The organism is Pseudonocardia sp. DxW (genome assembly GCF_058448985.1).
The window spans coordinates 114154-168123 of the sequence record NZ_JBZFLK010000014.1 but is presented as its reverse complement, the minus strand read 5'-3'; the positions used below and the strand labels follow the sequence as shown (position 1 = coordinate 168123).

Sequence of the window (53970 nt, the reverse complement as noted above, 5' to 3'; positions counted from 1 at the left end):
CAGTGGGTGTCGAGGAAGTCCGCGTCGTGCCGGTTCTCGGCCGCGACGGTGTGCACCAGCGCCAGCATCAGCGCGACGTCGGTGCCCGGGCGGATCGGCAGCCAGGTCGCGTCGACCTCCTCCGGCAGGTCCGGACGCAGCGGGCTGACCAGCACGAACACCGCGCCACGGTCGCGGGCGGCGCGCATCGCGCCGCGCTCGACGTGCCGGCTCACCCCGCCGGCGGCGATCGCCGAGTTCTTCAGCGCCATCCCGCCGAACGCCAGCACGGTGTCAGTGTGCGCGGCCACCGCGTCCCAGGTGACGGCGTTGCGGCTGACCGAGTCGAACGCCCCGAGGACCTGCGGCAGGATCACCTCCGCCGCGCCGCCGGAGTAGGTGTTGACCGAGCGGGTGTAGCCGCCGGTCGCCGCGAGGAAGCGGTGCAGCTGGCCCTGCGCGTGATGGAACCGCCCGGCCGACGCCCAGCCGTAGGACCCGCCGTAGACGGCGGCGTCGCCGTAGGTCGAGCGGACCCGGTGGGTCTCCTCGGCGAGCCGGTCCAGCACCGCGTCCCAGGAGACGGTCAGGTAGCCGTCCCGGCCGCGCGCGGGATCCCGGCCGGGGCCGCGCTCCCACCAGCCCCGCCGGACCGCCGGGGCCGTCACCCGGGCCGGGTGCGCGACCGCGGCCGGGATGTTGTCCAGCACCGGGGACGGGTCCGGGTCGCCCGGGTGCGGGCGCACCCGCAACCGCTCGCCGTCGTAGCGGGCGCGGAACACGCCCCAGTGGGCACTGTGGGTCTTCTCGATCTCGGTCACCACGCTCCACGCTATGCGGCGGGCGCCCGCATGCGGAAGGGATCGCGGGGGAAGCTGTAGGCATGACGAACACGCTGACCGCGGCCGAGCTGCTCACCGACCACTTCGGCCGGGTCGACGGCCTGGTGCACGACGTCGTCGACGGGCTCACCGAGGACGACCTCGCCCGCCGCCCGGACGGCCCCGACGGGGCGGGGAACCCGATCGGCTGGCTGGTGTGGCACCTGCTGCGGGTGCAGGACGACCACGTGGCCGAGGCGTTCGGCACCGGGCAGGTCTGGATCGAGGACGGCTGGGCGGAGCGGTTCGGGCTCCCCCTCGACCCGCAGGACACCGGCTACGGGCACACCCGGGAGCAGGTCGACGCCGTGCGGACCAGCGCCGAGCTGCTCGCCGGGTACGGCGAGGCGGCGCAGCCAGGACGGTGTCGCACCTGGCGACGCTCACCGACGCCGAGCTCGCCCGGGTGCTGCCGCCCACCTACGGGGCCGGCGTCACGCTGGGCGCGCGGCTGGTCAGCGTGCTCGGCGACGACCTGCAGCACGCCGGGCAGGCCGCCTACCTGCGCGGGCTGTTCGGCCGCTGACCGCCGCCGCGCTCCTCCAGCCAGCCGACCGCGAACGCACACACCGCGGCCGCGTCGACGAGCAGCGAGTCCGCGCCGGCGACCCGGCCCTGCACGCCGCCCCCGGCAACCCTGCCGTGCATGCCGCCTCCGGCGGCGACGAATCCGGCGACGATGAGGCCGAGATGGTCCTCCCCCGGCCCGGCCCCGTCGAGCCCGGCCCCGTCGAATGCCGGGCTGACCGGGCGGCTGGTGTCGTACTCGGTGACGGTCCGCCAGCGGACGCCGCCGGGCGCCGCGAACGGCACCTCGTAGCGGACCACCCGCTTGCCGGGCAGGTCGGCGAGGTGCTCGGCGTGGTGCAGCAGGGTCATCGTGTCCCACGGCGCGCCGATCATCGCGACCCGCCCGCCCGCCTCGACGAGCTTCGCGAACGGTGACCCCGGCCCGTAGCCGTGGTCGACCGGGTGGTCCCGCACGAACCATCCGGCGCGGGCACCGAGCGCGGCGACCGAGGCGCCCGGCGATCCGCTGCGCAGCGCGCCGGGGCGGGTGCGCAGGAACTCGGGGAACGCGCCGTTGTCCCGGATCGCCCGGGACGCCGCCGGGTCGAACGGCGGGACGTGCGGACGCAGCTCGTCGGGCACCCGGCCGTCGGCGTCGAGCAGGTCCAGGTACGGGGCCTGCCAGTCGGTGTAGGCGAGCACCGTCCCGCCCGGGGAGACGGCGTCGAGCAGCGCGTCGACCAGCGTGTCCGGGCCGTCGATCAGCGGGCCGAGCGCCCGGATCCCGGCGTGGGCGAGGACGTCGTCGCCGGGGCGCAGGCCCAGGGCGCGCAGGTCGGCGGCCACTCCGGCCCGGGTGGCGAACGGGATCCCGGTCACGATCGGTGGACGGTACCGGCGGGCGTCGCGGCCGTCACCGGAGTTCGGGGCCGGGTCCGCGCCGCCTACGCTGGGCGGGATGTCCGCTCCCACGCACGTCCCCGACCTGACCGGCCTCGCCCTGCTCGTCGCGATCGCCCGCACCGGCAACCTCGGCACCGCCGCGCACGAGCTCGGGCTGTCCGTGCAGGCCGCGACCGCCCGGGTCCGCGCGGTGGAGCAGCTGGTCGGCACCCCGGTGCTGGAGCGCGGCCGGCGCGGGCGGCGTTCGAGCAGGCTCACCGCGCGCGGGGTGCTGCTCGTCGAGTGGGCGGGCCCGGTGCTCGACGCCGCCCAGGACCTGGACGCCGCCGTCGCCACCCTGCGCCCGCCGGACGACCCGGCGGACACCGTGGTGCTGGCCGCGGGCCCGACGGCCGCCGAGTGCCTGCTGCCCGGCTGGCTGGTGGGGCTGCGCGACGGGCCGGGCGGGCGGATCACCCTGCTCGACACCGCGGACCCGGCGGCCGCGGTCCGGGACGGCGACGCCGCCGTCGGGATCGTCGAGACCGGCGGCCCGCTGGACAAGCTGCACGCGACCACGGTCGCGAGCGACACCCTGGTGCTGGTCGTGCCGCCCGGGCATCCGCTGGCCGGCGGGCCGGGGATCGACGGTGCGGGGCTGGCGGCGACCCCGCTGGTCAGCCGCCGTCCGGACGCCGGTTCCCGGCCGGTGCTGGACGCCGCGCTGCGGGACGCGGCCGGCGACTCCCCGGTCGCCGAGCCGGTCCGCGAGCTGGCCGCCGACGCCGCGGTGCGGGCCGCCGTCCGCCGCGGTGACGGCCCGGCGGTGCTGCCCCGGATGGTGGTCGCCGCGGACCTGGCGGCCGGGCTGCTGGTCGAGGTGCCGGTGCACGGCGTCGAGCTGACCCGGGAGTTCCGCGCGGTCTGGCAGGAGGGCACCTCACCGCAGGGAACCGCGCGGGACCTCCTGCGCATCGCCACCGGCGGCCGGATCCGCTGAGCCGCGGCGCTCGGCCCGGCGCATCGCCGCCCAGCCGATCGCGGCGGCGCCGACACAGGACAGCGCGCCGAGCGCCAGTCCGCCGCGGCCGCCGAGCTGCTCGCTGACCCAGCCCGCGATCGGGCCGCCGATCGGGGTGGACCCGAGGAACGCGACCGACCACAGCGCCATCACCCGGCCCCGCATGGCGGGGTCCGAGGCGAGCTGCAGGGTGCTGTTCCCGCCGGCCATGAACGCGACGCTGGACATCCCGACCAGGCCCATCGCGACCAGCGCGACCCACAGCGTCGGGGCCACCGCGACCAGCGCCATCGACAGCCCGAACAGCAGCGAGGTGCGCACCAGCGCGGGCAGCCCGGTCCGGCCCCGGCCGGCGACGATCAGGCCGCCGACGACCGCGCCGACGCCCATCGCGGCGGTCAGGTAGCCGTAGGTGCCGGCGTCGCCGCCGAACGTCTCCGAGGCGACGACCGGCAGCACCACCGGGAACTCGTAGGCCAGGCAGCCGACCAGCGCCATCATCACCAGCGGGACGCTCAGCTCCGGGGTGCGCCGGACGTAGGCGAACCCCGCGCGCAGCTGGCCGGGTGCCCGCGGCGTGGGCGCGCTCGGGGTGAGCGCGGAGACGTCGAGCCGCAGCAGCGAGGTCACCACGGCGACGAAGCTGGCCGCGTTCACCGCGAAGCACACGCCGGTCCCGCCCGCGACGATCACCACCCCGGCGACCGCCGGGCCGATCGCCCGGGCCGCGTTCACCAGCACCGAGTTGAGGGTGACGGCGTTGCGCAGGTCGTCCGGGCCGACCAGCTCGTGCACGAACACCTGCCGGGCCGGGTTCTCGAACGCCTTGTTCAGGCCCAGGACGGCGGCGAGGACGAAGACGTGCCACAGCACGACGGTCCCGGTGAGGGTCAGCACGGCCAGCGCGAGTGCCTGCAACCCCATCAACGTCTGCAGGCCGATCATCAACCGGCGCCGGTCCAGCCGGTCCACCCAGACGCCCGCGTACGGGCCGACCAGCAGGGTGGGCAGGGTCTGCACCGCGACGACCGCGCCGAGCACGGCCGCCGATCCGGTCAGCTCGTAGACCAGCCAGGACTGGGCGATCGACTGCATCCAGGTGCCGATCATGGAGATCGACTGGCCGCCGAACCACAGCCGGTAGTTGCGCCCGGACAGGGCCGAGAAGGTCCGTGCGGAGTACGACCGGAGCGCCGCCGCGGCGTTCACCGGGCCGCTCGGAGCGAGCCCGCCAGGGCCTCGAGCGCGGGCAGCGCGGCGCGCAGTCCCTCGGCGTGGCCGTCCGGGAGCCCGTCGACGTGTTCGGCGAGCAGCCGGGCGCGTTCCTCGCGCTGGCGGGTGTGCTCGGCGATGCCGGCCTCGGTGGCGGCGACCCGCACCGCCCGCCCGTCGGCCGGGTCGGTGTCGCGGACCAGCAGTCCGGCGGCCGCCAGCTTGCCGGCCAGCCGGGAGAGCATCGTGGGGTTGAGCCCCTCCAGCGCGGCGAGCTCCCCCATCCCCAGCGGGCCGCGGACCACGACCGTGCCGAGCACCGAGACCTGGGTGCGGGTCAGGTCGGAGCCGCGGGAGTGCCGGTCCAGGCCGCGGGTGATCCGGGCGAGGACCACGCGCAGCCGGACGAGCTCGTCGGGATCGAGGCCGCTCATCACGTTCCGTTCGCCGGTTTCATTGCTTACCGGCAAGCATATACCCGGGGACGGGTGCGGGCCGGACCGGCCCGGGCCCGGTTCAGCCCGCGGCGGTCCCGGCGTCGGCCCGGAGCCGGGCGGCGAGGCGCTGCAGGTCGTCGCGCAGCGCGACGATCTCCTCGGTCGACATGCCGGTGGCGCGGACCACCTCGTCCTGCGCGACGGCGGCCCGCTCGCGCAGCGCCGTCCCTTCCCCGGTGAGCGAGACCTGCACGGTCCGCTCGTCGTCGGGACGGCGGGCCCGGGTGATCAGGCCGCGGCTCTCCAGCCGGGTCAGCATCGGGGAGAGCGTGCCGCTGTCGAGGTGCATCCGCTCCCCCAGCTCACGCTGCGGGATGCTCTCCTCGGCCCACAGCACCAGCAGCACCGCGTACTGGCTGTAGGTGAGCCCGATCGCGTCGAGCACCGGCCGGTAACAGCCGGTCATCGCCCGCGAGGCCGAGTGCAGCGCGAAACAGAGCTGCTCGTCGAGCGCCAGCGGCGCGACCGATCCGGGCTGGTCCATCGCTACAGGGTATGCCCCCGCCCCGGCGCCGGGTCCAGCCGCACGCCGCCCGCGCGCCTACCATCGGGCCCCGGACGGCGACCGGCGGACGACGGGCGGGGCGATGGACGAGCGCGACCGGGCACACCTGCGGCGGTGCGTCGAGCTGGCCGAGGAGGCGCTGCGGGCCGGCGACGAGCCGTTCGGATCGGTGCTGGTCGACCGCACCGGGACCGCCGTCGCCGAGGACCGCAACCGGGTGTCCGGCGGGGACCCGACGCAGCATCCGGAGTTCGCGCTGGCCCGGGCCTCGACCGGCCTGCTCACCCCGGCCGAGCGGGTCGCCGCGACCGTGTACACCTCCGGCGAGCACTGCCCGATGTGCGCCGCCGCGCACGCCTGGGCCGGCCTCGGCCGGATCGTCTACGCCAGCTCCACCGCGCAGCTGCGCAGCTGGCTGCAGGAGCTCGGCGCGGCACCCGGCCCGGTCCGGCCGCTGCCGGTGTCGGACGTGGCGCCCGGGGTCCGGGTGGAGGGGCCGGACCCGGATCTCGCGCCGCAGGTCCGGCGGCTGCACGAGCGCTACCGCGACCGGCACACACGATGACGGTCCGGGGCGCTGCCATCCCCGAACGGCTGCGCCCCGGACCGTGAGATCAGCGGAGCCGGAAGGCTCCCCAGCACCCGGCTCCGCCGTGGACCGTGACATCGCAGAACTACCCGGGTGCCACCGGAGGGAATCACGGACCGCCCAGGTTCACCCGGACCGAGCAGCGACGACGCCGCGATGAGACGATCGGGTGACATCCCGTACGCCCGCACCGGAGGCACCGGCCGATGACCTGGATCCGCACCGCCGCCCGACTGCTGCTCGGCGCCTTCCTGGTGGCCGCCGGGATCGCGCACCTGGTCGTGCCCGGCGAGTTCCTGGCCCAGGTCCCGCCGTTCCTGCCAGCCCCCGGCGCGATCGTGCTGGTGTCCGGGCTGGTGGAGATCGCGCTCGGGGCCGCGGTGCTCCTCGCACCGGCCCGGCTGCGGCCCGCCGTCGGGCTCGCTGCGGCCGCGCTGTTCGTCCTGGTGTTCCCCGGAAACGTGTCGCAGTACCTCACCGGCACCGCCGCGTTCGGCCTGGACACCGACGCCGCCCGGGCGACCCGGCTGCTGTTCCAGCCGCTGCTGGTGGTGTGGGCGCTGTGGTCGTGCGGATCGTGGCCGCTGCTGCGCGGTGCCCGGGGCAGCGGGCGGCACCGGGCCCGGAACTGATCGTGCCCCGCCCCGGCGGCTCGGCCTGCCGGGACGGGGCACCGTCTCGGTTCCCGCTCAGGCGGCCGGCCCGATCGGGAAGCGCAGCACGGCGCCGAGCCCGTCGACGAGCGTGACGCCGTCGCCGGGGGCGGCGAGCACCACCCGCGCGTCGGCGCCGGCCACCGCCCGCACCAGCACGCCCACCGCGGGGGCCGACGTGACCGGCCCGCCGTCGAGCAGCTCGTCCGGCTTCTCGGCCACCGCGGTCGGGTCCGCGCCGACCAGCAGCTCGGTGCCCGGGACCGCCGCCGGGTCGACGACGAGGGTCTCCACGGCGTGCGCCCTGGCCGCCGCGACGACGTCGCCCAGCCCGGTCACGGCCAGCCCGCCGGTGCGGCCGGAGGCGGTCGCGTAGCTCGTGACCGCCTCGGCGCGGCGGCGCTCGCGGACCTCGTCGGCGGCCGCCCGCACGGTGTCGTCGACCTGCTCCGGGACGGTCCCGCCGGTGTTCTCGATCTCGGCCATGATCTCGGCCGAGGCCGGCGCCAGCTCGTCGCGCAGCCGGGCCCTGGCCGGTGCGTCACCGGCCACCACGAGCAGCTCGGCGTTGCCGCCGCGGACCGCCTTGTCGACCTGCTCGGCAACGGCCTGCGCGTTGCGCTTCCAGGTCTCCTCGACCCGGGCGTCCGCGCCGCCCTCCCCGGGGCCCGCCGTGTTCGCCTTGTGCACCGGGCCGGAGGACCCGGAGTCCACGATCTGCACGGTGCCGTCGACCGCGCGGATCTCGCCGCCGGTGTTGTCCATCGCGACGACCACCGTCGGGATCTGCTCGCCGACCGCGGCGAGCACCGGCAGCAGCTCGGGCACCGGGCCCCAGGTCGCGGTGCCGCGCTCCGGCGGGACCTCGGTGTGCCGGTCGAGCAGCACGGCGTCCGGGTCGGCGACGAGCACCCGGCCCGCGGTGCCGTCCGGGGCGGGCGCATCCACCACCGCGTCGTCGAGCACGGCGAGGGTCCGCTCGTCGGCGCCGTCGTCGGCGAGCCGCTCGCGCAGGTCGCGCCAGCGCAGCCGGTACTGCTCGGTCGCGTCGGCGGTGTCGTGCGTGGCGTCCAGCACGACGGTCGCGAAGGGACCGTCGCTGTCGTTCAGGTGTCGGATCCAGTCGGTTCGCATCGGTCCCCGCCTTCCCGGTACGCGGTGGTGCAAACCCGGCGGCCGCGCGCGGCCCGTGCGCCGGACGGCGAATCCGGGCAGACTCGGCGATCACCGCTGCGCCGCAGCCGGTGTCGCACGGAGCCGACCGGGAGTCCCATGTCCAGCCAGAACCGCCACGCGGCCCCCGACACCGCGTCGTCCGCACCCGTGCTGGCGCTGCGGGTGCTCGCGGTGGCCTCGGTCGCCGTGATCGCCTGGCAGTTCGTGAGCGCGGCCGGGCTGTTCACCGGCGGCGACCTCGGGCCGCACGCGGCCGGCTCGATCGTGCTGCACGTCGTCACCGGCCTGGCCGCCGGCGCCGCGATCTGGCTGCGCTCCCGCAACGGCGGCCCCTGGTGGCCGTCGGTGCTGGCGGTCGCGGTGTTCGCCTTCACCTTCGTCCAGGGCTACTTCGGCGACCATCCCGGCCTGGTCGTGCACGTCCCGGGGGCGATGGCGCTCACCGCGGGCTCGGTGTGGCTGGCCGCCTGGTCGTTCCTGCGGCTGCGCTGATCCTGCCGCCGGTCAGCCGCCGGCCGCGAACTCCCGCAGCATCCGGTTGCGCGACTCCAGCTCCTCCGGCGTCGCCGGCACCATGATCCGGCGGCCCTCCTCCATGAAGACCTGGGCCCGGTCCACCAGCGGGCGCTGCCGGGCCTCGAAGCGGGCGTATGCGGCGGGCAGGTCGCCGGGGCTCGCGACGACCTCCTCGGCGAGGTACTCGGCAGCGGTCATCGCCAGCGACGTGCCCATCCCGGACAGCAGCGCGGCGCAGTGCGCGGCGTCGCCGACCACCGCGACCCGTCCGGTCGTCCAGGAGCCCATGAAGGTCTGGCTGACCGAGTCGAGGTAGAAGCCGGGCGACGCGGGATCGAGGAACGCGGCGCGCACCCGCGGGATCTCCCACACGTCGAGCGCGGCCAGGAACCCGCCGACGATCCGGCGCTGGGCGTCGAGGTCGCGGTAGTCGTAGCGGATCTGCTCGCTGCAGACCATGAGGTAGGCCAGCACGCGGTCCTCGACCGGCCGCACCGAGACCATCAGGCCGGGGACGCTGAACATCGCGTGGTCCCAGTCCGCGGCCGGATCGAGATCGACCAGCGCCACGTAGGCGCCGCGGTGCCGGACGTAGCGGTCCTCCCCGCCGAAGGCCAGCCGGCGCGTGTTCGAGTGCAGCCCGTCCGCACCGACGACCAGGTCGAACTCGCGGTACGTGCCGTCCGACAGCCCGGCCCGGACGCCGTCGGGCCGGTCGTCGAGGGACTCGACACACGTTCCGAACAGGAGCTCGACGCGTTCGCCCAGCGACGCGCGCAGGAGCGCGTTGAGATGGTCGCGGGTGATCTCGAAGTCCTCGGTGCTCTCGTTCGCGAACCAGGTCAGGTCGATCGTGGCCTGCTGGGCGCCGGTGCCGTCGAGCACCGGCGCCACCGACGCGCTCGCCGGTATCGCCAGTGCCCGGGCCCGGTCCAGGATCCCCATCCGGGCCGCCGTGCCGAGCGCGTCGCCGCGGATGTCGATCGGGGCGCCGCCCTGGCGCAGCCCGTCGTGCAGCTCGACGACGGTGACCTCGGCGCCGGCCCGGTCGAACCAGTACGCCGACGACAGTCCGGCCACGCCTGCCCCGGACACCAGTACCTTCATCGGTCGCTCCTCGTGACGTTCGGGACGGTGGGCGGGGCCGCAGCCGGGCCGGTCACCGGGTGGGCGTGCACGAACTCGCCGACCAGCGCCGCGACGGTCGTGGCGAACTCGAAGGACAGGCCGTGCCGGGCCCCCGGCACGACGACCAGCTCGGCGTCGGCGATCCCGGCGGCGAGCACCTCGCCGTTGCCGACCGGGACGAGCGGATCGTCCGCCCCGTAGATCAGCACCGTCGGCGCGGTGATGCGGTGCAGGTCGTCGACGACCCGGTGCCCGGCCAGCGCCGCCAGCCGGGGCGAGCCGGGCGGGCTGTGCCGGCCGGAGACGATCCGGCGCACCGGGCCCGCCAGCGCCGGGTCGCGCCGGCCCGCGTCGCTGAGCACCGCCTCGATCATCAGCTCGGTCCGCTCGTCGTCGGTTGCGGACAGCAGCCGGGTCATGAACTCCGACGGGCTGCTCACGCCGTCCGGTGCGGCGCCGACCAGCAGGCTGCGGACCCGGTCCGGGTGCCGGATGGCGACGTGCAGGCTCAGCGCCCCGCCGAAGGAGATCCCCATGACGTGCGCCCGGTCGATCTCCAGCGCGTCCATCAGGGCGACGCAGTCGTCGGCGAGGTCGCCCATCGAGTACGGGGCGGAGGCGGTGAAGCTGTCCCCGATGTCGCGCTGGTCGTAGGAGACCGCGCGGATGCCGCCGGGCAGGTGCCGGGCGAAGCCGGTGTACTGGCCGCGGTGCGACTCGGCGCCGTGATGCATGATCAGCGGCTCGCCGGTGCCGGTCTCCTGGTAGGCGAGCACGCCGGCCGGCGTGCGGACCCGCAGCGGGGTGCCGGGTGGGGTGCCGGGCTCGGGCTCGGTGGTCATGGTCTCTCCCCGTCTCATCGGCCGGCCGCGTAGCCCTGTGCGCCGCGCGGGTTCGCCGCCGCGCCGACCCGTCCGGTCAGCGGGTCCCGGACCACGGCGGACAGCCTGCCCAGCGACCAGGGCCCGGACACGGTGACGTCGTGTCCCCGGCGGCGCAGTCCCTCGATCACCCCGGCACCGATCCGCTCCTCGATCACCAGGCCGGCCGGCGTCCAGTGCCGCGGCCAGAACGACCCGGCGATCGCGGTGGTGTGGAACATCGGCGAGTCGATCGCCTCCTGCGGTGTGTAGCCGCCGACGAGTGTGCGGAGCAGGTAGAGCAGCTGCCACTGGTCCTGCTGGTCGCCGCCGGGCGAGCCGAGCGCGGACACCGCGACGCCGTCGCGCAGCAGCACGGTCGGGGTGAGCGTGGTACGGGGCCGCTTCCCGGGCGCCAGCGCCGACGGGCTGCGGCCGTCCAGCCAGGACATCTGCAACCGGGTGCCCAGGCAGAACCCGAGCTCGGGGATCGTCGGGTTGGACTGCAGCCAGCCGCCGGACGGGGTCACCGAGACCAGGTTCCCCCACCGGTCGACGACGTCGATGTGCACGGTGTCGCCGCGGGTCTCCCCGCCGAGCCGGACGGTCGGTTCGCCGCTGCCCGCCACGGCGGCGGCGCCGTCGTCCGACCGCAGCGGGGGGATGTAGGGGGTGCGCCCGGGCAGGGTCCCCGGCCGGAACCCGCGGGACGCCCGGTCGGTGATCTCCCGGGCCCGGCCCGCCGCGTAATCGGGGGTGAGCAGCTCCCGCAGGCCGCCGGGGTCGTCGGCGGAGTCGCCGTAGTAGGCGTCCCGGTCGGCCATCGCGAGTTTGAGCGCCTCGACGATCGTGTGCACGCCGCGCTCGGTGGACGGGTCCAGGTCGGCGGGATCGACGTGCCGCAGGATCGCCAGCGCCTGCAGCAGCACCGGGCCCTGCGACCAGAAGGATGCCTTCACCACCTCGTGCCCGTGGAACTCCAGTGTGAGCGGGCGTTCGGCGTGCGCCTCGAACCCGGCGAGATCGTCGGCCGCCAGCACGCCGGGTCGGTCCCGGCCGTCGGCGTGCCGGTGCGCCCGCGCGGCGAACCCGACGATTGCCGCGGCCACGAAGCCCGACCGCCACTGCGACCGGACGGCGTCGATCCGGGCGGTGCGCCCGCCCGTTCCGGCACCGTCGAGCAGCCGGCGCAGGGTGCGGGCGTAGACCGGGTTGCCCAGCACCGTGCCCGGCTCCGGCGCCCGGCCGTCGACCAGCCAGGTCCGGGCGGACGTCGGCCAGTTTTCGGTGAAGTGCGCAGCCATCGTCGCGATCGTGTCGGCCGCGGACCGCAGCAACGGCTGCCCGGTCTCCGCGTAGTGGATCGCGTAGGCCAGCACGTCGGCCACGTCCCAGCTGCCGTACTCGCGCAGCATCCACAGCCACGCCTCCACGGCACCGGGCACGGCGGCCGCGAGGGCGCCCGCCCCCGGCACGGAGTCCAGGCCGGACGCGCGGTACCGCTCGATCGTCGCGGCGCGGGGCGCCGGGCCCTGTCCCATCACGATCCGGGGCTCGGCACCGGCCGGTGCGACGATGCCGACCAGGTCGCCGCCGGGCCCGTTGAGGTGCGGCTCCACGACATGCATCACGAACCCGGCGGCGACGGCCGCGTCGAACGAGTTCCCGCCGCGCTCCAGGACGCCCTGGGCGACGGCCGTCGACACCCAGTGGGTGGTGGCCGACATCCCGAACGACCCCTCCAGCTGCGGCCTGCTCAGGTGGGTCGGTGGTGCGGTGAACCGATCGACGGCGACGGTCATCGCAGGTCGCGCGGGTTCGGTGCTGGGTGGCCCATGGTCTCCCCGTCCGGCATCTCGACACCCGGATTGGATGCTATTTAAGAGCTTGGCATCCCATCGGGTCGTCGGCAAGGGCGGGCCGACGTCTTCAGATTGCATCCTCTTTCGGCTACCTTGCACCCATGAGCACCTACCCGCCCACGCCCGGTGACACCCTGCTGTTCGAGAACGACCGGGTCCGCGTGTGGTCGATGACCCTCGAGGCCGGAGGGATGTTCGACTTCCACCAGCACCACCACGACCATCTCGTCCTCTGGCCGGATCCCGGCACGGCGGAGGCCCAGGAGATCACCGACGGCGACAGCTGGCCGGTGCGCCAGGTCGCCGGGTCGGGCTTCTGCATGTTCAAGACCGTCGGCTCGGGCGGCCCGATGACGCCGCACCGCATCCGCAACCTCGGCGACACCGCGGTCACCCACTACATCGTCGAGCTGGTCGGCGGGCCCTCCCCCAGCCCGGTCACGCTCGACGCGCAGACCAACGACCGCGGGCACACCACGCACCCGGGCATGTCGACACCGGCCGCGCGGGACGACGCAGGGGCCTGACCGGCCGGATCAGGCCCCGCCGCCGCCGGAGCGTTCCAGCCAGCCCGCGACGGCGTCGATCGACGTGTGGATGTGCGCGGTCATCAGCTCGCGAGCGGCCGCGCCGTCGCCGGAGAGGACGGCCGCGGCGATCCGCTCGTGCTCCTCGAGGTTGCGGTTGAGCAGCCGGGAGTTGCCGGCGTAGGCGCCGAACGAGATGTTGTGCGGGAGCCGGCGCCGCAGCTCGCCGATCGACAGGGTCAGGTAGCGGTTCCCGGCCGCCTCGATGATCACCGAGTGGAACTGCTCGTTGCTCCGGGCCCACACCGCCGCGACGTCGCCCTCGACCTTCCCGTCCCGGACCTGGCGGAAGTGGTCCCAGGCGCCCGCCAGCCGTTCCGAGCGCCGGTCGTCGATCCGGCCGCTCGCCAGCTCGGCGGCCAGCCCCTCCAGCTCGCCGCGGACCTCGCCGATCAGCCGGATGTCGCTGGGCGACTGGCCGTTCACCCGGGCCCCGCGGTTCGGGACGATGGTGACGACGTCGCGCTCGGCGAGGATGCGCAGTGCCTCGCGCACCGGGGTCCGGCTGATCGCGAACTCGTCGGCCAGCGCGCTGTGCCGCAGCCAGGCGCCGATCGGGATCTCACCGGCGATGATGCGGCTCTGCAGCACCTCGGCGACCCGGTCGCCGAGGGAGAGACCGGAGCCGTCGTCGGTGAGCAGAGTGGAGGTCACGGGCGTCCCCTCGGTCGTCGAGCAGTGCAAGATGGATCGTACTGCATCCAATCGAGTCCGACGTCGTTCCCGATCCGGTGGCCGCCGGGCGGGATCACGCTGTCGCCCATAGGCTCGGTCGATCCGGCGGGCACCCGCCGTGCCCGGACCACGTCCGGGTCGACCGACCGGCCGGCAGGAGGCGTGGCGATGGCCGTGGAGACGGGCCCCGCGAGGCAGCGCGAGCGCGCCGGACAGGTGCCACCGGGCACCGGCTGGCCCGAGGAGATCCGCCGCCGGGTGCACGCGCACGTGGAGGACGTCGTCCGGCGGCGCTGTGCCGAGCACGTGCACACCGTGCCGGGCGCCGAGTTCGTGTCCGGCGTGCTCGCCGACTTCGTCGGCCGCGGCAAGTACCTGCGGTCGATGTTCGGCTACCTCGGCTGGCGGACCACCGCACCGGACTCGCCGGAGGCGCTGCGCGCCGTCGCCGGGCTGGAGCTGCTGCACGCCTTCGCGCTCCTGCAGGACGACGTGATGGACGGCTCGGTGCAGCGCCGCGGCCGGCCGACCGTGCACGTCCAGCTCGCCGCCTGGCACCGCGCGCAGGGCATGTCCGGCAGCGCCGAGCGGTTCGGCGAGTCCGGGGCGGTGCTGCTCGGCGACCTGTGCCTGGTGTGGGCCGAGCAGGCGATGCGGGAGAGCGGGCTGCCCGCGACGGTGCTCGACCGCGGCTGGCCGCGCTACGACGCGATGCGCTCCGAGCTCGCCGTCGGCCAGTTCGCCGACCTGGTCAACGACGCCCGCCGGGTGCCGGACCTGGACGAGGTGATGGACGTGCTGCGCCGCAAGTCCGGCAACTACACCGTCCGGCGCCCGCTGGAGCTGGGCGCGGCGATGGCCGGGGCGGACGACGAGCTGCTGGCACTGCTCGGCGACTACGGCACGATGATCGGCGAGGCGTTCCAGATGCGCGACGACGTGCTCGGCGTGTTCGGCACCGACGCCACCGGCAAGCCGACCGGCGACGATCTGACCGAGCGCAAGGCGACCAGCCTGGTCGTGCTGGCCCGGGAGCTGGCCGGCCCGTCGGTCCGGTCCCGGTTGGACGCGCTGCTGCTCGGGTCCGACCGGGACGCCCCGGTCGACGTCGACGCGGCCCGCGCCCTGATCGAGTCCACCGGCGCCCGCCGCCGGATCGACGAGCTGATCGGCACCCGGGTGCAGGGCGCGCTGCGGCTGGTCGACGGAGCGGTCGGCGACGGACGGCTCACCGACGACGTCGCCGGGGTGCTCCGTGCGATGGCCGTGCGCTGCGCCGACCGGATCGCCTGAGCGGTGCGGCCCCCGATCGGCGGCGTCCGGCCCGGACCCGATCACCGCTCCCCCGGCGCGCCGTCCCCGACGTCCGGTTCTACGCTCCCGCGCATGGCCGACAGCACCGAGGACAGCACCCCGGACCCCGGCGGCGGACCCGCCCGCACCGGAACCGTCGGCCGGGCCGGACTGCCCCGCCACGAGGTCCCCACGCACTTCGACGACGGCGCGGGCGACTACGACCGGCTGGTCGGGATGAACCCCGGGTACCACGACCACCTGCGCGCCTCGGCCGCCCGGATGCGGCTGCCCCGCGACGGCGCCGGGCTGCGCCTGCTCGACGCCGGCTGCGGCACCGGCGCCTCCACCGCGGCGCTGCTGGCGGTCGCGCCGCGGGCCGAGATCGTCGCGGTGGACGCCTCGGCCGGGATGCTCGCCAGGGCCCGGTCGAAGCCGTGGCCGGCCTCGGTGCGATTCGTGCACTCCACCGCCGAGGCGCTCGCCGACGCCGGGGTGACCGGGCCGTTCGACGGGATCCTCGCCGCCTACCTGCTGCGCAACCTCGACGACCCGGACGCCCAGCTGCGCCGGTTCCACGACCTGCTCCGCCCCGGCGGCGTGCTCGCCCTGCACGAGTACTCGGTCGCCGACTCGGCGCGGGCCCGGGCGGTCTGGCACGCGGTCTGCTGGGGCGTGATCGTCCCGCTGGGCCGGCTCACCACCGGCGAGACGGCCCTCTACCGGCACCTGTGGCGCAGCGTGAACACCTTCGACGGCATCGGGCGGCTGCGCGACCGGCTGCGCACCGCCGGGTTCGACGCCGTGCACTCCGAGACCATGACCGGCTGGCAGAGCGGCGTGGTGCACACCGTGCTGGGGACCCGCCGGTGAGCGTCGCCCCGGCCGACCCGCGCCGGGTCGTGCATCCGCCGGCCGACGGGCTCGGCGACGCCGGCCTGCTCGGCAGGCGGCCGCGGGTCGCGGTGGTCGGCGGCGGGATCGCCGGGCTGGCCGCGGCGACCGGGCTGGCCGAGCGCGGCGTCGTCGTCGAGGTACTGGAACGCGAGCCCTACCTGGGCGGCCGGGTCGGCGCCTGGCCGGACCGGCTGCCCGACGGCACCGCGGTGTCGATGGGCCGCGGGTTCCACGCGTTCTTCCGGCAGTACTACAACCTGCGCTCGCTGCTGCGCCGCGCCGATCCGGGCCTGCGCAGGCTGGTCGCGCTCGACGACTACCCGCTGATCGACGCCGAGGGCCGCCGCGACACCTTCCGTGGCCTGCCCCGCACCCCGCCGTGGAACGCTGTGCTGTTCGCGCTGCGCAGCCCCACCTTCCGGCCGCGCGACCTGGCCGGGCTCGATCCGCGGGCCGCCGCCCCGCTGGCCGCGGTCTCGGTACCGGCGATCTACGACGCGCTCGACGACGTCGACGCGCAGACCTTCCTCGAGTCGATCAACTTCCCGCCGGCCGCCCGGCACCTGGCGTTCGAGGTGTTCTCCCGCAGCTTCTTCGCCCCGCCGTCGACCATGTCGGCCGCCGAGCTGGCGACGATGTTCCACATCTACTTCCTCGGCTCGTCCGAGGGGCTGATGTTCGACGTGCCCGACGACGGGTTCGACACCGCCCTGTGGGAGCCGCTGCGGCACTACCTGACCGCCCGCGGCGTCGGCTTCCGGACCGGCACCCGGGTGTCGTCGGTCCAGCGCGATGTCGCGAGTGGACGGTTCCACGTGAATCATTCGTCCGGCGGTACCGAGGTCGACGCGGTCGTCCTCGCCGCGGACGTGCCCGGGCTGCGGGACATCGTCGCCGCGTCCGATCTCGGCCCCGGCGACGGCCCGCCCGCCGTGCCCGCCGGGCCGGACGCGCTGCCCGCCTGGCGGGAGGACGTCGCCGCGCTGGGCAGCGCGCCGCCGTTCCTGGTGTACCGGCTGTGGCTGGACCGCCCGGTGCGCGAGGACCGGCCGCCGTTCCTGGGCACCGGCGGACTGGACCCGCTGGACAACATCTCGGTCCTGGACCGCTACGAGCGCGACGCGGCGACCTGGGCGGCCCGCACCGGCGGCTCGGTCGTCGAGCTGCACGCCTACTCCGCGGCCGTCCCCGCCGGGACCGACGAGGAGGCCTGGACCGCCGAGCTGCGCAGCCGCTGCCTGGCCCGGCTGCACGCGATCTACCCGGAGACCGCGGGCGCCCGCGCCGTCGGCGAGCTGGTGCAGTGGCGCCGGGACTGCCCGATGTTCGGGATCGGTGACTTCGCCCGCCGGCCGGGCGTCGTCACCCCGGTCGACGGCCTGGTGCTGGCCGGCGACGGCATCCGGATCGACCTGCCGGTCGCGCTGATGGAACGGGCCGCGAGCACCGGCTGGCTGGCCGCGAACCGGCTGCTCGCCGGCTGGGGGCTGGCCGGCCATCCGCTGGAGACCGTTCCCACCCGTGGCCGGTTCGGCCCGCTGCGCCGGGCCGCCGAGTACGCGATGCGTTCCCGCTGACCCGTGAGAAGGAAACCGTCATGAGCCTGCTGTCCCGGATCTCGAGCCGCTGGCCGGCGAGCTGGCCGCTGCAGCCGCTGCCGCCATCGGACTGGGCCCGCCAGCGCCCCACCTACGCCGGGGCGGATCCCAAGCTGATCTCCGCCGCGCTGGAACGGGCCCAGGCCCGGCCGTCCGGGAACTGGTTCGTGCTCGCCTCCTCCCGGCAGGTCCGGGCGGACCGGCCGTTCGGCACCCGGGTCGGCGGGACCGAGCTGGTCGCCTGGCGGGACACCACCGGGACGGTGCGGGTCGGCCCGGGCGCCTGCCCGCACCTGGGTGCCCCGATGGCGCTCGCCGCCGTCGACTGCGGGGAGCTGGTGTGCCGCTGGCACGGGCTGCGCCTGGGCACCCGCTCCGGGCCGGGCTGGGTCCCCTTCCCGGCGCACGACGACGGCGTGCTGGTCTGGGTCCGGCTCGACGAGCTCGGCGGCGAGGACCCGACCGACGCGCCCGTCGTCCCGGCCCGCCCGGCCGGCCGCACCCTGGACGCGGTGACCACGCTAACCGGCGTCTGCGAGCCGGAGGACATCGTCGCCAACCGGCTCGACCCCTGGCACGGGGCCTGGTTCCACCCGTACTCCTTCCAGCGGCTCGACGTCGTGTCCGCGCCGCAGGTCACCGACGTCGGCGAGATCGAGGAGGACGACGACCGGTTCCTGGTGACGGTCACCTTCAAGGTCGGGCCGCGGGTCGGGGTGCCGGTGCAGGCCGAGTTCGTCTGCCCGGAGCCGCGCACCGTGGTCATGCGGATCGTGGACGGCGAGGGCGTCGGCAGCGTCGTCGAGACGCACGCGACGCCGCGCGGCCCGGGCCGCGACGGCCGGCCGCGGACGTCGGTGGTCGAGGCGGTCGTCGCCGGATCGGACCGGCCCGGGTTCGCGATCGCGTCCCGGCTCGCCCCGGCCATCCGGCCGGCGATGGCGGCCGCCGCGACGAAGCTGTGGCGCGACGACCTGGACTACGCCGAGCGGCGATACGAGATGCGCACCCGGACCGGCTGAGCGCCGGTCACGCCCGCCGGCGCAGCTCCCGCGGCGGCACGCCGAACCAGCGCCGCGCCGAGCGGGTCAGCGCCGACTGCTCCGCCAGCCCCACCATGCCCGCGACCTGGGTGAACGGCAGGTCCGTGCGGGTGATCAGGCGCTCGGCCAGGTCGCGGCGCGCCTGGTCGACGATCTGCTCGAACGTGGTGCCCTCGCCCGCCAGGTGCCGTTGCAGGGTGCGCGGGTGCACCCGCAGCAGCCGGGCGACCGAGCCGACCCGGACCGGTCCGCTGCCCAGCGACCGGTCGACGGCGGTCCGGACCCGGTCGCCGACCGTCCGGCCGGGGCGGTCGAAGTGGGTCTCCAGGTAGTCGATCGCGATCGCCCGCACGATCTCGTCGCCGCCCCCGGCCAGCGGCCGCCGGACCAGGTCGGCCGGGACCCGCAGCACCGCCGCCGGCCGGTCGAACCGGACGTCGGCGTCGAAGAAGTCGCGGTAGCGGTCCAGCGCGGCCAGCGGCGGATGCGGCAGGTGCACCGACCGCAGGCCGTAGGCGCCGCCGGCGAGCAGCCGCACGATCCGGTGCAGCACCCCGATCCCCAGGTCGGCGACCTGCGGCGGCATCGGTTCGGTGCTGCCGTACTCCAGCCCGGTCACCCCCGGCGCGGCCTCCGGGTCCGGCACCGTGCCGACCGTCAGCACCGGGCTGTGCACGTACAGGTAGCGCGAGGCGCAGTCCAGCGCGTCGCCGAAGGTCGCCGAGCTCTGCACGGCGACCGCCAGCGGCCCGAGGATCTCCGGGCCCTGCCGCTCGGCCAGCCGCAGCCCCAGGTCCGGGCAGGACAGCTCGCCGGCGGCGGTCTCCAGCACCCGGCCCAGCGAGCGGGTCGGGACCAGCGCGTCCGGATCGGCCCCGTCCACGGCGGCGACCGGGATCCGGAACCGGGCGAACAGCGCCGGCCCGTCGCCCCCCAGCTCACCGACGAGCTCGGGCAGGCCGCGCAGCGCTCTCGCCCGGGTGAGGGATCCCGTCTCCATGGCGCCCGAGGTTAAGTTGTTGTCGCACGAGGTCAAGTTACCCGCGGTAGGTTTCAGGCAGTATCGACGTCGAACAGCACGGCCAGTCAGCGCAGACGACCACGACAGGGAGGCCGCCCGTGACTTCCGGGACACAGCCCAGCAACCCCGCCGGGACCGAGCACCGGGACGTGATCATCGTCGGTGCCGGCCTGTCCGGCATCGGCGCCGCGTGCCGCCTGCAGCAGGAGCTGCCCGGCAAGGACTACGCGATCCTGGAGGGCCGGGCCGACCTCGGCGGCACCTGGGACCTCTTCCGCTATCCGGGCATCCGCTCGGACTCGGACATGTTCACCCTCGCCTACCCGTTCCGGCCGTGGCGCGAGCCCAAGTCGATCGCCGACGGCGCCGACATCCGCCGCTACATCGGCGAGACCGCCGACCAGTACGGCGTCCGCGACCACATCCGGTTCGGCACCAAGGTCGTCGGCGCCACCTGGGACTCGGCCACCGCCCGCTGGACCGTCGACACCGAGACCGCCGACGGACCCCGCCGCTACACCTGCGCGTTCCTGTTCATGTGCTCCGGCTACTACGACTACGACCGCGGCTACCAGCCCGAGTTCCCCGGCCGGGAGGACTTCACCGGCACCTGGGTGCACCCGCAGTTCTGGCCCGAGGACCTCGACTGCACCGGCAAGCGGGTCGTCGTCATCGGGTCCGGGGCGACCGCCGTCACGCTGATCCCGTCGCTCGCCGAGCAGGCCGAGCACGTCACGATGCTGCAGCGCTCGCCGTCGTACCTGACCGTGCTGCCCAGCCGCGACCCGGTCGCCGACCGGCTCCGCCGGATCCTGCCCGCGAAGCTCGCGCACACGATCCTGCGCTACCAGTACGTCGCGCTCACCCAGAGCTTCTACCAGCTCGCCCGGCGCCGCCCGGAGCGGGTGAAGAAGGTGCTGCGCGGGCTCGCCCTGCGGTTCCTCAAGGACGAGTCCTACGTGGACCAGCACTTCACGCCGTCCTACGAGCCGTGGGACCAGCGGCTGTGCGTGGTCCCCGAGGGCGACTTCTTCCGGTCGATCCGCGCCGGTGACGCCTCGGTCGTCACCGACCACATCGACCGGATCACCGAGCGCGGCATCCGGCTGCGCTCCGGCGACGAGCTCCCGGCCGACGTGATCGTCTCCGCCACCGGGCTGTCGCTCAAGCCGCTGGGCGGCATGACGATCCGGGTCGACGGCGAGCAGGTCGACATCGGCAAGACGGTCACCTACCGCGGCCTGATGCTCTCCGGCGTGCCGAACCTGGCGTTCTGCATCGGCTACGTCAACGCGTCCTGGACGCTGCGCGCCGACCTGGTCGCCCGCTACGTGCCGCGGCTGCTCGCGCACATGGACCGGCGGGGCATCGCGGTCGCGACGCCGGCGCCGACCGTGTCGCCGGACCGGCCGCTGCTCGATCTCGCCTCCGGCTACGTCAAGCGTTCCGAGCACCTGTTCCCGCGGCAGGGCCGCAAGGACCCGTGGCGGCTGCGGCAGAACTTCTTCCTCGACGCCATCGGCCTCGGCCGGGCCGACCTGGAGAAGGACATGCTGCTCACCCCGGCGTCCGCGGTCGGGCAGCGCTCGGCCGCCGTCACCGCGCCGTCCGAGGCCGGGATCGCAGCCGACACCCCGACCGAGAAGGAGCTCGCGTCATGAGCCGCACACCGTTCCGCTTCGCCGAGGGCACCGCCGTCGTCACCGGGGCGGCCGGCGGCATGGGCACGCACATCGCCCGGCTGCTCGCCGAGCGCGGCAGCGATCTCGTGCTGGTCGACCGGGACGGCCCCGGGCTCGACGCGGTCGCCGGCACCGTCCGGGCCGCGCACCCCGGGCTGTCGGTGACCACCGAGACCGTCGACCTGGCCGACCGGGACGCGGTGGACGCGCTCGCCGGCCGGATCCGCGCCGGGCACCCGGAGATCCGGCTGCTGGTCAACAACGCCGGCGTCGCACTGGGCGGCGACTTCGCCCGGCTCACCCTCGACGAGTTCGACTGGGTGCTGGACGTCAACTTCCGGGCCCCGGTGCGGCTCACGCACGCCCTGTTGCCCGCGCTGACCGCGCGCCCCGGCGGCCACGTCGTCAACGTCTCCAGCCTGTTCGGGCTGATCGCGCCGCCCGGCCAGTCGGCGTACTGCGCGTCGAAGTTCGCGCTGCGCGGCTTCTCCGAGGTGCTGCGCGGCGAGCTCGCCGCGTCCGGCACCACGGTGACCACCGTGCACCCGGGCGGCATCGCGACCGGGATCGCCGAGTCCGCCCGGGTCGGCGTCAACATCCCGGCCGACGAGGCCGCGAAGGGCAAGCGGGACTTCCAGAAGCTGCTGACGTTCCCGGCCGACCGGGCCGCCGAGCAGATCGTCGAGGCGATCGAGAAGCGCCGCCCGCGGCTGCTCATCGGGATCAGCGCGAAGGTCCCCGACGCGCTCGCCCGGCTCGCCCCGGTGAACGGCCTGAAGCTGCTCTCCCGGCTGCTCGGCTCGGCCGGGCGGGCGCAGCGCACGGCGGCCGCCCGATGACCCGCTTCGTCGACGCCGGTGGCGCCCGGATCCGGGTCCGCGAGTCCGGCGCCCCGGCGGGCGAGCCGGTGCTGCTGCTGCACGGCATCGGCCGCAGCCTGGAGGACTGGGACGACCAGCACGCCCTGCTGTCCGGCCACCGGGTGATCGCCGCGGACCTCGCCGGCTTCGGGTACTCCGGCCGCGCGGACGGCCCGGCCACCCTGGCCCGGCTCGCCGACACCGCGCTGGCCACCCTGGACGCGCTCGGCGAGACCCGGCCGGCGCACGTGATGGGCAACTCGCTCGGCGGCGCCGTCGCGCTGCTGCTCTCCACCCGGGCGCCGGACCGGGTCGCCACCCTGGTGCTGGCCGACCCGGCCGGGTTCGGCACCGAGGTGACGCCCGCGCTGCGGGTGCTCGGCGTGCCGCTGCTGGGCCGGTTCCTGCTCGGCCGGATGGACGAGCGCGCGATCCGGCGCACCGAGCGGTCGCTGTTCGTCGATCCGGCGCTGGTCACCGACGAGCGCGTCGCGCGGGCCATGGAGATCGCCGCCCGGCCCGAGTTCGCGCAGACCTTCCTGGAGATGATCACCGAGCTCGGCACCGTGCGCGGGGTGCGGGCCGGCTGGCGGTCCGCACTGCTCGCCGCCGCGGCGAAGGCCCCGAAGCCGACCCTGGTCGTCTGGGGCGAGCGGGACCTGATCCTGCCGGTCTCCCAGCTGCGGACCGCCGCCCGCGCGCTGCCGCAGGTCACCACGCACGTGTTCGGCCGGGTCGGGCACATGCCGCAGATCGAGGTGCCGGAGCGGTTCGCCGCGCTCGCCCTGGAGCACATCGGTCAGGCCGGGCGCCGCACCAGCATCTCCAGCGACGCCCGCGCCGGCAGCGCGTAGCCCAGTACGGCGGCGGCCGGGCCCTCGATCGTCAGCCAGGTCCGGGTGCCGCCGCCGGACGGGCGCACGCCGTGGTCCAGCGACAGCCGGACCGGGCCGAGCGCCACGTCCCACGCCCAGGTGCCGAGCCGCTCGTCCAGCTCGGTCACCGTGAACCGCACCTGCGGCACCCCGAACGGGCCGCGCACCGCGCCGGTGGAGCCGGTGCGGATCCGGTCGTCGCGGCAGTCGACCCCGGTGATCAGCGGCGCCCACTCCGGCCAGCGGGCGGGGACCGCGTAGCGCTCCCACACCTCGTCGGCGGGCTGCGGGCCGCGGGCGTGCAGGGTCAGGCGCATCCACCGATCCTGCGCCCCCGCGGGCCGTCGCGCAGCCGGGCCGGGCGGCCCGTACCGTCCGGGTGATGCGGAGTGCACCGTTGCGTGGGGCGTGGATCGCCGCGCTGACCGTCCTGCCCCTGCTGGTGGCCTGCGGGGCCGGCCCGAACCCGGTGACGAACGCGGTCTCCGGGAACGAGGCGCCGGTCGCCGCGGCGGCCGCCGAGCTGGTGCCGGTCCCGCTGGACGTCCCGCCCGGGCTGGCGGACGCCCCGCTGGACCAGCCGCGGGAGGCGCTCGTCCCGCCGGGCTGGACGCTGTCGGTGTTCGCCAGGGTCCCGAACGCCCGGCTCGCCGTGTGGACGCCGGACCGGAACCTGCTCGTCTCGGTCCCGGACGACGGGCGGGTGCTCCTCCTGACCCCGGACGGCGCGCAGCGCAGCCTGCTCGACGGGCTCACCCAGCCGCACGGCCTGGCGTTCTCCCCGGACGGCTCGACGCTGCACGTCGCCGAGAGCAACCGGGTCGTGTCCTACGACTACGCCGCCGGTGCCGCGACCGGGCGGCGGGTCGTCGCCGACGGGCTGCCGGACGCCAACAGCCCGGACCTGCGCGGCGCCTACGGCCACGAGCTGAAGTCGGTCGCCGCCGGACCGGACGGCGCGCTCTACGTCTCGATCGGCTCCACCGGCAACATCTCGGTCGAGGATCTCGCCGCGACGCCACCGCGGGCCTCGATCCTGCGGATCCCGCCCGGCGGCGGTCCTGCCGAACCGTTCGCGGTCGGGGTCCGCAACGGCACCGGGCTGGCGGTCGCCCCGGACGGCGCCGTCTGGACCGCGGTGAACGGCCGCGACAACGTCCCCTATCCCTACGACCGGCCCTACGGCGACGCGTCCGGCTCGTCGTTCGGCGACGTGATCAACCAGTACGTGACCGCGCATCCCGCGGAACCCCTGGCCCGGCTCACCGCGGGCCGGAACCTGGGCTGGCCCTACTGCAATCCCGACCCGGACACCCAGCCCGGCGTGCAGGGCAGCCCGCAGGACCTCACCGACGTGCCGATGGTGCCCGACGCCGAGCTCAATCCCGGCGGGAGCGAGCTCGACTGCGCGACGCTCGCGCCGATGGAACAGGCGTTCCCGGCGCACTCCGCCCCGCTCGGCCTGGCGTTCACCGACGGGGAGCTGCCCGCCCCGTACACCGGTGGCGCGCTCGCCGGGGTGCACGGCTCGTGGAACGCCGATCCGCCGCGTGCCCCCGAGGTCTCCTACTTCCCCTACGCCGAGGGCCGGATGGGCCCGCAGCAGACGTTGGTCGGCGGGTTCCAGGACCCGTCCGGGGCGCGCTGGGGGCGGCCGGTCGCCGCGGTCCCCGGTCCGGACGGGGCCGTCTACATCACCGACGACGACGCCGGCGCCGTCTACCGCCTCGCCCCGCCCGCCTGAGCCCCGGTCGTCCGGCCGATGATCCACGATCGGGAACCGGAACGTCCGGCCGGCGACCGTTCCGGTTCCCGATCGTGGATCATTCGGCGGGTACCGTCGCCGGAATGCGGATCGTGGACTGGGCCGACGAGACCGAGGGCGGCCCGGCCGTCGTCCTGCTGGACCAGCGGGCGCTGCCGCAGCACACCGAGCACCTGCACCTGACCACCGTCGACGGGGTGATCGACGCCGTCCGGTCGCTCGCCGTGCGCGGGGCGCCCTCACTCGGGATCACCGGCGCCTTCGGCGTCGCGCTCGCCGCGCACCGGCACGGCACCGGCACCCCCGGCTCCCGGGCCGCGGTGCGCGCGGACGCGGAGCGGATCGCGACCGCCCGGCCCACCGCGGTGCCGCTGTCGATCGGGGTCCGGCGCGCACTCGCGGTCCTCGACGGCAGCGCCGGCAGCGCCGACAGCCCCCACGGCCCGGCCGCCGCCACTCCCGGCAGCCCCGCAGGCCCCGGCAACCCCGCCGCCCCCGAGAGCACCGCCGCCGACCGCGCACCCACCGGCAGCGCGCCCACCCCGGCCGCGGTGCTCGCCGTGGCCCGCGCCGTCGCCGCCGAGGCCGCCGCGGTCAACGCCGCGGCCACCCGGCGGGCCGCCGACCTCGTCCGCGCCCGCTGCCCGGACCGGCCGCTGCGCGCGCTGACCGTCTGCAACACCGGCCCGCTGGCCGCCGGCCCGGGCGGCACCGCGCTCGGCGCGATCCTCACCCTGCACGCCGACGGGGCACTGGCCGAGGTGCTCGCCTGCGAGACCCGCCCGCTGCTGCAGGGGGCGCGGCTGACCGTGTGGGAGCTGGAGCGGGCCGGGGTGCCGCACCGGCTGTGCGTCGACTCGGCGGGCCCCGCGGCGATCGCCACCGGACTGGTCGACGTGGTGTTCGCCGGGGCCGACCGGATCGCCGCGAACGGCGACGTCGCCAACAAGATCGGCACCTACATGCTGGCCTGCGCGGCGGCCCGCTCCGGGATCCCGTTCGTGGTGGTCGCCCCGGAGGAGACGATCGACCCGCACACGCCGACCGGCGGCGACATCGTCGTCGAGCAGCGCGGTGCCGACGAGGTCCGCGAGCACGGCGGCACGCTCATGACGCTGCCCGGGACGCCCGTCTACAACCCGGCGTTCGACGTCACCCCGCACGAGCTGGTGACCGCGATCGTCACCGAGCACCGGGCGTGGAGTCCCGCACCGTCCGCTTCTGCGCCGCGAAGCACTGTCCCGCCACGCTGATCTGCGCCTCCGTCAGCAGCCGCGGCTCACCGACGGCGCGGGCCCGCAGCCACACGTCGCACAGCCATTCGAGCTGCCGGGCGCCGTCGTAGGCGGCGCCGAGGTGCTCACCGAGCACCAGCGTCCCGTGGTTGCCGAGCACAACCGCGCTGCGGTCGCCGAGCGCGGCGACCGCGTTCGCGACCAGCTCGTCGCTGCCGAACGGGGCGTACCCGGCGACGCGCACCGAGCCGCCGAACATCGCGATCTGGTAGTGCACCGGCGGGACGTCGTCGCGCAGCAACGACAGCGCCACCGCCGCGGGCGAGTGCGTGTGCACCACCGCGGACGTGCCGGGGCGGGCCTGCGCGGCCAGGTGCAGGGCGAGCTCGCTGGTCGGGGCCCGGACCCCGTCGGCGACCGCACCGGCCGGGGTGACCAGCACGACGTCGTCGGCGGTCATCGTCTCGTAGTCCACACCGGACGGGGTGACCGCGATCAGCTCGCCGCAGCGCAGCGAGAGGTTCCCGGAGGTGCCGACGACCAGGCCGTCGCGCACCATCCGGCGGGACCAGGTGCAGAGCGTCTCGCGCGCGGCGTCCGGGTGCATGCGCAGCGACCCTACCCGTCGGTAGCGATGTCCGGCAGGATCGCCGCCATGGACGCCGATGTCATCGTGATCGGGGCCGGTCTCGCCGGGCTCGTCGCCGCAGCCGAGCTCGCCGACGCCGGACGCTCGGTGCTGGTGCTCGACCAGGAACCGGAGCAGAACCTGGGCGGGCAGGCGTTCTGGTCGCTCGGCGGGCTGTTCCTGGTCGACACCCCGGAGCAGCGGCGGACCGGGATCCGCGACTCGCCGGAGCTGGCGCTGTCGGACTGGCTGGGCTCGGCGGCCTTCGACCGGGGTGTCGACGACCCGGCGGGCGAGGACTTCTGGGCCCGCCAGTGGGCGACCGCGTACGTGCACTTCGCCGCCGGGGAGAAGCGGTCCTGGCTGCACGGGCAGGGGGTGCGCTGGCTGCCGGTGGTCGGCTGGGCCGAGCGCGGCGGGCACCTCGCCGACGGGCACGGCAACTCGGTGCCCCGCTTCCACCTCACCTGGGGCACCGGGCCGGGTGTGCTGGAGCCGTTCGTCCGCCGGGTCCGCGAGCACGCCGCGACCGGTGCGATCACGCTGCGCTTCCGGCACCGGGTGGACGGGCTCGCCGTCACCGGCGGCACCGTCGACGGCGTGCACGGCGCCGTGCTCGCCCCGGACACCGCCGAGCGCGGCGCACCGACCAACCGCGACGTCGTCGGCGACTTCACCTTCCGGGCCGGCGCGGTGCTGGTGACCTCCGGCGGGATCGGCGGCGACCACGACCTGGTCCGTGCGAACTGGCCGGACCGGCTCGGCACGCCGCCGCAGCACATGGTCACCGGTGTCCCCGCGTACGTCGACGGCCGGATGCTCGGCATCACCGGTGCGGCGGGCGGGCGGATCGTCAACCGGGACCGGATGTGGCACTACACCGAGGGCGTGCAGAACCACGCCCCGATCTGGCCGGGGCACGGCATCCGGATCATCCCGGGGCCGTCGTCGCTCTGGCTCGACGCCACCGGCCGGCGGCTGCCCGCGCCGAACTTCCCCGGCTTCGACACCCTCGGCACGCTCGCCGCGCTGCGCGCGACCGGGCACGAGCACTCCTGGTTCGTGCTCACCCAGAAGATCATCGAGAAGGAGTTCGCGCTCTCCGGGTCCGAGCAGAACCCGGACGTCACCGGCAAGGACGTCCGGGCCACCCTCGGCCGGGTCCGGCCCGGCGCGACCGCCCCGGTGGAGGCGTTCAAGGAACGCGGCGCGGACTTCGTCGTCGCCGACACCCTCGACGAGCTGGTCGCCGGGATGAACCGGCTGACCGGCGGCACCCCCGAGCTGGACGTCGAGGCGATCCGCCGCCAGGTCGTCGCCCGGGACCGGCAGCTCGGGAACGCCTTCGCGAAGGACCTGCAGGTGGTGGCGATCCACAACGCCCGGCGCACGCTCGGCGAGAAGCTGGCCCGCACCGCGCCGCCGCACGCGCTGCTCGATCCCGCGGCCGGTCCGCTGATCGCGGTCCGGCTGCACGTGCTGACCCGCAAGACCCTCGGCGGCCTGCAGACCGACCTGGCCGGCCGGGTGCTCGACGCCGGCGGCTCACCGGTGCCCGGCCTGTTCGCCGCCGGCGAGGTGGCCGGGTTCGGCGGCGGGGGCGTGCACGGCTACCGCGCGCTGGAGGGGACGTTCCTCGGCGGCTGCCTGTTCTCCGGCCGGCAGGCGGGGCGGGCGATCGCGCTGGCCACCTGATCCGTCCCGGCGTCCATCCGGCCCCGGCCGGGTGTCACGCGTCCGGGGCACACCGCGCGCCGGCACCGGCCCGGCCGGTCAGGATCCGTGCACCGCGGGCGACGCGGACGCCGGGGCGCCGCTCCCCCGCGATGCGGCACATCCACGACCGCGCCGGACGGCGCAGGAAGCAGGATCATCGTGAGGACACTCGTGCGCGCCGCAGCCGTCGCCGCGGCCGGTCTCGTCGTCGTCGCGGCGGCGACCGGCACGGCCGCCGCCCAGCCCGCCCCGCCGCCGGAGCCGACCCCGGCCGACCAGGCCGCGCAGCTCGCCTGTGTGCAGGAGCACCTCGATCTCACGACGCTGCCGCAGCAGGCGTTGCAGGACCCGGTGGTGTTCTCCGCGCTGGTGGCCGACGCGGCGCAGAAGTGCGAGGACGTCCGGGCCCCCGCGGTCCCGGCGGCGCCGGCGGTACCCGCGGCACCGGCCGTGCCGGCCGTCCCCGCGGGCTGACCTACAGCAGGTCGCTGCGGCTGAGCACGCCGACCAGGACGTCGTCGGAGTCGACCACCGGCACCACCCGGAAGCCGCGCTCGGACAGCAGCTGCTCGGCGTCGGTGAGCGGATCGTCCGGGTGCACGCCCTCGACGTCGCGGGTCATCACGTTGTCGACGGTCCGGGCCCTGGTGCGGCGGCCGCCGTCCAGCGAGCCGTGCATCAGGTCGGCCTCGGAGAGGATCCCGAGCAGCCGGTCCCGGTCGTCGACCACCGGGACCGCGGTGAACCGGTAGGACAGCAGCACCTCGGCCGCCTCGTCGAGCGCCAGCGTCGGCGGGATCGCGACCAGCCCGCCGTCGGTCATCACGTCGGCGACCCGCAGCGAGGCGAGCGGCCGCCCGCCGACCCGGCCCGCTCCGCGCGGCATCATCGCCTCGGGGAGCGGGCCGATCAGGCCGGCGCCGCCGAACCGGCGGGCGGTCCGGCGGAGCAGGCCGCCGGCCAGCCGGTGCCGCAGCAGGTCGCTGCGGGTGATCACGCCGACCAGCACCCCGCGGTCGACGACCGGGACCAGCCGCAGCTCGCCGTAGACCCGCATCCGGTGCGCGATGATCGAGACGTTGGTGGTCGGCAGCATCGTGACGACCTGCTCGGTCATCGCGTCGCCGACGGTCGCCTCCGGATCGCCGCGGTGCCGCAGCACGTCGACCAGGCTGATGATCCCGACCAGCGAGAACCGCCGGTCCACCACCGGCAGCGCGGAGTAGCGGGACTCGGCCATCCGCTCCTGGGCCCGGGCGAGCGGCGCGTCCGCCCACACGGTGACGACGCGTTCGGTCATGACATCCCGCGCTCGCAGCACCATGCCCCGACGGTAGCCGCGCGACCGTACCGGTGTGGAACGGCCGGGGATCAGGACTCCGACAGCGGCGCGTCCGGCAACGGCCCGAGCAGGGCGAACCCGTCCAGGTAGGGCCCGATGTCGCCGCGCTCGGTCCAGGACCGGAGCTGGTCCGCCGAGCGCCGGGTCACCAGCGCCCTGGCCAGCTCGAAGTCGGTGGTCCGGACGACCACCGCGGCGCCGGCCTCGTCCCCGGACGACACCCACCGCCAGCCGTCGCCGATCAGTGCGACCGGCGCCAGCCCGGCGACCCGGCCGGCGAAGCGGCCCGCGAACCGGTCCCGCAGCGCGTGCAGGCCCGGGGTGTGCTGGGCGCCCGGTGCGCCGAGCGCGCCGCGCAGGTCCTGCTCGTGGATCAGCACGTCGGCGAGCGGGCGGGTGGTGTGCGTGGCCATCCAGTCGCGCACCGGGCCGGTCAGCGACTCCCACTCGGCGACCAGGGTGGCGATGTCGTCGGCACGCCGCCGCTCGACCTGGCGCCCGGTCCACCCGGCGTCGTGGTCGTCCGGCTCGTCGCCGGCGACGACGTCCGCGCCGAGGCCGACCATGTGCGAGAACAGGTCGCGCACCGTCCAGTCCGGACAGGCGGGCACCCGGCGTCCCGACCGCTCCGCCGGGAGGTCCCGGACCAGGTCGATCACCCGGCGCTGGGCCCTGACCCACTCCTCGATCTCGTCGATTCCGCTCACGGGCACCGATCCCACCACGCCCGGGCGCGGCCCGCAGTCGGGCGTCACACCTGCACCGACGGGCGTTTCACCTGGACCGGCGGCGGGCACGCCGGGATCATCGACGACGACAGCGTCAGCAGCACCATCCGCACCGGCCGGTCCCGGCCGGTGCGGATCGGGGAAGGACCAGCGTGAGCAGCCCACCGCCGTACCCGGGCCAGCCGGGGGACCCGCAGGACCCGGACCAGCAGGGCCGCCAGGCCCCGTATCCCGGGCAGCCCGGCCACGAGCAGCCCTACGGCGGCCAGCAGCCCGGGTACGGCCAGCAGCCGGGCTACGGCCAGCAGCCGGGCTACGGCCAGCAGCCGGGCTACGGCGAGCAGCCCTACGGCGGCTACCCGCAGCGGCCCGACCAGTTCCCGGGCGGCCAGCCCGGCTACGGCGGACCGGGCGGCCCGGGCGGAGCGCCGCCGCGCAACGGCGTCGGGATCGCCGCGCTGGTACTCGGCATCCTCGGGATCCTGACGTTCTGGCTGCTGATCGGCGGCCTGTTCGGCCTGGTCGCGATCGCGCTCGGGATCATCGGCATCGTCCGGGTCCGCAAGCGGATCGCGACCAACCAGGGCGTGGCGATCACCGGTCTGGTGCTGGGCGTGCTGTCCGTGCTGGCGGCGGTGGCGGCCGCGGTCTTCGCGATCGGGCTGTTCACCACGATCGGCGGGGCCGATCTCTACGAGTGCGTCGAGCAGGCGGGCGGCGACCAGGCGGCGATCCAGCAGTGCCAGCAGGACTGGCAGGACCGGCTGGAGGAGCAGGTCGGCACGCCGGACGCGAACTGAGCGCGGGGGCCCGGTGCCGGTCCGGCCGCGCGGACCGGCGGGAGATGATGTCGGCGTGACCGACGACGAGCACTCCCGCATCGAACGCGCGCTGGTGATCGCCGCGCATCCCGACGACATCGACTTCTCCTGCGCGGGCACGGTCGCGGTCTGGACCGACGCCGGGGTGGCGGTGACCTACTGCCTGGTCACCGACGGCGACGCCGGCGGCTTCGACCCGGCCGTGCCGCGCTCGGAGATCGGCGGCATCCGGCAGGCCGAGCAGCGGGCCGCGGCGGCCGTCGCCGGGGTCGAGGACCTGATCTTCCTGGGCCACCCGGACGGACGGCTGACGGTCACCCTGGAGCTGCGCCGCGATCTCGCCAGGGTGATCCGGCAGGTGCGCCCGGACCGGGTCGTCGTGCCGTCGCCGGTGCGCGACCTGGACAGCATGTACGGCAGCCATCCCGACCACACCGCCACCGGCGAGGCGGCGCTGTGCGCGGTCTACCCGGACGCGCGCAACCCGTGGGCGCATCCCGAGCTCGCCGAGGCCGGGTTCGCCGCGCACACCGTCGCCGAGGTCTGGGTGACCGGCGGCGCGCCGGGTGCCCCGGACACCGCCCGGCACGTCGACATCACCGGCACGTTCGACCGGAAGATCGCCGCGCTGCGGGCGCACCGCAGCCAGACCGCGCACATGACGGACCTGGACGGGCTGATCCGGGACTGGGCGCGGTCCCGGGCGAAGCTGGCCGGGCTGCCGGACGGGCGGCTCGCGGAGTCGTTCCGGGCGCTCGACACCCGCTGACCGGGTGCCGGCGCACGGCCGGACGGGCCGGCCGCGGCCCGGTCAGGACGGCCGTTCACCGGCGAGCGCGACCGCGTCGGCCACGCGCAGCGCCCGCGGTTCGCGCACCCGCACCTCCAGCTGCCCGGCGAACGGCGCACCGCAGCGGTCCAGCAGCCGGGCCACCGACGGCCGGACGTGGTCGAGCCGCAGCCGGAGGGTGACCGGCAGCGCGTCGGCGGCGTGGAGACGCTGACCGCGGCGGCGACGTCGCAGAACCGGAGCGACGCGAGATCGGCGACCACGGTGTCGGTGTCGCCGTGCGCGACCCGCTCCAGGAACCGCTCGACGGCCCGGCGGACCTGCGGCCGGTTGCCGTGGTCGACCTGGCCGGCGAGCCGGATGTGCGCCGGGCCGGTCCGGGTGATCCGGAGCAGGCTGTCGTCGTAGAGCGGGGAGCTCTGCTCCTCGTCCCGGTGCAGGGTGCGCATCACGTCGATGACGTCGTCCGGGTAGCGGAGGTGGTCGTAGACGCACAGGGCGTGCACCGGGCGCCCGCGGACGGCCCGGGCGAGGGTCCGCTCGTACTCCTCGAGCAGGTGCCCGCCGGGGCGGGTCAGGCCGTGGTTCATCTGCCCGGTGAACCGCAGCCCGGCCCAGCCGTCGTCCAGTGCGGAGCGGACGGTGTGCTCGAGCAGCTCGTCGAGCGGGGCGAGCACCGCGTCGGCGGTGTCGTCGTCGAAGTAGGCGACCCGCTCCCCCGCGGCCAGGCCGCCGGCCAGGAAGGCGGCGACCGACTCGCAGAGCTGCTCGTCGCCGACCGGGACGGTGAGCACGTGGGTCGACGGATCGGGACCGGTCACCCGGTCGCCCCACACGTGCCGGTGCCGGTGGGCTCACTGGCTGCACGCGGACCCCCCGTTCGGGTGGGCGTCACCCCACCTGTCGTGACGTATCGGACACGGTATGTGTCCGGACGGCGGCAGGCGAGCCGGGCCCGGCGACCCTTTGCCCCCAGTCGCGCCGAGGAGTAGAGTTAGCCGGACCGAACTCGGGTGTTCGGGACGCGCTCATCGCGCGTCGATCTGGAGGTGGTCACCATGTTCCGAGCCGCCCCGGCACTGCGCCCGGTCGCACTCCGGCCGCTCGTCCTGGCCGGCCTGCTCATGGTGCTGCTCTCCGCCGCGACGATCGTCTCGGTGTCCGTCGCGCCGACCGCGGTGACCCTCCTGCTGGCCGCGGCCGCGCTGTCGGTCCGCCCGCTGGTCGTCCTGCACCACCGCCGCTCGATCGCCGCCGAGCGGTCCACCGCCGCCCGGAGCTGATCCCGGACGGTCCGGGCAGCCCGCGCGGCCCGGCTCAGCGGTCCTCCGCGCAGACCAGCCCGAACAGCGCCCCGGACGACCCGTTGGCGCAGCCCGCCTCCGCGGGCACCGGCTGCTGCCCGGACGCGGGATCGGCCGGGCTCATCGTCAGCAGCAGCGCGGCGCCCGCCACGAGCACGAACAGCAGCAGCGCGGCCAGCCCGAGGGCGCCCCCACCTCCGTCGGTGTCCCTGTCGCTGTCGCTGTCCCTGTCGCTGTCGCTGTCGCCGTCACTGTCCCCGTCGTCACGCTTCGCCGTGCAGCCGTGGAGCAGCTACGAGCTGACCACCCAGATCCGGCGCAGCCTGTCCCGGTTCTGGCCGCGGGCGGCCAGCAAGCTCTACGAGGAGCCGCGCAAGCTGGTCGAGCTCGGCCTGGCGACCGCCGAGACCCGGCTGCACGGCCGCAGGCGGCGCACCGTCTACACGATCACGCCGGAGGGCAGGCGGGTGCTGGCCCGCTGGCTGGCCGAGCCGGCCGCGCCGCCGGTGCTGGAGTCCGAGCAGCTGCTCAAGGTGTTCCTGGCCGATCACGGATCGCGCGCCGACCTGCTCGCCACCATCGCCTCGACCCGGGCCTGGGCCCGGGAGATGGCCGAGTTCGACGGCGGGATCGCCGAGGGCTACCTCGGCGACGAGCCGCCGTTCCCGCAGCGTGCGGCACTGAACACGCTGGTCGGGCGGTACCTGTCGGACATCTCCGAGGCCACCGAGCGGTGGGCCGACTGGGCGACGTCGGTGGTGGAGTCGTGGCCGGAGGACATGGCCGTCGCCGGGCCGGACCGGGAGGCGCTGCGGGTGGTCGCCGAGCGCGCCCGCCGCTGATCCCCGGGCCGGCTCAGTCCCCGTCCACCAGCCGCCACACCCGGTCCCGGGAGAACGGCTGGTGGTAGGGCCGGACCCCGACGGCGCGCCGGATCGCGTTGCCGATCGCCGGCGCCACCGGGTTGTACGGGGCCTCGCTCATCGACTTCGCGCCGAACGGGCCGAGCGCGTCCGAGGTCGCCGCGAAGTGCACCTCCACCGGCGGCACGTCGGCCATCTGCGGCACCCGGTAGGTGCGGAACGCGGCGTTGAGCACCTCCCCGGACTCCCCGACGTGGACCTCCTCCAGCAGCGCGCTGCCGGTGCCCATCGCGACACCGCCCTCGATCTGGCCGCGCAGCTGCTCCGGGTTCAGCACGGTGCCCGCGTCGGCGGCGTGCACCGCGCGCAGCACCCGCACCTCGCCGGTGCCGACGTCCACCGCGACCCGCACGCCGTGCACGTTCGCGGTGATCGCCCGCTCCTCCCCCGGTTCGCTGCCCTCGCAGGTCAGCCCGTCCGGCAGGCCGGCGAGCAGCTCGGCGAAGGTGCGGTCGCCGTCCGGGGTGCGGACGCCGTCGGCGTGCAGCCCGGCGCCCGGCCCGGCCAGCGCGAGCAGCCGGTCGCGCAGCGCGAGCGCCGCCCGGTACAGCGCCTTGCCGGCCACCGTCGTCCCGGCCGAGGCGAACGCGCCGGTGTCGTAGCCGCAGGCGTCGGTGTCGCCGTGGTGCAGCACGATCCGGTCCGGGACGGTGCGCAGCACGGTCGCGACGATCTGCCGGTGCGTGGTGGTGGTGCCGTTGCCGAACTCGACGGTCCCGACGCCGAGCCGGTAGCGGCCGTCGGGCAGCGCGGTGACGGTGGCGGTGGCGGCGTGCCCGAACGGCGCCATTGTCGTCATCATGCTCAGCGCCATGCCCTCGCCGACCCGCCAGCGCGGCCCCGGTGGCGGGGGCGGGCCGGGATCGCGGGCCAGCGCGTCGCGCACCAGGTCCAGGCACTGGTCCATGCCGTAGCTGGTCCAGTGCAGGTCGTGCTCGGGCTCCGGGTGGTGTGCGACGTGCAGCGGGTCGCCGGGCCGGACCATGTTGATCCGGCGCAGCTCGTAGGGATCGACGCCGAGTGCGAGCGCGAGCTCGTCCATGGCGGACTCGACGCCGAGCACGACCTGCCCGAGCCCGTACCCGCGGAACGCGCCGCTGGGCACGTTGTGGGTGTAGACGACCTCGGCGTCGAGGTGCTTGACCGGGCAGTTGTAGACGCTGACCGACTCGGCGACGGCGTGGAACAGCACCCCGCGGGAGTGGTTGCCGTAGGCGCCGGTGTCGGACAGCACGTCGAGCTTCATCGCGGTGAGCCGGCCGTCGGCGCCGGCGCCGAGGGTGACGCCGACCCGCATCGGGTGCCGCAGCGCGGTCCGGGTGAACTCGTCGGCCCGGGTGAACTCGTGCACGACGGTCCGCCCGGTGCGCAGCACCGCGAGCCCGACCAGGTCCTCGGCGAACATCTCCTGCTTGCCGCCGAAGCCGCCGCCGAGCCGTGCGGTGCGCACCCGCACCCGGCCGGGATCGAGGCCGAGCACCCGGGCGAGCTCGTCGCGGGTGAGGAACGGGACCTGGGTGCCGGAGCGGATGTCCAGCCGGCCGTCGTCGTCCAGCCGGCCGATCGCGCCGTGGCACTCCAGCTGGGCGTGCGCGACGCGGGAGGTGCGCCAGGTGCCGGAGACGGTGACGTGCGAGGCGGCCAGCGCCGCGTCGACGTCGCCGCCGTGCCCGCCGTGCAGGGCCAGCACCACGTTGCGGGACGCGTCGTCGACCCGGTCGGCCGGGGTGCGGTCCGGGTGCAACAGCGGCGCGCCGGGGGCCCGGGCGGCCTCCGGGTCGAGGACGGCGGGCAGCACCTGGTAGTCGACCTCGATCAGCCGGCAGGCCGCCTCGGCCTGCGCCGGGGTCCCGGCGACGACGGCGGCGACCCGCTGGCCGACGTGCCGCACGACGTCGTCGAGCATCCGGGTGTCGTCCGGGTCGTCGGTGCGGTGCTCGTGCCGGGCGGTGGAGTAGCGGACGTCCGGCACGTCCCGGTGGGTGAGGACGAGTGCCACCCCGGGTGCCGCGAGCGCGGCGGCGGTGTCGATCGACCGGATCCGGGCGTGCGCGTGCGGGGAGGTGAGCACCCGCAGGTGCAGCGCCCCGGTCAGGTCGGTGTCGAAGGTGAACGGCTCGGCCCCGGTGACGATCCGCCCGGCGGCCGGTGCGGGCGCCGGCTCGCCGACCCAGCCGGTGCCGGCCGCGGCAGGCCCGGCGCAGGCCGGCCCGGTCCCGGCGGCCGCCCGGACGCCGGCCTCGATCGACTCGCGCACCGAGCGGTAGCCGGTGCACCGGCACAGGTTGCCCTTCATCCGGCGGGGCAGGTCGTCGAGATCGTCCGGGGTCAGCGCGGCGGCGGTGACGATCTGCCCGGCCGTGCAGAACCCGCACTGGAACCCGGCGTGCTCGACGAACGCGCGCTGCACCGGGTGCAGCACGTCGCCGTCGGCGAGCCCGGCGACGGTGGTGATCCGGGCGCCGTCCAGCCGCTGCGCGGGGATCAGGCAGGAGTGCACCGGGCGGTCGTCGAGCAGCACCGTGCAGGCACCGCAGTCGCCTGCGTCGCAGCCCTTCCGGACCTCCAGGTGGCCGTGCTCGCGCAGGAAGGTGCGGGTGCACTGGCCGGGCCACGGCTCGCCCTCCAGCTCACGGTCGTTGATCCGGACCTTCATGCGGCGAGCTCGTCGTGGATCTCGGTGAGCAGCAGCGCGCTCACCTGCCGCCGCCAGTCGGCGCTGCCCAGCGGATCGGTGTAGTAGCCGGGCGCGGCGAGCACGTCGGCGCGCAGCCGGTCGGGCCCGGGCGGTCCGGGGTAGCGCAGCACGGTGGGCGCCGCGGTCGCCGCGGTCACCGTGAACACCGCGGCGCCGCCGTCGGCCTCGGTGTCGATCCGCCCGGTGAGCACCGCCCCGGAGCGGCCGAGATCGGCCAGCGCGATCTTCCGGAACGCGGTGCGGGCGCGCAGCGCGGGCCCGGGCAGCTCCAGCGCGCGCAGCACCTCGCCGGGGCGCAGCGCGTTCGTCCCGTTCCCGGTGACCAGCCGGGCCACCGGGATGCGGTACCGGCCGCCGTCCGGGGTCCACACCAGCGCCGTCCCGTCCAGCGCCGCGCACAGCGCGACCATCCCGGCGGCGGCGAAGGAGCGGCACACGTTCCCGCCGACGGTCGCGGTGTGCCAGATCTTCCAGGACGCGAGCAGCGCGTGCGCGCACTGCGCGAACAGCGGCCGCCCGGTCCGCTCGCCGAACTCCGCGAGATCGGCGATCGGGCAGGTCGCGGCGATCTCCAGGCCGCCGCCGGGGGTGCCGGTGATCGGCTCCCAGCCCATCGTCGTGAGATCGACCAGGCCGGTGATGTCCGGCTGCGGCTCGGAGAACAGCCAGGTGCCGCCGCCGAGCAGCCGCTCCCCCGGTGCCAGTGCCAGGTCGGCGCGCCGGCGCGCCCGGCGGAAGGTGCCGACGGTCTCGAGGTCCACCGGTCTCACCCTGCCTTCGCGACGAGATCGCGGTGCACCTCGGCGCAGCGGGCGGCGACCTCCTCGGTGTCGACGGTGCACATCCGCCCGTCCTCGACGACCGGGCGCCCGTCGACCAGCAGCAGCCGCAGCGGCGGCGGCGCGCCCAGGACGAGCGCGGCGACCGGATCGGCGACGTCGCCGTGGCCGAGCCCGTCGATCCGCCACAGCGCCAGATCGGCGAGCTTGCCCGGCTCGATCGACCCGATCTCGGCGTCCCGGCCGAGCACCCGGGCGCCGCCGAGGGTGCCCAGCCGGAGCGCCTCGCGGACGCCGAGCGCGCGTGGCCCGCCGACCGCGCGGGCGAACAGCACGGCGTGCTTGACCTCCTCGACCAGGCTGGTGCCCTCGTTGGAGGCGGCGCCGTCCACGCCGAGCCCGACCACGGCGCCGGCGTCGACGAGATCGCGCACCCGGGCGATCCCGGCGCCGAGCCGGCCGTTGGAGGTGGGGCAGTGCGCGATCCCGGTGCCGGTCGAGCCGATCGTCGCGACGGCGTCGTCGTCGAGGTGCACGGTGTGCGCGAACCAGACGTCCGGCCCGGTCCAGCCGAGGTCCGCGGCGTAGCGGGTCGGCGTGCAGCCGAACCGCTCGCGGCAGAAGTCCTCCTCGTCGGCGGTCTCGGCGAGGTGGGTGTGCAGTCGCACCCCGAGCTCCCGGGCCAGCCCGGCGGAGTCCCGCATGAGCTCGCCGGTGACCGAGAACGGCGAGCACGGGGCGAGCGCGATCCGGACCATCGCGTCCGGCGCCGGATCGTGCCAGTCCGCGACGGCCTTCGCGGACGCGGTGAGCACCGCGTCGTGGTCCTCGACGACCTCGTCCGGTGGCAGCCCGCCCGCGCTGCGGCCCAGGTTCATCGAGCCGCGGGTCGGGTGGAACCGCAGGCCCACCCGGGCCGCGGCCCGGATCTCGGCGCCGAGCAGGTCTCCACCCGCCCGCGGGAACACGTAGTGGTGGTCGGTGGAGGTGGTGGCACCGGACAGCGCGAGGGTGGCGAGCGCGCCGGTCGCGCCGGTGTGCACGGCGTCCTCGTCGATGCCGGCCCACACCGGGTAGAGCGTGGTGAGCCACTCGAACAGGGTCGCGTCGACGGCGAGCCCGCGGGTGACCCACTGGTACAGGTGATGGTGGGTGTTGACCAGGCCCGGGGTGAGCAGGCAGCCGGCGGCGTCGATCCGGCGGTGCGGGCCGTCCTCGCGGGGCGCCGGGCCGGGCCCGACCGACGTGATCCGGTTCCCCTCGACGACGACGTGCCCGCCCGGGTGCTCCTGCCCGCTGACGGTGACGACATGGGCGCCGTCGATCACGATCCGATCCATGCCGCCCAGCGAACCCCGCCGAGATCACGGTGGGAAGGCGACGCCGTGACGAATTCCGTGCGGCGCGGGCTCACCGGCCGTGCCCCCGCCCGGTCCGCCTGCCGCGTCCGGCAGACCGGCCGGGTCGTCCGGCACGCCGCGCCGGTACCGCCCCGGGCCGCGGCGCCCGCACCGGCGGCGCGACCGGGACCGGCTCGGGCACCGACGGCGGCCGCCGGTCCAGCATCCGGCCCAGCACGACCTGCTGGACGAGGGTCGCCACGCCACCGGTCGTCCAGTACAGCAGCAGCGCGACCGGCACCGGGAACAGCAGCCCACCGGCCAGCACCGCGGCCGGGGCGACCCAGGGCAGCACGGCCGTCACCCGCGCCACACCGGCGGGCTGCCCGGTGACCTCGGCCCGAGCGAACCGCATGCCCAGGTGGGTGGCCAGCGCCGCGAGCACCGCCAGCGGCACGACGACGGCGGCCACCGCACCCGGGGTGACCACCGTCCCGCCGAACGACGCGAGCTGCTCGGCCGGCATGGCCGTCCAGGCCGACAGCGGCGCGCCGAACAGCCGCGCCTGCAGGAACGACGCGACCTGGTCGGGATCGAACGCGTAGTTGGCGATCATCGCGTTCTGCTCGAAGCTCAGGCCGGGCCGGTTGAACGAGCGCAGCACGTGCAGCAGCGCCACGAACACCGGGATCTGCAGCAGCGCGGTGCCCAGCCCGGCGACCGGGGACGAGCCGTGCCTGCGGTGCAGCTCGGTGGTCGCCTCGGCCAGTGCGCGCGGGTCGCTGCGGTGCCGCTCGCGCAGCGCGCTCAGCTGCGGGGCGAGGGCGCGGGTGATCCGGGCCGCCCGCATCCGGGTCCAGGCCGGGCGCAGCAGCAGCACCCGGACGGTGAGCACCAGGAACACCACCGACAGCGCCCAGGCGACGCCGGAGGTGGGTCCGAGAAGGGCGGCGAACAGGTCGTGCCACAGCCGCATGACCAGGGACACGGGGTAGTACAGGACGTCGAGCATCGACGGGCTCCAGGGGTCGTCCGGACCGGGGCGGGCGGACGCCGGAGCAGGCGCGGCGGTGGAGCGGGGCCTCAGCCGCCGGCGGGCTCCGGCCGGAGCGCACCGGGGGCCCTGGAGCGGGGGCGGCCGTCGGCGTCCGGATCGCGCTGGCGGAGCACGCCGGCCCGGTGCGCGACCCGGCCGGCCTCGCGGGCCGGGGTCGTGGCGGCGCTGAGCACGGCCCGGACCGTGCCGGGATGGCCGCGCCCGGCCCAGGCCAGCACGACCAGCGCGACGACGGCGCCGAACAGCCCGGCGTCGCCGTCCGGCGGGAACAGCACCGGGGCCAGGACCGCGGCGAGCAGGAGCAGCGACGCGAGCAGGGCTGCGCCGCGGTACGGCCGCCGTGCTCCACCGGTCACCGTCGTCACGGTACCCGCGGGCACCGGTATCCGGTGGTCGGCACGTCACCCACCGGCGGCGTCATCGTTCGCAACCCGGTGGAAACCGGGCGGAAACCCGGCTCCGGAGAGAATGCGGGCCATGCACCTCAGCCCTCAGGAGCGGGACAAGCTGCTCGTCCACGTGGCGGCCGACGTCGCGCGCCGCCGTCGTGACCGGGGGCTACGGCTCAACCACCCGGAGGCGGTCGCCCTGATCACCGAGCACGTCCTGGAGGGTGCCCGCGACGGGCGGCCCGTGCACGAGCTGATGTCCAGCGGGCGCGAGGTGCTGGCCCGCGCCGACGTGCTCGACGGCGTCCCCGAGATGCTGGACTCGGTGCAGGTCGAGGCGACCTTCCCGGACGGCACCAAGCTGGTCACCGTGCACGGGCCGATCGCATGAGCGGCGGGACGGGCGCCGGCGGGCCCGGCGAGATCCTGCTCGGCGACGGACCGGTCGAGCTCAACCCCGGCCGGGAGCGGACCACGCTGGTCGTCGTCAACGCCGCCGACCGGCCGGTCCAGGTCGGCTCGCACTACCACTTCGCCGCCGCCAACCCGGGCCTGGAGTTCGACCGGGGCGCCGCCTGGGGGCTGCGGCTGGACATCCCGGCCGGGACGTCGGTCCGGTTCGAGCCCGGCGTGGAACGGGAGGTGACGCTGGTGCCGCTGCAGGGCGCCCGCCGCGTCCCCGGCCTGCGGCCGGAACGGTCCGGCGCGCTCGACGAGCGGCGGTACGACCGGTGACCGGCATCGACCGCGCCCGCTACGCCGACCTCTACGGCCCCACCACCGGCGACCGCATCCGGCTCGCCGACACCAACCTGCTGATCGAGGTCACCGAGGACCGCAGCCGCGGCCCGGCGTCCGGCGACGAGGTGATGTTCGGCGGCGGGAAGGTCATCCGCGAGTCCATGGGGCAGGCCGCGGTGACCGCGGCGCAGTGCCCCGACCTGGTGATCACCGGCGCGGTGATCCTGGACCACTGGGGCGTGGTGAAGGCCGACGTCGGGGTGTCCGACGGCCGGATCGTCGGGATCGGCAAGGCCGGCAACCCGGACACGATGGACGGCGTCGATCCGGCGCTGGTGATCGGCCCGGGCACCGAGATCCTCTCCGGCAACGGCAAGATCCTCACCGCCGGCGGGATCGACGCGCACGTGCACTTCATCTGCCCGCAGCTGGTCGAGACCGCGCTCGCGTCCGGGGTGACCACCCTGATGGGCGGCGGCACCGGCCCGGTCGACGGGTCGAAGGCCACCACCGTCACCCCGGGCCCGTGGAACATCGGCCGGATGCTCGCCGCGATGGACCACCAGCCGGTGAACGTGCTGCTCATGGGCAAGGGCAACACCACCTCCGCCGAGGCGCTGCACGAGCAGCTGCGGGCCGGGGCCGGCGGGTTCAAGCTGCACGAGGACTGGGGCACCACCCCGGCCGCGATCGACGCCTGCCTGCGGGTATGCGAGGAGACCGGCGTGCAGGCCGCGATCCACACCGACACGCTCAACGAGGCGGGCTTCCTGCAGTCCACCCTGGACGCGATCGCCCGCCGCTCGATCAACGCCTTCCACACCGAGGGGGCCGGCGGCGGGCACGCGCCGGACATCATCGAGGTCGTCTCCACCGGCCATGTGCTGCCGTCGTCGACGAACCCGACCCGGCCGCACACCGTCAACACCCTCGACGAGCACCTCGACATGCTCATGGTCTGCCACCACCTGAACCCCTCGGTGCCCGAGGACCTGGCGTTCGCCGAGTCCCGGATCCGGCCGACCACGATCGCCGCCGAGGACGTCCTGCACGACCTCGGCGCCATCTCGATGATGTCGAGCGACTCGCAGGCGATGGGCCGGATCGGCGAGGTGATCATCCGGACCTGGCAGACCGCGCACGTGATGAAGGCCGCCCGCGGGCCGCTGCCCGGCGACTCCGAGCGCGCCGACAACGCCCGCGCGCAGCGCTACGTCGCCAAGTACACGATCAACCCGGCGCTGGCGCACGGCGCCGCCGAGCACGTCGGCTCGGTGGAGGTCGGCAAGCTCGCCGACCTGGTGCTGTGGGAGCCGAAGTTCTTCGGGGTGCGCCCGGCCGTGGTGCTCAAGGGCGGGTTCGCCGCGTGGGCCCAGATGGGCGACGCGAACGCCTCCATCCCGACGCCCGGCCCGGTCTACGGTCGGCCGATGTTCGGCTACGCGCACACCCCGGCCGCGCTCGGCTCGCTGACCTTCCTGGCGCCGTCCGCGCTCGCCGAGGGGACACCGGAGCGGCTCGGGCTGGCCACGCCGTGCGTGCCGGTCGCCGACACCCGGTCGGTGCGCAAGTCGTCGATGCTGCTCAACGACGCGACGCCGGCGGTGCGGGTCGATCCCGACTCGTTCCAGGTGACGATCGACGGCGCCGTCGTCGAGCCGGCGCCGGTCGACGAGCTGCCGATGGCGCAGCGGTACTTCCTGTTCTGATGACCGGGCTCGCCTCGCTGGTCCTCGCCGACGCCCGCTTCCCCGGCGGCGGGCACGTGCACTCCGGCGGCCTGGAGGAGGCCGTCTCCCGCGATCTGGTGTCCGACGTGGACACCCTCGCCGGGTTCCTGCGCGGCCGGTTGCGCACCGCGGGCCGGGTCGCCGCCTGCTTCGCCGCCGCCGCGGCCGACCGGGCCGCCCGGGCCGTCCCGGTCCCGGCGGCGGAGTCCGGCGACCGGTCGTTCGTGGCGACCGCCGACTGGGTCGTGCTGGACCGCGAGCTCGACGCGCGCACCCCGTCCGCCGCCCAGCGCGAGGCGTCCCGGACCCAGGGCAGGGCGGCGCTGCGGGCGGTCCGGACCGCCTGGCCGTCGCCGGTGCTCGGCGCGCTGCTCGCCGCCGATCCGCGGCCGCACCATCCAGTGCTCGTCGGGGCGGTGATCGGCCGGTCCGGCGAGGACCCCGCGGCGGCCGCCCGCTGCACCGGCTACCTGGCCGTCTCCGGGCCCGCCTCGGCGGCGGTGCGGCTGCTCGGCCTGGACCCGTTCGCCGTCAACGCCGCGCTGGTCGCGCTCGGCGCCGAGCTCGACGCGATCGTGCGCGAGGCGGCCGCGCTCGCGCCCGGTCCGGTCGCCGACCTCCCGGCGCCCGGCGCGCCGGTGCTCGACCTGATGGCCGAGTCCCACGTCCGACACCACCGCGAGAGGGTGCGTCTCTTTGCCTCCTGAGGACAGCAGCACACAGACCGGTCACGGCCACGGCCACCTGATCAGCTTTGACCCGACCGAGACCGACCACGACCACCACCTCCCCGCGCCGACCCCCGGCCGGGCGGTCCGGATCGGCATCGGCGGGCCGGTCGGATCCGGCAAGACGGCGCTGGTCGCGGCGCTGGCCCGCAGCCTCGCCGGGCGGGTGCGGCTGGCCGTCGTCACCAACGACATCTACACCACCGAGGACGCCGACTTCCTGCGCCGGGCCGGGGTGCTCGCCCCGGACCGGATCGAGGCCGTGCAGACCGGCTGCTGCCCGCACACCGCGATCCGCGACGACATCACCGCCAACCTGGACGCGATCGACCTGCTGGAGGACCGGTTCGGCGATCTGGACCTGGTGCTCGTCGAGTCCGGTGGGGACAACCTGACCGCGGTGTTCTCCCGCGGCCTGGTCGACCGGCAGATCTTCGTCGTCGACGTGGCGGGCGGCGACAAGGTGCCCCGCAAGGGCGGGCCGGGGGTCACCACCGCCGACCTGCTGGTGATCAACAAGACCGATCTGGCGCCGCTGGTCGGCGCCGATCTCGACGTGATGCGCGGCGACGCGGCCCGGATCCGCGGCGAGCTCCCGGTGATCGCCCAGTCGCTGGTCGAGGACCCGGGCGCCGGCGACGTCGGGGCCTGGGTGCTGGAGCAGGTCGCCGCCGTCCGCGCGGTGGTGTGAGTGCGGGCCCGGGCGGCGCTGGCCGTGCAGCGGCGGGACGGCCGCAGCGTGGTGACGACGCTGCGGGCCCAGGCCCCGCTCGCACTGGTCCCGCGGCGCGGTGCGGCCGGCGCCGCCGGGCCCGGCGCGCAGGTGCACCTGGTCGGTTCGGCGGCCGGTCCGCTGGCCGGTGACCGGGTCGAGATCGACGTGACCGTCGGCCCCGGCGCCGAGCTGCTGCTGACCGGGATCGCCGCGGCGGTCGCGCTGCCGGGGACCGGCTCGCCGAGCCGGACGGTGCTGCGCTGCCGGATCGCCGACGGCGCCTCGCTGAGCTACCTGCCGGAGCCGACCGTGGTGACCGGGCGCGCCGACCACCACACGGTGTTCGAGGCCGAGCTGGCCCCGACCGCGTCGCTGCGGGCCCGGGACGTGCTCGTCGCCGGGCGGACCGGGGAGCGGCCGGGCCGCTACCGCGGCACCGTCCGGATCGGCTGCGACGGCCGCCCGCTGCTGGTGCAGACCCAGGAGATCGGCGATCCGCTGCTCGACGGCTCCGCCGCGCACCTGGCCGGGCACCGGGTGCTCGGCACCGAGGTGGTGATCGGCACCGGCCCGGCACCGGAGCCGCTGGCCGGTGACGGCTGGAGCCTGTCCCCGCTGCCGGTGCGCGGCGTGCTCGCGACGGCCGTCGCGCACGACGCGGTGACCGCGCAGCGGCGGCTCGCCGAGGCACTCGCCGGCCTGGCCGGTCGGGCTCAGGCTGCTCAGGAGGGCGGATGCTCCCACATGGTGGTCCGGAACAGGTCCCAGAACCCGAGCCGGGTGTAGACCGGATGCCCGTCGTCGCTGGAGATCAGCAGGGTCGGCAGGTCGGGTGCGACGGCGCAGGCCGCGGCCGTCACCGCCGTGCCGTAGCCGCGGCGCCGGTGCCGCTGCGGCACCGCGACCCAGTCGATCTCGACGATGCCGTGCCGCACCGAGGCTCCCGCCGTCGCCACCGGCTCACCGCCGGCGTACCCGACGACCAGGTGCAGCAGGTCCCCGGTGAGCCGGGGATCGGCGATCGCCGATCCGCCGGTGGCGTCCAGGCCGTAGCCCTCGACCAGCACCCGGTCGAAGTCGGCCGGATCGGCGTCGGGCACGGTCCGGACCTCGATGCCCGGACGCACCGGCAGCGGCCCCGGCGGGCGCAGCATCAGCGGCGGGTGCCCGACCGGCACCAGGCCCCGGCCGCGCAGGTCGGGCAGCGCGAACACCGACAGCAGCACCCACCACCGGTCGGCCGGGAACAGCCCGGCCGCCGCGTCCAGCACCCGGTCCAGCCCGGCGGCGTCCGGCGGCCCGGTCAGCACGACGGCGTTGTCGTAGCCGTACGGCGAGCCCAGGTCGGCGAGCACGGCGCCGTCGACGCGCAGCGAACGCCCGCCCGTCCGGTCGGCCATCGCGATGATCCGGTCGGCGTAGGAGTGCACGAACCGCCGGGCCAGGGTGTCCCCGACCGGCAGCTCCGGCTCCCATCCGGTGGTGAGCTGCTCGTCCATGCCGGTGGATGGTCCTCCGGCCGCGGCGCTCGCGGCAGGGCCGGTCGGGCGGCCTCGACACGCCGACCGCCCGCTCCGGAGCCTCCGGCACCCTGATCCCACGACCCCCCCGCCCCCACGACCGCCCGCCCTGCCCCGGAAGAAGGACGCATGCCCGATCCGCTCACCCTCGACCGGCTCAACACCGCCGCACCGGACGAGCTGCACCCGGTGCTGCGCGCCTGCAACACCTCGCCGGCCTGGGCCGACCGGCTGCTCGCCGGGCGCCCGTACCCCGACGTCGGGCAGGCCGTCGAGGCGGCCGGGCGCGCCGTGCTGGACCTGGGCGAGGCCGACACCGCGGCGGCGCTCGCCGGGCATCCCCGGATCGGCGAGCGCCCCGGCGGGGCGCACGCCGACGGGGCCGCGTTCTCCCGGCGCGAGCAGTCCGGGGTGGACGGCTCCGGCGACGACGTCCGGGAGCGGCTCGTGGCCGGCAACGCCGCCTACGAGCGCCGGTTCGGGCACGTGTTCCTGATCCGCGCCGCCGGGCGGGACGCCGCGGAGATCCTCGCCGAGCTGCAGCGGCGGCTCGGCAACGACCCGGACACCGAGCGGGCCGAGGCGGCCGGGCAGCTCGCCGAGATCACCGCGCTGCGGATGCGGGAGGTGCTCACCCGATGAGCAGCTTCTCCACGCACGTCCTGGACACCGCCCGCGGCGCGCCCGCCGCGGGCGTCCCGGTCGGGCTGCAGGTGCGGTCCGGGACCGGCTGGTCCCCGCTCGCGTCCGGCCGGACCGACGACGACGGCCGCTGGCGGGCCCCGGACGACGCCGCGCTCGTCGCGGGCACCGACCACCGGGTCGTGTTCGACCTCGCCGGGTACGGCGGGTTCTTCCCGGAGGCCGCGATCGTCTTCCGCCCGGCGACGACCGACCGGCACCACCACGTCCCGCTGCTGCTGTCGCCGTACTCCTACTCCACCTACCTCGGGAGCTGACACGATGCCGGTACTCGGCCACACCCAGTACGGCAAGGCGGAGGTCCGGGTGGTCCGGGTCTTCCGGGACACCGATCCGCACCGGATCGCCGATCACAACGTGTCGGTGGCGCTGTCCGGCGACTTCGCCGACACCCACCTGACCGGCGACAACAGCGGGGTGCTCACCACCGACGCGATCCGGAACACGGTGAACGCCTTCGCCAGGGAGGCCGGGGACGCCGTCGGTGCCCCGGAGGCGTTCGGCCGGGAGCTGGCCCGGCACTTCACCGCGGTCCCCCAGGTGTCCCGGGCCCGGGTGCGGATCGAGACCTATCCGTGGCGTCGGCTGGAGCACGACGGGCAGCCGCACCCGCACGCCTTCACCCGCGACGGCGGGCACACCCGCACGACCACGGTGACCGCGACCGACGACGGCGGCGGCTGGACCGTCTCCGGGGTTGCCGGGCTGGTCGTGCTCAAGACCACCGGCTCGGAGTTCCACGGATTCCACGTCGACCGCTACACCACCCTCGCCCCGACCACCGACCGGATGCTGGCCACCGAGGTGAGCGCGCAGTGGTGGCACGTCGACGACCCGGCGGACTGGAACGACTCGCACCGGACCGTGCTGGGCGCCCTGACCTCGGCGTTCGCCGGGCACCACAGCCTGTCCCTGCAGCAGACGCTGCACCACGTGGGGGTGGCGGTGCTGACCGCCGGGCCGGGGATCGGCGAGATCCGGCTCTCGCTGCCGAACAAGCACCATCTGCTGGTCGACCTGTCCCCGTTCGGCCTGGACAACCCGGGCGAGGTCTTCCACGCCGACGACCGCCCCTACGGCCTGATCGAGGGCGCCGTCCGGCGCGACGACCTGCCCGATCCCGGCCCCGCCTTCGCCGGCTGGTGATCGCGGTCCGGTGCAGGAACGGTGCCTCCGACGGCACCGGACCTCCACCCGACGGTGATCAGGTCTCCAGCGCCACCCGGTCGGCGGCGGCGTGGAGCAGCGGCACCGCGGACTCCAGCAGCGTGTCGGTCATCCGGGTGGTCGGCCCGGAGATGGAGATGGCGGCGGGCAGCGGCCCGTCCAGCGCGACGGCCACGCAGCGCACCCCGAGCTCCTGCTCGCCCTCGTCCAGCGCGTAGCCGGCGGCCCGGACCCGGTCCAGCTCGGCGGCGAAGGTGTCCCGGTCGGTGATGGTGTTGTCGGTGTGCGCCATCAGCTCGGTGTGCCGCATGATCTCCCGGACCCGGTCCGGCGCCATCCGGGCGAGCATCGCCTTGCCGACGGCCGTGCAGTGCGGCGAGACCCGCCTGCCCACCTCGGTGAACATCCGCATCGAGTGCCGGCCGGGCTCCTGGGCGACGTAGACGACCTGGTTGCCCTCCAGCAGCGCCAGGTTGGCGCTCTCGCCGAGCGCGTCGACCAGCTCGGCCAGCCGCGGCCGCGCCCACACCCCGACCAGCCGGCCCGCGGTGTCGCCGAGGCGCACCAGCCGGGGGCCGAGCGCGTACTCGCGGGAGGACTGCTGGCGCACGTAGCCGCGCCCGGCCAGGGTGCGGACCAGCCGGTGGATCGTGGGCAGCGGCAGCCCGGAGGACGCGGCCAGGTGGGACAGGCTGACCGTCCCCCCGGCGTCGGCCATCGCCTCCAGCAGATCGACCGCGCGCTCCACCGACTGCACGGTGCCGGAACGGACCGGGGCGGCGGTCCCGCCGCCGGCGTCGTCGTCCCCGGTATCGCTGTTCCGCATGACGGAAACCCTAGCCGCTCCGCGATCCGCGGCGCAGCAACCGGCCGCGCGGGGTGCCCGTCGGGTCGACGTCGTGCCCGGCCAGCACGGTGCGGCGGACGACACCGGCCAGCGGACGCCCCGCGTAGGCGCTGACCGGGTTGCGGTGGTGCAGCCGGTGCGGATCGACGACGAACGCGGCGTCCGGGGCGAAGACGACCAGATCGGCGTCGTACCCGGGGGCGATCCGGCCCTTGCCGGTCAGGCCGACCAGCTCGGCGGGCGCCGCGGCCATCCACCGCACGACCCGGTCCAGCCCGATCCCGCGCCGGCGGGCCTCGGTCCACACCAGAGGGAGCCCGAGCTGCAGCGACGACACCCCGCCCCAGGCGAGCCCGAAGTCGCCGGTGTCGAGATGCTTCAGGTCGATCGTGGACGGTGAGTGGTCGGAGACGATGCAGTCGATCGTGCCGTCCAGCAGGCCCGCCCACAGCAGCTCCCGGTTCGCCGCCTCCCGGATCGGCGGGCAGCACTTGTGGGTGGTCGCGCCGTCCTGGATCTCCTCGGCGAACAGCGTCAGGTAGTGCGGGCAGGTCTCGGCGGTGATCCGGACGCCGTCCCGGCGCGCGCCGGCGAGCATCGGCAGCGCGTCCGACGACGACACGTGCAGCACGTGCGCCCGCGCGCCGGTCCACCGGGCACGCTCGATCACCTGGGCGATCGCCAGGTTCTCCGCGCCGCGGGGGCGGGACGCGAGGAACGCGGCGTACCGCGGGCCGTGCGCGGCGGGCGCCTCGTCGACCGCCCGCGCGTCCTCGGCGTGCACGATCAGCAGCCCGTCGAAGCCGGCCAGCTCGGCCAGGTAGCGCTCCATCCCGTCGACGTCCAGCGGCGGGAACTCGTCCACCCCGGAGTGCAGCAGGAAGCACTTCACGCCGAAGACGCCCTCGTCGTGCAGCCCGCGCAGGTCACCGAGGTTGCCGGGGACGGCGCCGCCCCAGAACCCGACGTCGACGAACGCCTGCGGGCCGGCCACCCCGCGCTTGACCTCCAGCGCCGCGACGTCGACGGTCGGCGGCACCGAGTTGAGCGGCATGTCGACCAGCGTGGTGACACCGCCCGCGGCGGCCGCGCGGGTGGCCGAGGCGAACCCCTCCCACTCGGTGCGGCCGGGTTCGTTGACGTGCACGTGCGTGTCGACCAGCCCGGGCAGCAGCACCTCGTCGTCGGCGAGCTCGATCACCCGGGTCCCGGCGAGCGCGGCACCGGCCGGCTCGACGGCGGCGATCCGGCCGTCCGCGACGCCGACCTCCCCCGGGCGCTCCCCCGCGGTCGTCATGATCCGCCGGCCGCGGACCACCAGGTCGTAGCTCGTCATCGGTCCTCCCGCACGTCCACCGGCGCCACCCCCGGCGGGGCCGCACCGCGTCGTGCTCGCCGGACCCCGCAGGCTAGTGCAGCCTTGACAGCCCCCGGGCGTCGTGTTCGGATCACGTTCTTCCGCCGGAACCCGCTTTCCGGATTGTGGAACGGCTGGAGGCCACCGTGACCGCTCTGTTCTGTTCCGGCGACGCGATGCGCGGCGGGCGCCTGCACCACAACGTCTCCGCCCACCCGTTCCGCGGGGCCGTCCGCACCGCGCCGCACTACCGGATGTACTCGGTGCGCGACGAGTTCCCGGCGCTGGTCGAGGACCCGTCCGGCGGCGTGCCGCTGGCCGGCGAGATCTACGATGTCCCGCTGTCGGCGATCCGCACCGACTTCCTGCCGGACGAGCCGCCCGAGCTGGAGCTCACCGTGATCGAGCTCGACGACGGCCGGGACGTACTCGCCGTCGGGCTGCGGCCGGGCGTCCTGGAACGCCAGGCCGGCGAGCTGACCGACATCACCGGGCACGGCGGCTGGCGGGCCTACCGCGGCCTGCCCGAACCGGGCTGAGCCGTGCCCGCCCCGGTCACCCTGCCGCTGCCGCTCACCGCCAACTGCTCGATCCTGTTCCCGGACCTGCCGATCACCGCGCGGCCCGCCGCCGCGGCCGCCGCCGGGTTCGACGCGGTCGAGTTCTGGTGGCCGTTCGACGACCCGGTGCCCCGCGACGCCGAGATCGACACGTTCGTCACCGCGGTGTCCGACGCCGGCGTCGTCCTTTCCGGACTGAACCTCGCCGCCGGGGACATGGCCGCCGGTGAGCGCGGCATCCTGTCCGACCCGGCCCGGCGCGCCGAGTTCGCCGACAACCTCGACGTCGCGGTCGGCATCGGGGCGCAGCTCGGCAGCACCGGGTTCAACGCGCTGTACGGCAACCGGCTCGACGGCGCCGACCCGGCCGCGCAGGACGAGACCGCCGCGGAGAACCTGGCACTGGCCGGCCGGGCCGCGGCCCGGATCGGCGCGGTCGCGCTGCTGGAGCCGATCAGCGGCATCGACCGCTACCCGCTGCGGACCGCCGCCGACGCCGTCGCCGTGCTCGACCGGACCGGCTCCGGCGACGTGCGGCTGCTGCTCGACGTCTTCCATCTCGCCGTCAACGGTGACGACCCGGCCGCCGCGATCGACCGGTACGCCGGCCGGATCGGGCACGTCCAGATCGCCGACGCACCCGGCCGCGGCGAGCCGGGCACCGGGAACCTGCCGATCGCGGCGCTGATCGACCGGGTCGCCGCCGCCGGCTACCGCGGCCGGATCAGCCTGGAGTACCGGCCGGTGACCGCCGACCCGTTCGGCTGGCTGACCCTGCCCGCGCCCCGCCCGAGCCACCGTGAGGACCGTCCGTGACATCTCCCGACCCGTCCCTGGTCGATCTCGCCTCCCGCGCGCTCGGCGGCTCCGTCGTCGCCGCCAACGACGAGTTCTTCGCCCACCGCGAGAACCTGGTCACCGTCGCGCCGCCCCGGTTCGACCCGGACGAGTTCGGCCTCAAGGGCAAGGTCTACGACGGCTGGGAGACCCGGCGGCGGCGCGAGCCCGGGCACGACTGGGCGATCGTCCGGCTCGGCGTCCCCGGGGTGCTCGATCACGTCGTCGTCGACACCGCGTTCTTCACCGGGAACTACCCGCCGGAGATCGCCGTCGAGGCCGCCGCCGTCGCGGGCCATCCCTCCCCCGACGAGCTGGCCGCGGCCCGCTGGCACGAGATCGTGCCGCGCTCGGCCTGCGCCGGCGACACCGCGAACACCTACCCGGTGCACGACCCGCACCGCTTCACGCACCTGCGGCTGATCATGCACCCGGACGGCGGGATCGCCCGGTTCCGGGCCCGCGGCCGGGCGCTGCCCGATCCGCGGTTCCTGGCGGGCACCGTCGACCTGGTCGCCGCCGAGAACGGCGGCCGGGTCACCGGCTGCTCGGACGCGTTCTACTCCTCCCCCGGCAACCTGCTGCTGCCCGGATCGGCCCGGCACATGGGCGAGGGCTGGGAGAACGCCCGCCGCCGCGGCGGCGGCAACGACTGGGTGGAGTTCGCGCTGGGCGCCGCCGGGGTGCCGCGGTACGCCGAGATCGACACCACCTGGTTCGTCGGGAACGCGCCGGGCCGGGTCTCGGTCGCTATCCGGGACGAGCGGGCGGGCGGCGGATGGACGACGCTGCTGGACCGGGAGCGGGTGCAGCCCGACACCCGGCACCGGTTCCCGCTGCCCGGCGCCGGGGCGGCGACGCACCTGCGGCTGGACGTCTTCCCGGACGGCGGCCTGTCCCGCCTGCGGCTGCCCGGGGAGCTCGACGACGCGGCGCTGGCCGCCGCGGCGGACGCCTGGGCGCGGACCGACCCGGACGCCTGAGCAGGCGGCGCGGGCAGCACGACCCCGGCCGTCACCCGGTCAGCACGACCCCGGCCGTGACCCCGCGGGCGCGGCCCCGGCGAACCCGCCCCGCGCGGCCGCCCGCGGCCGCGGGACGGCGGCCCGGCCGGTGAGGTCGCGGACCGCGGCCTCCGCGGACGGGTAGGCGCTGCACCGCAGCAGCACCTCGTGGGCGCGCAGCGGCAGCAGCTCGGCCCGCCCGCCACAGCCGGCGAGGTGCACCCGCACGCCACCGTCGCGGGAGCGCGCGGCCACCTCCCCGAGCGTCTCGGTCGCGGCGCCGTCGAACTCGCCGACCCCACCCAGGTCGAGCACGACGTGCGCCGGAGCGGTGCCGCAGGCGCGCTGGGCGTCGACCAGCCTGCCGATCGCCTCGACACCCCGGCGGTCCAGCCTGCCGGTCACCCGGACCAGCCGCACCCCCGGCGCGGCGGTCTCCACAGCGAGCCCGGTCACCTGGTCGTCGCGCACGTCGCCCTCCTCCTCGTCACGCGGCCCGCGCGGGCCGCTCATCGGGAGCGTTCCCGGTCGGCCGCCGGTCACACCGGCGCTCGAGGCTGGATCGATCCGCCGGAACCGGTCCCCGGCGATTCACTGGCCGGATCGTCCGGTCGCGTGATATACATCACCGACTGTCGGCCTGGACACGGACGTCCCGGTCCGGAAGGGACCTTCGGCCCTGCTGACCGACCGGGCGCCGAGTCACCCTTGTCGGCCGACCTCGGGATCGGCACCCCGCAGGACCACCACCCGTCGCTGGGGAGCGGGCGGGTGGCGCCCCATGGCCGGGGCCGGCGCGTTCGGGACCGCCGGCCCCGGCCATCAGGCCGGGCCGCCGATCCTGCGCGGGCGAGCCGCACCGGTCAGCCCGACGGCGACCGGCCCGAAGCCCGCTGCAGCGGGTGCGCGAGGTGCGGGCGGAACCCCGGCCGCACGGCGGGCCGGCCGGCGGGCGGCGGCGCGGACGGCCCGGGAGCGCTGCGGAGCCCGCCCCGGGCGACCGCGGCGAGCATCTCCAGGACCGCGTCGAGCGACGGATAGCCGCTATCCGTCGAGCGACGGATAGCGGCCGTCGGGCAGCGGCTGCAGCTGCCCGCGGGTCACCCCGCTCACCCCCCACGCCTCCGCCTCGGCCAGCACCTGCCAGCGGAACGCGGGCCAGCGCAGTCCGGCCAGCACCCGGGCGAGGTTCTGCCGCAGGCGCTCCGCCTCCGGCCGCTCGGCCGCCGGGCGGGCGACGGGCTCGGGGACGGTCGGCACGGCGACCAGCCCGGGCCGGGCGGGACGTACCGGGGGTGCGGCGGGGACCGGCCGGTCCGGACGGCCGGGCCGCGGAACGGGCCGGGTCACGCCGGACGCCCGCACGCGGTCCGCCGCCGGACACCGGCCGGGGAGCTGGGCTCGGGTTGCACGATTCACCGCCTGGGAACACCGCCGCCCGGCCGCCTCGGGTGACGGCCGCAGGTCAGCGGGACACGCACGATCGAGTGCGGGTCAGGACACACGGCCGCCACTCGTGGTGGCTGCCGTTCAGTCCCGGTAGCGCTGCTCCAGCTCCCGGATCTCGCCGAGCCCGACGAGCTCGGCGAACGGGTCGACGCCGCCGAGCCGGTCGAGCATCGCGGCGGGCGTGCCGTCGGTGCGCAGTACCCGCAGGAACTCGCCCATCGCCGCGGTGGCCGCCAGCAGGGTGCCGATCGGGAACAGCACCAGCGCGAAGCCGAGCTCGGCGAGCCGGTCCCGGG

Annotated in this window: 61 protein-coding genes and 2 pseudogenes (2 of these 63 cut by a window edge); 34 read left to right on the top strand and 29 right to left on the bottom strand. The window is 75.8% G+C overall.

Annotated features, from left to right (window positions below):
• Window positions 1–800: the 5' portion of a molybdopterin-dependent oxidoreductase gene (locus tag ACVJO7_RS22155; protein ID WP_491674461.1), read on the bottom strand. Its footprint begins 1495 nt before the window's first position; 800 of the gene's 2295 nt are visible here — the first part of the coding sequence; it begins with the start codon at window positions 798–800; its stop codon lies beyond the left edge, outside the window.
• A 62-nt stretch (window positions 801–862) separates the two neighbouring features.
• On the opposite strand from ACVJO7_RS22155, the pseudogene ACVJO7_RS22150 reads away from it, so the two are divergent.
• Window positions 863–1102, top strand: a pseudogene (locus tag ACVJO7_RS22150) (DinB family protein); the annotation flags it as partial.
• 122 nt (window positions 1103–1224) lie between these two features.
• Window positions 1225–1386 carry a hypothetical protein gene (locus ACVJO7_RS22145; RefSeq protein ID WP_491674489.1) on the top strand — a complete coding sequence of 54 codons (162 nt, stop codon included), beginning with the start codon at window positions 1225–1227 and terminating at the stop codon, window positions 1384–1386.
• Here the strand turns inward: ACVJO7_RS22145 and aac(3) are convergent.
• Window positions 1359–2249 carry an aminoglycoside 3-N-acetyltransferase gene (aac(3), locus tag ACVJO7_RS22140; RefSeq protein ID WP_491674460.1) on the bottom strand — a complete coding sequence of 297 codons (891 nt, stop codon included), beginning with the start codon at window positions 2247–2249 and terminating at the stop codon, window positions 1359–1361. The genes ACVJO7_RS22145 and aac(3) overlap by 28 nt on opposite strands.
• A 79-nt stretch (window positions 2250–2328) precedes the next feature.
• Here aac(3) and ACVJO7_RS22135 point away from each other — a divergent pair, with 79 nt between their 5' ends.
• A complete protein-coding gene (locus tag ACVJO7_RS22135) occupies window positions 2329–3252 on the top strand; it encodes a LysR family transcriptional regulator (RefSeq protein WP_491674459.1) in 924 nt (307 codons plus the stop codon).
• On the opposite strand, the gene ACVJO7_RS22130 is transcribed toward ACVJO7_RS22135, so the two are convergent.
• The 3 genes from ACVJO7_RS22130 to ACVJO7_RS22120 all read right to left on the bottom strand — a co-directional run bounded on the left by ACVJO7_RS22130 (window position 3193) and on the right by ACVJO7_RS22120 (window position 5466).
• Window positions 3193–4482: an MFS transporter gene (locus ACVJO7_RS22130; RefSeq protein WP_344017646.1), complete on the bottom strand. Its 1290-nt coding sequence runs from the start codon at window positions 4480–4482 to the stop codon at window positions 3193–3195. The two genes, ACVJO7_RS22135 and ACVJO7_RS22130, sit on opposite strands and share 60 nt — an antisense overlap.
• Window positions 4479–4919 carry a MarR family winged helix-turn-helix transcriptional regulator gene (locus ACVJO7_RS22125; RefSeq protein ID WP_344017647.1) on the bottom strand — a complete coding sequence of 147 codons (441 nt, stop codon included), beginning with the start codon at window positions 4917–4919 and terminating at the stop codon, window positions 4479–4481. Before ACVJO7_RS22125 ends, ACVJO7_RS22130 begins: the two co-directional genes overlap by 4 nt.
• An 82-nt stretch (window positions 4920–5001) precedes the next feature.
• Window positions 5002–5466, bottom strand: coding sequence for a MarR family winged helix-turn-helix transcriptional regulator (locus ACVJO7_RS22120; RefSeq protein WP_344017648.1), 465 nt, complete (start codon window positions 5464–5466; stop codon window positions 5002–5004).
• Window positions 5467–5569: 103 nt separating this feature from the next.
• Between ACVJO7_RS22120 and ACVJO7_RS22115 the strand changes: the two genes are divergently transcribed.
• Together ACVJO7_RS22115 and ACVJO7_RS22110 are read left to right on the top strand one after the other, a co-directional pair.
• Entirely contained in the window at window positions 5570–6052 is a 483-nt protein-coding gene (locus tag ACVJO7_RS22115; protein WP_491674458.1) for a nucleoside deaminase, read from the top strand.
• Between the two features lie 230 nt (window positions 6053–6282).
• Window positions 6283–6708, top strand: a complete 426-nt coding sequence (locus ACVJO7_RS22110; RefSeq protein ID WP_491674457.1) for a DoxX family protein — start codon at window positions 6283–6285, stop codon at window positions 6706–6708.
• Between the two features lie 57 nt (window positions 6709–6765).
• Here the strand turns inward: ACVJO7_RS22110 and ACVJO7_RS22105 are convergent, their stop codons facing one another.
• Window positions 6766–7863 (bottom strand): baeRF2 domain-containing protein, encoded by a 1098-nt coding sequence (locus tag ACVJO7_RS22105; RefSeq protein ID WP_491674456.1) that lies wholly within the window; start codon window positions 7861–7863, stop codon window positions 6766–6768.
• 138 nt (window positions 7864–8001) lie between these two features.
• Between ACVJO7_RS22105 and ACVJO7_RS22100 the strand changes: the two genes are divergently transcribed.
• Window positions 8002–8397, top strand: a complete 396-nt coding sequence (locus ACVJO7_RS22100; protein WP_491674455.1) for a hypothetical protein — start codon at window positions 8002–8004, stop codon at window positions 8395–8397.
• 12 nt (window positions 8398–8409) lie between these two features.
• Here ACVJO7_RS22100 and ACVJO7_RS22095 read toward each other — a convergent pair whose 3' ends face one another.
• Genes ACVJO7_RS22095 through ACVJO7_RS22085 form a run of 3 tightly spaced genes read right to left on the bottom strand, consistent with a single transcriptional unit; the run spans window position 8410 to window position 12211 of the window.
• Window positions 8410–9528 (bottom strand): FAD-dependent monooxygenase, encoded by a 1119-nt coding sequence (locus ACVJO7_RS22095; protein WP_491674454.1) that lies wholly within the window; start codon window positions 9526–9528, stop codon window positions 8410–8412.
• Window positions 9525–10391 (bottom strand): alpha/beta fold hydrolase, encoded by an 867-nt coding sequence (locus tag ACVJO7_RS22090; protein WP_491674453.1) that lies wholly within the window; start codon window positions 10389–10391, stop codon window positions 9525–9527. Before ACVJO7_RS22090 ends, ACVJO7_RS22095 begins: the two co-directional genes overlap by 4 nt.
• A gap of 14 nt (window positions 10392–10405) precedes the next feature.
• A complete protein-coding gene (locus ACVJO7_RS22085) occupies window positions 10406–12211 on the bottom strand; it encodes a gamma-glutamyltransferase family protein (RefSeq protein WP_491674452.1) in 1806 nt (601 codons plus the stop codon).
• Window positions 12212–12372: 161 nt separating this feature from the next.
• On the opposite strand from ACVJO7_RS22085, the gene ACVJO7_RS22080 reads away from it, so the two are divergent.
• Window positions 12373–12798, top strand: a complete 426-nt coding sequence (locus tag ACVJO7_RS22080) for a hypothetical protein (protein WP_491674451.1) — start codon at window positions 12373–12375, stop codon at window positions 12796–12798.
• Window positions 12799–12807: 9 nt separating this feature from the next.
• On the opposite strand, the gene ACVJO7_RS22075 is transcribed toward ACVJO7_RS22080, so the two are convergent.
• Window positions 12808–13512 (bottom strand): GntR family transcriptional regulator, encoded by a 705-nt coding sequence (locus tag ACVJO7_RS22075; RefSeq protein WP_491674450.1) that lies wholly within the window; start codon window positions 13510–13512, stop codon window positions 12808–12810.
• Between the two features lie 189 nt (window positions 13513–13701).
• Between ACVJO7_RS22075 and ACVJO7_RS22070 the strand changes: the two genes are divergently transcribed.
• From ACVJO7_RS22070 to ACVJO7_RS22055, 4 genes are all read left to right on the top strand, one after another.
• Window positions 13702–14826: a polyprenyl synthetase family protein gene (locus tag ACVJO7_RS22070; RefSeq protein ID WP_491674449.1), complete on the top strand. Its 1125-nt coding sequence runs from the start codon at window positions 13702–13704 to the stop codon at window positions 14824–14826.
• 93 nt (window positions 14827–14919) lie between these two features.
• Entirely contained in the window at window positions 14920–15699 is a 780-nt protein-coding gene (locus ACVJO7_RS22065) for a class I SAM-dependent methyltransferase (protein ID WP_491674448.1), read from the top strand.
• Entirely contained in the window at window positions 15696–17300 is a 1605-nt protein-coding gene (locus ACVJO7_RS22060; RefSeq protein ID WP_491674447.1) for an FAD-dependent oxidoreductase, read from the top strand. The genes ACVJO7_RS22065 and ACVJO7_RS22060 overlap by 4 nt, the downstream gene beginning before the upstream one ends.
• A 20-nt stretch (window positions 17301–17320) precedes the next feature.
• Window positions 17321–18343, top strand: a complete 1023-nt coding sequence (locus tag ACVJO7_RS22055; RefSeq protein WP_344017661.1) for a Rieske (2Fe-2S) protein — start codon at window positions 17321–17323, stop codon at window positions 18341–18343.
• 7 nt (window positions 18344–18350) lie between these two features.
• On the opposite strand, the gene ACVJO7_RS22050 is transcribed toward ACVJO7_RS22055, so the two are convergent.
• Complete coding sequence (locus ACVJO7_RS22050) at window positions 18351–19364, bottom strand: AraC family transcriptional regulator (RefSeq protein WP_491674446.1); 1014 nt, start codon at window positions 19362–19364, stop codon at window positions 18351–18353.
• 119 nt (window positions 19365–19483) lie between these two features.
• Between ACVJO7_RS22050 and ACVJO7_RS22045 the strand changes: the two genes are divergently transcribed.
• The 3 genes from ACVJO7_RS22045 to ACVJO7_RS22035 are packed head-to-tail and all read left to right on the top strand — an operon-like array spanning window position 19484 to window position 22781.
• Window positions 19484–21046 carry a flavin-containing monooxygenase gene (locus ACVJO7_RS22045; protein ID WP_491674445.1) on the top strand — a complete coding sequence of 521 codons (1563 nt, stop codon included), beginning with the start codon at window positions 19484–19486 and terminating at the stop codon, window positions 21044–21046.
• Window positions 21043–21906 carry an SDR family NAD(P)-dependent oxidoreductase gene (locus ACVJO7_RS22040; RefSeq protein WP_491674444.1) on the top strand — a complete coding sequence of 288 codons (864 nt, stop codon included), beginning with the start codon at window positions 21043–21045 and terminating at the stop codon, window positions 21904–21906. Before ACVJO7_RS22045 ends, ACVJO7_RS22040 begins: the two co-directional genes overlap by 4 nt.
• A complete protein-coding gene (locus ACVJO7_RS22035) occupies window positions 21903–22781 on the top strand; it encodes an alpha/beta fold hydrolase (protein ID WP_491674443.1) in 879 nt (292 codons plus the stop codon). The genes ACVJO7_RS22040 and ACVJO7_RS22035 overlap by 4 nt, the downstream gene beginning before the upstream one ends.
• On the opposite strand, the gene ACVJO7_RS22030 is transcribed toward ACVJO7_RS22035, so the two are convergent.
• Entirely contained in the window at window positions 22727–23119 is a 393-nt protein-coding gene (locus ACVJO7_RS22030) for an SRPBCC family protein (RefSeq protein ID WP_344017666.1), read from the bottom strand. The genes ACVJO7_RS22035 and ACVJO7_RS22030 overlap by 55 nt on opposite strands.
• Window positions 23120–23184: 65 nt before the next feature.
• Between ACVJO7_RS22030 and ACVJO7_RS22025 the strand changes: the two genes are divergently transcribed.
• Both ACVJO7_RS22025 and ACVJO7_RS22020 read left to right on the top strand, forming a co-directional pair.
• Window positions 23185–24546, top strand: a complete 1362-nt coding sequence (locus ACVJO7_RS22025; RefSeq protein WP_491674442.1) for a PQQ-dependent sugar dehydrogenase — start codon at window positions 23185–23187, stop codon at window positions 24544–24546.
• A 104-nt stretch (window positions 24547–24650) separates the two neighbouring features.
• The gene (locus ACVJO7_RS22020) at window positions 24651–25820 is read left to right on the top strand and encodes an S-methyl-5-thioribose-1-phosphate isomerase (protein WP_491674441.1); all 1170 of its coding nucleotides are present in this window, start codon (window positions 24651–24653) and stop codon (window positions 25818–25820) included.
• Here the strand turns inward: ACVJO7_RS22020 and ACVJO7_RS22015 are convergent.
• Window positions 25750–26409 (bottom strand): class II aldolase/adducin family protein, encoded by a 660-nt coding sequence (locus ACVJO7_RS22015; RefSeq protein WP_491674440.1) that lies wholly within the window; start codon window positions 26407–26409, stop codon window positions 25750–25752. The genes ACVJO7_RS22020 and ACVJO7_RS22015 overlap by 71 nt on opposite strands.
• Window positions 26410–26457: 48 nt before the next feature.
• Here ACVJO7_RS22015 and ACVJO7_RS22010 point away from each other — a divergent pair, with 48 nt between their 5' ends.
• Together ACVJO7_RS22010 and ACVJO7_RS22005 are read left to right on the top strand one after the other, a co-directional pair.
• Window positions 26458–28125, top strand: coding sequence for an FAD-binding dehydrogenase (locus ACVJO7_RS22010; RefSeq protein WP_491674439.1), 1668 nt, complete (start codon window positions 26458–26460; stop codon window positions 28123–28125).
• A 180-nt stretch (window positions 28126–28305) separates the two neighbouring features.
• Window positions 28306–28620 (top strand): hypothetical protein, encoded by a 315-nt coding sequence (locus ACVJO7_RS22005; RefSeq protein WP_344017671.1) that lies wholly within the window; start codon window positions 28306–28308, stop codon window positions 28618–28620.
• A 1-nt stretch (window position 28621) separates the two neighbouring features.
• On the opposite strand, the gene ACVJO7_RS22000 is transcribed toward ACVJO7_RS22005, so the two are convergent.
• Both ACVJO7_RS22000 and ACVJO7_RS21995 read right to left on the bottom strand, forming a co-directional pair.
• Complete coding sequence (locus ACVJO7_RS22000) at window positions 28622–29470, bottom strand: CBS domain-containing protein (protein ID WP_344017672.1); 849 nt, start codon at window positions 29468–29470, stop codon at window positions 28622–28624.
• Between the two features lie 47 nt (window positions 29471–29517).
• On the bottom strand, window positions 29518–30195 hold the full coding sequence (locus tag ACVJO7_RS21995) for a maleylpyruvate isomerase N-terminal domain-containing protein (protein ID WP_491674438.1): 678 nt from the start codon (window positions 30193–30195) through the stop codon (window positions 29518–29520).
• A 173-nt stretch (window positions 30196–30368) separates the two neighbouring features.
• Here ACVJO7_RS21995 and ACVJO7_RS21990 point away from each other — a divergent pair, with 173 nt between their 5' ends.
• Both ACVJO7_RS21990 and ACVJO7_RS21985 read left to right on the top strand, forming a co-directional pair.
• The gene (locus ACVJO7_RS21990) at window positions 30369–31016 is read left to right on the top strand and encodes a DUF4190 domain-containing protein (protein ID WP_491674437.1); all 648 of its coding nucleotides are present in this window, start codon (window positions 30369–30371) and stop codon (window positions 31014–31016) included.
• A gap of 55 nt (window positions 31017–31071) precedes the next feature.
• On the top strand, window positions 31072–31806 hold the full coding sequence (locus ACVJO7_RS21985) for a PIG-L deacetylase family protein (protein WP_344017676.1): 735 nt from the start codon (window positions 31072–31074) through the stop codon (window positions 31804–31806).
• Window positions 31807–31848: 42 nt separating this feature from the next.
• Here the strand turns inward: ACVJO7_RS21985 and ACVJO7_RS21980 are convergent, their stop codons facing one another.
• Both ACVJO7_RS21980 and ACVJO7_RS21975 read right to left on the bottom strand, forming a co-directional pair.
• Window positions 31849–31971, bottom strand: a complete 123-nt coding sequence (locus ACVJO7_RS21980; RefSeq protein ID WP_491674488.1) for a hypothetical protein — start codon at window positions 31969–31971, stop codon at window positions 31849–31851.
• A 350-nt stretch (window positions 31972–32321) separates the two neighbouring features.
• A pseudogene (locus tag ACVJO7_RS21975) lies at window positions 32322–32504 on the bottom strand (hypothetical protein); the annotation flags it as partial.
• A gap of 381 nt (window positions 32505–32885) precedes the next feature.
• Between ACVJO7_RS21975 and ACVJO7_RS21970 the strand changes: the two are divergent.
• A complete protein-coding gene (locus ACVJO7_RS21970) occupies window positions 32886–33110 on the top strand; it encodes a hypothetical protein (RefSeq protein ID WP_491674436.1) in 225 nt (74 codons plus the stop codon).
• Between the two features lie 34 nt (window positions 33111–33144).
• Here ACVJO7_RS21970 and ACVJO7_RS21965 read toward each other — a convergent pair whose 3' ends face one another.
• Complete coding sequence (locus ACVJO7_RS21965) at window positions 33145–33288, bottom strand: hypothetical protein (protein WP_491674435.1); 144 nt, start codon at window positions 33286–33288, stop codon at window positions 33145–33147.
• 46 nt (window positions 33289–33334) lie between these two features.
• On the opposite strand from ACVJO7_RS21965, the gene ACVJO7_RS21960 reads away from it, so the two are divergent.
• The gene (locus tag ACVJO7_RS21960) at window positions 33335–33973 is read left to right on the top strand and encodes a PadR family transcriptional regulator (RefSeq protein ID WP_491674434.1); all 639 of its coding nucleotides are present in this window, start codon (window positions 33335–33337) and stop codon (window positions 33971–33973) included.
• Between the two features lie 13 nt (window positions 33974–33986).
• Here ACVJO7_RS21960 and ACVJO7_RS21955 read toward each other — a convergent pair whose 3' ends face one another.
• The 5 genes from ACVJO7_RS21955 to ACVJO7_RS21935 form a co-directional block, all read right to left on the bottom strand.
• Window positions 33987–36710 (bottom strand): molybdopterin-dependent oxidoreductase, encoded by a 2724-nt coding sequence (locus ACVJO7_RS21955; protein ID WP_491674433.1) that lies wholly within the window; start codon window positions 36708–36710, stop codon window positions 33987–33989.
• On the bottom strand, window positions 36707–37513 hold the full coding sequence (locus ACVJO7_RS21950; RefSeq protein WP_491674432.1) for an FAD binding domain-containing protein: 807 nt from the start codon (window positions 37511–37513) through the stop codon (window positions 36707–36709). Before ACVJO7_RS21950 ends, ACVJO7_RS21955 begins: the two co-directional genes overlap by 4 nt.
• 5 nt (window positions 37514–37518) lie before the next feature.
• A complete protein-coding gene (locus ACVJO7_RS21945) occupies window positions 37519–38871 on the bottom strand; it encodes an 8-oxoguanine deaminase (protein ID WP_491674431.1) in 1353 nt (450 codons plus the stop codon).
• Between the two features lie 70 nt (window positions 38872–38941).
• Entirely contained in the window at window positions 38942–39883 is a 942-nt protein-coding gene (gene yidC / locus ACVJO7_RS21940; protein WP_491674430.1) for a membrane protein insertase YidC, read from the bottom strand.
• A 71-nt stretch (window positions 39884–39954) separates the two neighbouring features.
• Window positions 39955–40284, bottom strand: a complete 330-nt coding sequence (locus ACVJO7_RS21935; RefSeq protein WP_344017688.1) for a DUF6412 domain-containing protein — start codon at window positions 40282–40284, stop codon at window positions 39955–39957.
• A 121-nt stretch (window positions 40285–40405) separates the two neighbouring features.
• Between ACVJO7_RS21935 and ACVJO7_RS21930 the strand changes: the two genes are divergently transcribed.
• Genes ACVJO7_RS21930 through ACVJO7_RS21905 form a run of 6 tightly spaced genes read left to right on the top strand, consistent with a single transcriptional unit; the run spans window position 40406 to window position 45017 of the window.
• The gene (locus ACVJO7_RS21930; protein ID WP_344017690.1) at window positions 40406–40708 is read left to right on the top strand and encodes an urease subunit gamma; all 303 of its coding nucleotides are present in this window, start codon (window positions 40406–40408) and stop codon (window positions 40706–40708) included.
• Entirely contained in the window at window positions 40705–41052 is a 348-nt protein-coding gene (locus ACVJO7_RS21925) for an urease subunit beta (RefSeq protein ID WP_491674429.1), read from the top strand. The genes ACVJO7_RS21930 and ACVJO7_RS21925 overlap by 4 nt, the downstream gene beginning before the upstream one ends.
• On the top strand, window positions 41049–42767 hold the full coding sequence (locus tag ACVJO7_RS21920; protein WP_491674428.1) for an urease subunit alpha: 1719 nt from the start codon (window positions 41049–41051) through the stop codon (window positions 42765–42767). Before ACVJO7_RS21925 ends, ACVJO7_RS21920 begins: the two co-directional genes overlap by 4 nt.
• Window positions 42767–43495 (top strand): urease accessory protein UreF, encoded by a 729-nt coding sequence (locus ACVJO7_RS21915; protein WP_491674427.1) that lies wholly within the window; start codon window positions 42767–42769, stop codon window positions 43493–43495. Before ACVJO7_RS21920 ends, ACVJO7_RS21915 begins: the two co-directional genes overlap by 1 nt.
• Window positions 43485–44207: an urease accessory protein UreG gene (gene ureG, locus ACVJO7_RS21910; RefSeq protein ID WP_491674426.1), complete on the top strand. Its 723-nt coding sequence runs from the start codon at window positions 43485–43487 to the stop codon at window positions 44205–44207. Before ACVJO7_RS21915 ends, ureG begins: the two co-directional genes overlap by 11 nt.
• The gene (locus ACVJO7_RS21905; RefSeq protein ID WP_491674425.1) at window positions 44208–45017 is read left to right on the top strand and encodes an urease accessory protein UreD; all 810 of its coding nucleotides are present in this window, start codon (window positions 44208–44210) and stop codon (window positions 45015–45017) included.
• On the opposite strand, the gene ACVJO7_RS21900 is transcribed toward ACVJO7_RS21905, so the two are convergent.
• Entirely contained in the window at window positions 44954–45730 is a 777-nt protein-coding gene (locus tag ACVJO7_RS21900) for a GNAT family N-acetyltransferase (protein ID WP_344017698.1), read from the bottom strand. The two genes, ACVJO7_RS21905 and ACVJO7_RS21900, sit on opposite strands and share 64 nt — an antisense overlap.
• Before the next feature lie 150 nt (window positions 45731–45880).
• On the opposite strand from ACVJO7_RS21900, the gene uraD reads away from it, so the two are divergent.
• Genes uraD through pucL form a run of 3 tightly spaced genes read left to right on the top strand, consistent with a single transcriptional unit; the run spans window position 45881 to window position 47599 of the window.
• On the top strand, window positions 45881–46393 hold the full coding sequence (gene uraD / locus ACVJO7_RS21895; RefSeq protein ID WP_491674424.1) for a 2-oxo-4-hydroxy-4-carboxy-5-ureidoimidazoline decarboxylase: 513 nt from the start codon (window positions 45881–45883) through the stop codon (window positions 46391–46393).
• On the top strand, window positions 46390–46710 hold the full coding sequence (gene uraH, locus ACVJO7_RS21890; protein WP_344017700.1) for a hydroxyisourate hydrolase: 321 nt from the start codon (window positions 46390–46392) through the stop codon (window positions 46708–46710). Before uraD ends, uraH begins: the two co-directional genes overlap by 4 nt.
• Before the next feature lie 4 nt (window positions 46711–46714).
• On the top strand, window positions 46715–47599 hold the full coding sequence (gene pucL / locus ACVJO7_RS21885) for a factor-independent urate hydroxylase (RefSeq protein ID WP_491674423.1): 885 nt from the start codon (window positions 46715–46717) through the stop codon (window positions 47597–47599).
• 58 nt (window positions 47600–47657) lie between these two features.
• Here the strand turns inward: pucL and ACVJO7_RS21880 are convergent, their stop codons facing one another.
• Window positions 47658–48446 (bottom strand): IclR family transcriptional regulator, encoded by a 789-nt coding sequence (locus ACVJO7_RS21880; protein ID WP_491674422.1) that lies wholly within the window; start codon window positions 48444–48446, stop codon window positions 47658–47660.
• A gap of 10 nt (window positions 48447–48456) precedes the next feature.
• Window positions 48457–49803: an allantoinase AllB gene (gene allB, locus ACVJO7_RS21875; protein WP_491674421.1), complete on the bottom strand. Its 1347-nt coding sequence runs from the start codon at window positions 49801–49803 to the stop codon at window positions 48457–48459.
• Between the two features lie 167 nt (window positions 49804–49970).
• Here allB and ACVJO7_RS21870 point away from each other — a divergent pair, with 167 nt between their 5' ends.
• The 3 genes from ACVJO7_RS21870 to alc are packed head-to-tail and all read left to right on the top strand — an operon-like array spanning window position 49971 to window position 52204.
• The gene (locus tag ACVJO7_RS21870; RefSeq protein ID WP_344017705.1) at window positions 49971–50363 is read left to right on the top strand and encodes an allophanate hydrolase-related protein; all 393 of its coding nucleotides are present in this window, start codon (window positions 49971–49973) and stop codon (window positions 50361–50363) included.
• Window positions 50364–50366: 3 nt separating this feature from the next.
• Window positions 50367–51200, top strand: coding sequence for a hydroxypyruvate isomerase family protein (locus tag ACVJO7_RS21865; RefSeq protein ID WP_491674420.1), 834 nt, complete (start codon window positions 50367–50369; stop codon window positions 51198–51200).
• The gene (gene alc, locus ACVJO7_RS21860; RefSeq protein WP_491674419.1) at window positions 51197–52204 is read left to right on the top strand and encodes an allantoicase; all 1008 of its coding nucleotides are present in this window, start codon (window positions 51197–51199) and stop codon (window positions 52202–52204) included. Before ACVJO7_RS21865 ends, alc begins: the two co-directional genes overlap by 4 nt.
• Window positions 52205–52243: 39 nt before the next feature.
• Here the strand turns inward: alc and ACVJO7_RS21855 are convergent, their stop codons facing one another.
• From ACVJO7_RS21855 to ACVJO7_RS21845, 3 genes are all read right to left on the bottom strand, one after another.
• Complete coding sequence (locus ACVJO7_RS21855; RefSeq protein WP_491674418.1) at window positions 52244–52738, bottom strand: STAS domain-containing protein; 495 nt, start codon at window positions 52736–52738, stop codon at window positions 52244–52246.
• Window positions 52739–53269: 531 nt separating this feature from the next.
• Window positions 53270–53575, bottom strand: coding sequence for a hypothetical protein (locus ACVJO7_RS21850; RefSeq protein WP_491674417.1), 306 nt, complete (start codon window positions 53573–53575; stop codon window positions 53270–53272).
• A 180-nt stretch (window positions 53576–53755) separates the two neighbouring features.
• Window positions 53756–53970 carry the final stretch of an isocitrate lyase/PEP mutase family protein gene (locus ACVJO7_RS21845; RefSeq protein WP_491674416.1) on the bottom strand. Its footprint extends 676 nt past the window's final position, so only the last 215 of its 891 coding nucleotides appear in the window; its start codon lies off the right edge, out of view; it ends in the stop codon at window positions 53756–53758.

Coding starts and splice junctions, on each gene's coding strand:
- ACVJO7_RS22095 (WP_491674454.1), bottom strand. CDS start 9,528: ATGAAGGTACTGGTGTCCGGGGCAGGCGTGGCCGGACTGTCGTCGGCG.
- ACVJO7_RS21900 (WP_344017698.1), bottom strand. CDS start 45,730: ATGGACGAGCAGCTCACCACCGGATGGGAGCCGGAGCTGCCGGTCGGG.
- ACVJO7_RS22000 (WP_344017672.1), bottom strand. CDS start 29,470: ATGGTGCTGCGAGCGCGGGATGTCATGACCGAACGCGTCGTCACCGTG.
- ACVJO7_RS21925 (WP_491674429.1), top strand. CDS start 40,705: ATGAGCGGCGGGACGGGCGCCGGCGGGCCCGGCGAGATCCTGCTCGGC.
- ACVJO7_RS22065 (WP_491674448.1), top strand. CDS start 14,920: ATGGCCGACAGCACCGAGGACAGCACCCCGGACCCCGGCGGCGGACCC.
- ACVJO7_RS22040 (WP_491674444.1), top strand. CDS start 21,043: ATGAGCCGCACACCGTTCCGCTTCGCCGAGGGCACCGCCGTCGTCACC.
- ACVJO7_RS22025 (WP_491674442.1), top strand. CDS start 23,185: ATGCGGAGTGCACCGTTGCGTGGGGCGTGGATCGCCGCGCTGACCGTC.
- ACVJO7_RS22120 (WP_344017648.1), bottom strand. CDS start 5,466: ATGGACCAGCCCGGATCGGTCGCGCCGCTGGCGCTCGACGAGCAGCTC.
- ACVJO7_RS21955 (WP_491674433.1), bottom strand. CDS start 36,710: ATGAAGGTCCGGATCAACGACCGTGAGCTGGAGGGCGAGCCGTGGCCC.
- ACVJO7_RS22055 (WP_344017661.1), top strand. CDS start 17,321: ATGAGCCTGCTGTCCCGGATCTCGAGCCGCTGGCCGGCGAGCTGGCCG.
- ACVJO7_RS22105 (WP_491674456.1), bottom strand. CDS start 7,863: ATGCGAACCGACTGGATCCGACACCTGAACGACAGCGACGGTCCCTTC.
- uraH (WP_344017700.1), top strand. CDS start 46,390: ATGAGCAGCTTCTCCACGCACGTCCTGGACACCGCCCGCGGCGCGCCC.
- ACVJO7_RS21945 (WP_491674431.1), bottom strand. CDS start 38,871: ATGGATCGGATCGTGATCGACGGCGCCCATGTCGTCACCGTCAGCGGG.
- ACVJO7_RS21855 (WP_491674418.1), bottom strand. CDS start 52,738: ATGAGCGGCCCGCGCGGGCCGCGTGACGAGGAGGAGGGCGACGTGCGC.
- ACVJO7_RS22035 (WP_491674443.1), top strand. CDS start 21,903: ATGACCCGCTTCGTCGACGCCGGTGGCGCCCGGATCCGGGTCCGCGAG.
- ACVJO7_RS22070 (WP_491674449.1), top strand. CDS start 13,702: ATGGCCGTGGAGACGGGCCCCGCGAGGCAGCGCGAGCGCGCCGGACAG.
- ACVJO7_RS22010 (WP_491674439.1), top strand. CDS start 26,458: ATGGACGCCGATGTCATCGTGATCGGGGCCGGTCTCGCCGGGCTCGTC.
- ACVJO7_RS22015 (WP_491674440.1), bottom strand. CDS start 26,409: ATGCACCCGGACGCCGCGCGCGAGACGCTCTGCACCTGGTCCCGCCGG.
- ACVJO7_RS22135 (WP_491674459.1), top strand. CDS start 2,329: ATGTCCGCTCCCACGCACGTCCCCGACCTGACCGGCCTCGCCCTGCTC.
- ACVJO7_RS22085 (WP_491674452.1), bottom strand. CDS start 12,211: ATGACCGTCGCCGTCGATCGGTTCACCGCACCACCGACCCACCTGAGC.
- ACVJO7_RS21970 (WP_491674436.1), top strand. CDS start 32,886: ATGTTCCGAGCCGCCCCGGCACTGCGCCCGGTCGCACTCCGGCCGCTC.
- ACVJO7_RS22020 (WP_491674441.1), top strand. CDS start 24,651: ATGCGGATCGTGGACTGGGCCGACGAGACCGAGGGCGGCCCGGCCGTC.
- ACVJO7_RS22125 (WP_344017647.1), bottom strand. CDS start 4,919: ATGAGCGGCCTCGATCCCGACGAGCTCGTCCGGCTGCGCGTGGTCCTC.
- ACVJO7_RS22115 (WP_491674458.1), top strand. CDS start 5,570: ATGGACGAGCGCGACCGGGCACACCTGCGGCGGTGCGTCGAGCTGGCC.
- ACVJO7_RS22090 (WP_491674453.1), bottom strand. CDS start 10,391: ATGACCACCGAGCCCGAGCCCGGCACCCCACCCGGCACCCCGCTGCGG.
- uraD (WP_491674424.1), top strand. CDS start 45,881: ATGCCCGATCCGCTCACCCTCGACCGGCTCAACACCGCCGCACCGGAC.
- ACVJO7_RS22110 (WP_491674457.1), top strand. CDS start 6,283: ATGACCTGGATCCGCACCGCCGCCCGACTGCTGCTCGGCGCCTTCCTG.
- ACVJO7_RS22100 (WP_491674455.1), top strand. CDS start 8,002: ATGTCCAGCCAGAACCGCCACGCGGCCCCCGACACCGCGTCGTCCGCA.
- ACVJO7_RS21930 (WP_344017690.1), top strand. CDS start 40,406: ATGCACCTCAGCCCTCAGGAGCGGGACAAGCTGCTCGTCCACGTGGCG.
- pucL (WP_491674423.1), top strand. CDS start 46,715: ATGCCGGTACTCGGCCACACCCAGTACGGCAAGGCGGAGGTCCGGGTG.
- ACVJO7_RS21880 (WP_491674422.1), bottom strand. CDS start 48,446: ATGCGGAACAGCGATACCGGGGACGACGACGCCGGCGGCGGGACCGCC.
- ACVJO7_RS21915 (WP_491674427.1), top strand. CDS start 42,767: ATGACCGGGCTCGCCTCGCTGGTCCTCGCCGACGCCCGCTTCCCCGGC.
- ACVJO7_RS22080 (WP_491674451.1), top strand. CDS start 12,373: ATGAGCACCTACCCGCCCACGCCCGGTGACACCCTGCTGTTCGAGAAC.
- ACVJO7_RS22050 (WP_491674446.1), bottom strand. CDS start 19,364: ATGGAGACGGGATCCCTCACCCGGGCGAGAGCGCTGCGCGGCCTGCCC.
- allB (WP_491674421.1), bottom strand. CDS start 49,803: ATGACGAGCTACGACCTGGTGGTCCGCGGCCGGCGGATCATGACGACC.
- yidC (WP_491674430.1), bottom strand. CDS start 39,883: ATGCTCGACGTCCTGTACTACCCCGTGTCCCTGGTCATGCGGCTGTGG.
- ACVJO7_RS22030 (WP_344017666.1), bottom strand. CDS start 23,119: ATGCGCCTGACCCTGCACGCCCGCGGCCCGCAGCCCGCCGACGAGGTG.